General features: G+C 39.1%; 62 protein-coding genes (2 of these 62 cut by a window edge). 9 read left to right on the top strand and 53 right to left on the bottom strand.

The genetic code is table 11. The features are described from left to right. Together SPAR10_RS07735 and SPAR10_RS07730 are read left to right on the top strand one after the other, a co-directional pair. Positions 1-360, top strand: the 3' portion of a protein-coding gene (locus SPAR10_RS07735) for an ECF transporter S component (protein ID WP_004252631.1). 168 nt of this gene lie to the left of the window's left edge; the window shows 360 of its 528 coding nt (coding positions 169-528); its start codon lies beyond the left edge, outside the window; it ends in the stop codon at positions 358-360. A gap of 11 nt (positions 361-371) precedes the next feature. Continuing rightward, positions 372-887 (top strand): transcription repressor NadR, encoded by a 516-nt coding sequence (locus tag SPAR10_RS07730; protein ID WP_004252629.1) that lies wholly within the window; start codon positions 372-374, stop codon positions 885-887. Here the strand turns inward: SPAR10_RS07730 and SPAR10_RS07725 are convergent. The 6 genes from SPAR10_RS07725 to uvrB are packed head-to-tail and all read right to left on the bottom strand — an operon-like array spanning position 884 to position 5482. Beyond that, positions 884-1351 carry an 8-oxo-dGTP diphosphatase gene (locus tag SPAR10_RS07725; RefSeq protein ID WP_025170562.1) on the bottom strand — a complete coding sequence of 156 codons (468 nt, stop codon included), beginning with the start codon at positions 1349-1351 and terminating at the stop codon, positions 884-886. The genes SPAR10_RS07730 and SPAR10_RS07725 overlap by 4 nt on opposite strands. A 19-nt stretch (positions 1352-1370) precedes the next feature. Further along, complete coding sequence (locus SPAR10_RS07720; protein WP_004252625.1) at positions 1371-1805, bottom strand: hypothetical protein; 435 nt, start codon at positions 1803-1805, stop codon at positions 1371-1373. Positions 1806-1807: 2 nt separating this feature from the next. Further along, positions 1808-2308 (bottom strand): hypothetical protein, encoded by a 501-nt coding sequence (locus tag SPAR10_RS11245; protein WP_074324878.1) that lies wholly within the window; start codon positions 2306-2308, stop codon positions 1808-1810. Next, positions 2305-2856, bottom strand: coding sequence for a hypothetical protein (locus SPAR10_RS07710; RefSeq protein WP_004252621.1), 552 nt, complete (start codon positions 2854-2856; stop codon positions 2305-2307). Before SPAR10_RS07710 ends, SPAR10_RS11245 begins: the two co-directional genes overlap by 4 nt. Next, a complete protein-coding gene (locus SPAR10_RS07705) occupies positions 2853-3479 on the bottom strand; it encodes an NAD(P)H-dependent oxidoreductase (protein ID WP_004252620.1) in 627 nt (208 codons plus the stop codon). The genes SPAR10_RS07710 and SPAR10_RS07705 overlap by 4 nt, the downstream gene beginning before the upstream one ends. Positions 3480-3493: 14 nt before the next feature. Further along, complete coding sequence (uvrB, locus tag SPAR10_RS07700) at positions 3494-5482, bottom strand: excinuclease ABC subunit UvrB (protein WP_004252618.1); 1989 nt, start codon at positions 5480-5482, stop codon at positions 3494-3496. 179 nt (positions 5483-5661) lie between these two features. Here uvrB and SPAR10_RS07695 point away from each other — a divergent pair, with 179 nt between their 5' ends. From SPAR10_RS07695 to zwf, 3 genes are all read left to right on the top strand, one after another. After that, positions 5662-7107 carry an amino acid ABC transporter substrate-binding protein/permease gene (locus SPAR10_RS07695; RefSeq protein ID WP_004252616.1) on the top strand — a complete coding sequence of 482 codons (1446 nt, stop codon included), beginning with the start codon at positions 5662-5664 and terminating at the stop codon, positions 7105-7107. After that, a complete protein-coding gene (locus SPAR10_RS07690; protein ID WP_004252615.1) occupies positions 7107-7847 on the top strand; it encodes an amino acid ABC transporter ATP-binding protein in 741 nt (246 codons plus the stop codon). Before SPAR10_RS07695 ends, SPAR10_RS07690 begins: the two co-directional genes overlap by 1 nt. 149 nt (positions 7848-7996) lie before the next feature. Next, a complete protein-coding gene (gene zwf, locus SPAR10_RS07685) occupies positions 7997-9484 on the top strand; it encodes a glucose-6-phosphate dehydrogenase (RefSeq protein ID WP_004252614.1) in 1488 nt (495 codons plus the stop codon). Between the two features lie 39 nt (positions 9485-9523). On the opposite strand, the gene ftsY is transcribed toward zwf, so the two are convergent. The 7 genes from ftsY to rnc all read right to left on the bottom strand — a co-directional run bounded on the left by ftsY (position 9524) and on the right by rnc (position 18349). Further along, on the bottom strand, positions 9524-10882 hold the full coding sequence (gene ftsY / locus SPAR10_RS07680; RefSeq protein WP_004252613.1) for a signal recognition particle-docking protein FtsY: 1359 nt from the start codon (positions 10880-10882) through the stop codon (positions 9524-9526). A 3-nt stretch (positions 10883-10885) separates the two neighbouring features. Next, positions 10886-11704 (bottom strand): Cof-type HAD-IIB family hydrolase, encoded by an 819-nt coding sequence (locus tag SPAR10_RS07675; protein ID WP_004252611.1) that lies wholly within the window; start codon positions 11702-11704, stop codon positions 10886-10888. Continuing rightward, positions 11704-12495, bottom strand: coding sequence for a Cof-type HAD-IIB family hydrolase (locus tag SPAR10_RS07670; RefSeq protein WP_004252609.1), 792 nt, complete (start codon positions 12493-12495; stop codon positions 11704-11706). Before SPAR10_RS07670 ends, SPAR10_RS07675 begins: the two co-directional genes overlap by 1 nt. Positions 12496-12616: 121 nt before the next feature. Then, positions 12617-13195 carry an HD domain-containing protein gene (locus tag SPAR10_RS07665; RefSeq protein WP_004252608.1) on the bottom strand — a complete coding sequence of 193 codons (579 nt, stop codon included), beginning with the start codon at positions 13193-13195 and terminating at the stop codon, positions 12617-12619. A gap of 179 nt (positions 13196-13374) precedes the next feature. After that, entirely contained in the window at positions 13375-14034 is a 660-nt protein-coding gene (locus SPAR10_RS07660; RefSeq protein ID WP_004252606.1) for a trimeric intracellular cation channel family protein, read from the bottom strand. Between the two features lie 89 nt (positions 14035-14123). Next, on the bottom strand, positions 14124-17660 hold the full coding sequence (gene smc, locus SPAR10_RS07655) for a chromosome segregation protein SMC (protein WP_004252604.1): 3537 nt from the start codon (positions 17658-17660) through the stop codon (positions 14124-14126). Further along, the gene (gene rnc / locus SPAR10_RS07650) at positions 17651-18349 is read right to left on the bottom strand and encodes a ribonuclease III (protein ID WP_004252602.1); all 699 of its coding nucleotides are present in this window, start codon (positions 18347-18349) and stop codon (positions 17651-17653) included. The genes smc and rnc overlap by 10 nt, the downstream gene beginning before the upstream one ends. Positions 18350-18502: 153 nt before the next feature. On the opposite strand from rnc, the gene SPAR10_RS07645 reads away from it, so the two are divergent. Together SPAR10_RS07645 and ffh are read left to right on the top strand one after the other, a co-directional pair. Beyond that, the gene (locus tag SPAR10_RS07645) at positions 18503-18835 is read left to right on the top strand and encodes a putative DNA-binding protein (protein WP_004252600.1); all 333 of its coding nucleotides are present in this window, start codon (positions 18503-18505) and stop codon (positions 18833-18835) included. Between the two features lie 11 nt (positions 18836-18846). Beyond that, positions 18847-20412, top strand: coding sequence for a signal recognition particle protein (ffh, locus tag SPAR10_RS07640; protein WP_004252598.1), 1566 nt, complete (start codon positions 18847-18849; stop codon positions 20410-20412). Between the two features lie 24 nt (positions 20413-20436). Here the strand turns inward: ffh and SPAR10_RS07635 are convergent, their stop codons facing one another. From SPAR10_RS07635 to SPAR10_RS07610, 6 genes are all read right to left on the bottom strand, one after another. Then, the gene (locus SPAR10_RS07635) at positions 20437-21330 is read right to left on the bottom strand and encodes an RluA family pseudouridine synthase (protein WP_004252596.1); all 894 of its coding nucleotides are present in this window, start codon (positions 21328-21330) and stop codon (positions 20437-20439) included. Beyond that, entirely contained in the window at positions 21314-21781 is a 468-nt protein-coding gene (lspA, locus tag SPAR10_RS07630) for a signal peptidase II (RefSeq protein WP_004252594.1), read from the bottom strand. The genes SPAR10_RS07635 and lspA overlap by 17 nt, the downstream gene beginning before the upstream one ends. Then, positions 21778-22686: a LysR family transcriptional regulator gene (locus SPAR10_RS07625; protein WP_004252592.1), complete on the bottom strand. Its 909-nt coding sequence runs from the start codon at positions 22684-22686 to the stop codon at positions 21778-21780. The genes lspA and SPAR10_RS07625 overlap by 4 nt, the downstream gene beginning before the upstream one ends. 156 nt (positions 22687-22842) lie before the next feature. Further along, a complete protein-coding gene (gene sodA / locus SPAR10_RS07620) occupies positions 22843-23448 on the bottom strand; it encodes a superoxide dismutase SodA (RefSeq protein ID WP_004252591.1) in 606 nt (201 codons plus the stop codon). 68 nt (positions 23449-23516) lie between these two features. Beyond that, the gene (gene holA / locus SPAR10_RS07615; RefSeq protein ID WP_004252589.1) at positions 23517-24554 is read right to left on the bottom strand and encodes a DNA polymerase III subunit delta; all 1038 of its coding nucleotides are present in this window, start codon (positions 24552-24554) and stop codon (positions 23517-23519) included. A 32-nt stretch (positions 24555-24586) separates the two neighbouring features. Beyond that, positions 24587-25522, bottom strand: a complete 936-nt coding sequence (locus SPAR10_RS07610; RefSeq protein ID WP_004252587.1) for a dihydroorotate oxidase — start codon at positions 25520-25522, stop codon at positions 24587-24589. 227 nt (positions 25523-25749) lie between these two features. Between SPAR10_RS07610 and gdhA the strand changes: the two genes are divergently transcribed. Further along, on the top strand, positions 25750-27096 hold the full coding sequence (gene gdhA / locus SPAR10_RS07605) for an NADP-specific glutamate dehydrogenase (RefSeq protein WP_004252585.1): 1347 nt from the start codon (positions 25750-25752) through the stop codon (positions 27094-27096). A gap of 83 nt (positions 27097-27179) precedes the next feature. Here gdhA and SPAR10_RS0102025 read toward each other — a convergent pair whose 3' ends face one another. From SPAR10_RS0102025 to budA, 14 genes are all read right to left on the bottom strand, one after another. Next, positions 27180-27635: a hypothetical protein gene (locus SPAR10_RS0102025; RefSeq protein WP_025170560.1), complete on the bottom strand. Its 456-nt coding sequence runs from the start codon at positions 27633-27635 to the stop codon at positions 27180-27182. Further along, positions 27636-28277 carry a hypothetical protein gene (locus SPAR10_RS07600; RefSeq protein ID WP_004252582.1) on the bottom strand — a complete coding sequence of 214 codons (642 nt, stop codon included), beginning with the start codon at positions 28275-28277 and terminating at the stop codon, positions 27636-27638. Beyond that, positions 28274-28561: a hypothetical protein gene (locus SPAR10_RS07595; RefSeq protein WP_004252581.1), complete on the bottom strand. Its 288-nt coding sequence runs from the start codon at positions 28559-28561 to the stop codon at positions 28274-28276. The genes SPAR10_RS07600 and SPAR10_RS07595 overlap by 4 nt, the downstream gene beginning before the upstream one ends. Positions 28562-28826: 265 nt before the next feature. Continuing rightward, positions 28827-29870 carry an SPFH domain-containing protein gene (locus tag SPAR10_RS0102020; RefSeq protein ID WP_025170559.1) on the bottom strand — a complete coding sequence of 348 codons (1044 nt, stop codon included), beginning with the start codon at positions 29868-29870 and terminating at the stop codon, positions 28827-28829. 192 nt (positions 29871-30062) lie between these two features. Continuing rightward, positions 30063-32681, bottom strand: a complete 2619-nt coding sequence (gene alaS / locus SPAR10_RS07590) for an alanine--tRNA ligase (RefSeq protein WP_004252578.1) — start codon at positions 32679-32681, stop codon at positions 30063-30065. A gap of 14 nt (positions 32682-32695) precedes the next feature. Next, positions 32696-33181, bottom strand: coding sequence for an LURP-one-related/scramblase family protein (locus SPAR10_RS07585; protein WP_004252577.1), 486 nt, complete (start codon positions 33179-33181; stop codon positions 32696-32698). 261 nt (positions 33182-33442) lie between these two features. Next, positions 33443-33706 carry a hypothetical protein gene (locus SPAR10_RS0102015; RefSeq protein ID WP_025170558.1) on the bottom strand — a complete coding sequence of 88 codons (264 nt, stop codon included), beginning with the start codon at positions 33704-33706 and terminating at the stop codon, positions 33443-33445. A gap of 150 nt (positions 33707-33856) precedes the next feature. Further along, entirely contained in the window at positions 33857-34927 is a 1071-nt protein-coding gene (locus SPAR10_RS07580; protein WP_004252575.1) for an ABC transporter substrate-binding protein, read from the bottom strand. Further along, the gene (locus SPAR10_RS07575) at positions 34924-35697 is read right to left on the bottom strand and encodes an ABC transporter permease (RefSeq protein WP_004252574.1); all 774 of its coding nucleotides are present in this window, start codon (positions 35695-35697) and stop codon (positions 34924-34926) included. Before SPAR10_RS07575 ends, SPAR10_RS07580 begins: the two co-directional genes overlap by 4 nt. Further along, positions 35694-36500, bottom strand: coding sequence for an ABC transporter permease (locus SPAR10_RS07570; RefSeq protein ID WP_004252573.1), 807 nt, complete (start codon positions 36498-36500; stop codon positions 35694-35696). Before SPAR10_RS07570 ends, SPAR10_RS07575 begins: the two co-directional genes overlap by 4 nt. Then, on the bottom strand, positions 36481-37638 hold the full coding sequence (locus SPAR10_RS07565; RefSeq protein ID WP_004252571.1) for an ABC transporter ATP-binding protein: 1158 nt from the start codon (positions 37636-37638) through the stop codon (positions 36481-36483). Before SPAR10_RS07565 ends, SPAR10_RS07570 begins: the two co-directional genes overlap by 20 nt. Before the next feature lie 134 nt (positions 37639-37772). Further along, positions 37773-38678 carry a UDP-N-acetylmuramate dehydrogenase gene (murB, locus tag SPAR10_RS07560; protein WP_004252569.1) on the bottom strand — a complete coding sequence of 302 codons (906 nt, stop codon included), beginning with the start codon at positions 38676-38678 and terminating at the stop codon, positions 37773-37775. Positions 38679-38797: 119 nt separating this feature from the next. Continuing rightward, on the bottom strand, positions 38798-39547 hold the full coding sequence (locus SPAR10_RS07555; protein ID WP_004252567.1) for a YhfC family intramembrane metalloprotease: 750 nt from the start codon (positions 39545-39547) through the stop codon (positions 38798-38800). A 17-nt stretch (positions 39548-39564) separates the two neighbouring features. Then, entirely contained in the window at positions 39565-40293 is a 729-nt protein-coding gene (gene budA / locus SPAR10_RS07550) for an acetolactate decarboxylase (RefSeq protein ID WP_025170557.1), read from the bottom strand. 132 nt (positions 40294-40425) lie between these two features. Between budA and SPAR10_RS07545 the strand changes: the two genes are divergently transcribed. Next, positions 40426-41754, top strand: a complete 1329-nt coding sequence (locus SPAR10_RS07545; protein ID WP_004252564.1) for an aminotransferase-like domain-containing protein — start codon at positions 40426-40428, stop codon at positions 41752-41754. Positions 41755-41870: 116 nt separating this feature from the next. Here SPAR10_RS07545 and SPAR10_RS07540 read toward each other — a convergent pair whose 3' ends face one another. From SPAR10_RS07540 to SPAR10_RS07450, 20 genes are all read right to left on the bottom strand, one after another. After that, positions 41871-42686 carry an ABC transporter substrate-binding protein gene (locus SPAR10_RS07540; RefSeq protein WP_004252563.1) on the bottom strand — a complete coding sequence of 272 codons (816 nt, stop codon included), beginning with the start codon at positions 42684-42686 and terminating at the stop codon, positions 41871-41873. A 157-nt stretch (positions 42687-42843) separates the two neighbouring features. Then, positions 42844-43497 carry a phosphate signaling complex protein PhoU gene (phoU, locus tag SPAR10_RS07535; RefSeq protein WP_004252561.1) on the bottom strand — a complete coding sequence of 218 codons (654 nt, stop codon included), beginning with the start codon at positions 43495-43497 and terminating at the stop codon, positions 42844-42846. Between the two features lie 10 nt (positions 43498-43507). Beyond that, positions 43508-44266, bottom strand: coding sequence for a phosphate ABC transporter ATP-binding protein PstB (gene pstB, locus SPAR10_RS07530; RefSeq protein WP_004252559.1), 759 nt, complete (start codon positions 44264-44266; stop codon positions 43508-43510). A 12-nt stretch (positions 44267-44278) separates the two neighbouring features. Beyond that, a complete protein-coding gene (pstB, locus tag SPAR10_RS07525) occupies positions 44279-45082 on the bottom strand; it encodes a phosphate ABC transporter ATP-binding protein PstB (RefSeq protein WP_004252558.1) in 804 nt (267 codons plus the stop codon). Positions 45083-45092: 10 nt separating this feature from the next. Continuing rightward, positions 45093-45977 (bottom strand): phosphate ABC transporter permease PstA, encoded by an 885-nt coding sequence (gene pstA, locus SPAR10_RS07520; RefSeq protein WP_004252556.1) that lies wholly within the window; start codon positions 45975-45977, stop codon positions 45093-45095. After that, a complete protein-coding gene (gene pstC, locus SPAR10_RS07515) occupies positions 45967-46884 on the bottom strand; it encodes a phosphate ABC transporter permease subunit PstC (RefSeq protein ID WP_004252555.1) in 918 nt (305 codons plus the stop codon). The genes pstA and pstC overlap by 11 nt, the downstream gene beginning before the upstream one ends. Then, complete coding sequence (locus SPAR10_RS07510; protein WP_004252554.1) at positions 46884-47762, bottom strand: phosphate ABC transporter substrate-binding protein PstS; 879 nt, start codon at positions 47760-47762, stop codon at positions 46884-46886. Before SPAR10_RS07510 ends, pstC begins: the two co-directional genes overlap by 1 nt. A 109-nt stretch (positions 47763-47871) precedes the next feature. Next, entirely contained in the window at positions 47872-49185 is a 1314-nt protein-coding gene (locus SPAR10_RS07505) for an RsmF rRNA methyltransferase first C-terminal domain-containing protein (RefSeq protein ID WP_004252553.1), read from the bottom strand. A gap of 6 nt (positions 49186-49191) precedes the next feature. Beyond that, positions 49192-49959, bottom strand: a complete 768-nt coding sequence (locus SPAR10_RS07500; RefSeq protein WP_004252551.1) for an inositol monophosphatase family protein — start codon at positions 49957-49959, stop codon at positions 49192-49194. Beyond that, positions 49949-50227 (bottom strand): UPF0223 family protein, encoded by a 279-nt coding sequence (locus SPAR10_RS07495; RefSeq protein WP_004252549.1) that lies wholly within the window; start codon positions 50225-50227, stop codon positions 49949-49951. The genes SPAR10_RS07500 and SPAR10_RS07495 overlap by 11 nt, the downstream gene beginning before the upstream one ends. Next, positions 50228-50629 (bottom strand): Spx/MgsR family RNA polymerase-binding regulatory protein, encoded by a 402-nt coding sequence (locus tag SPAR10_RS0102010; protein ID WP_006148218.1) that lies wholly within the window; start codon positions 50627-50629, stop codon positions 50228-50230. A 137-nt stretch (positions 50630-50766) separates the two neighbouring features. Further along, positions 50767-51399, bottom strand: a complete 633-nt coding sequence (locus tag SPAR10_RS07490) for a TIGR01906 family membrane protein (RefSeq protein WP_004252546.1) — start codon at positions 51397-51399, stop codon at positions 50767-50769. Then, positions 51389-52162, bottom strand: coding sequence for a TIGR01457 family HAD-type hydrolase (locus SPAR10_RS07485; RefSeq protein WP_004252540.1), 774 nt, complete (start codon positions 52160-52162; stop codon positions 51389-51391). Before SPAR10_RS07485 ends, SPAR10_RS07490 begins: the two co-directional genes overlap by 11 nt. A 10-nt stretch (positions 52163-52172) precedes the next feature. Further along, positions 52173-52910, bottom strand: coding sequence for an acyl-[acyl-carrier-protein] thioesterase (locus SPAR10_RS07480; RefSeq protein ID WP_004252538.1), 738 nt, complete (start codon positions 52908-52910; stop codon positions 52173-52175). 4 nt (positions 52911-52914) lie between these two features. Continuing rightward, the gene (gene hemW, locus SPAR10_RS07475; RefSeq protein WP_004252535.1) at positions 52915-54045 is read right to left on the bottom strand and encodes a radical SAM family heme chaperone HemW; all 1131 of its coding nucleotides are present in this window, start codon (positions 54043-54045) and stop codon (positions 52915-52917) included. 85 nt (positions 54046-54130) lie between these two features. Then, positions 54131-54526 carry a YtxH domain-containing protein gene (locus SPAR10_RS07470; protein ID WP_004252533.1) on the bottom strand — a complete coding sequence of 132 codons (396 nt, stop codon included), beginning with the start codon at positions 54524-54526 and terminating at the stop codon, positions 54131-54133. Between the two features lie 14 nt (positions 54527-54540). After that, on the bottom strand, positions 54541-54924 hold the full coding sequence (locus tag SPAR10_RS07465) for a DUF948 domain-containing protein (RefSeq protein WP_004252531.1): 384 nt from the start codon (positions 54922-54924) through the stop codon (positions 54541-54543). A 1-nt stretch (position 54925) separates the two neighbouring features. Beyond that, positions 54926-55714: a prolipoprotein diacylglyceryl transferase gene (gene lgt / locus SPAR10_RS07460; protein ID WP_004252529.1), complete on the bottom strand. Its 789-nt coding sequence runs from the start codon at positions 55712-55714 to the stop codon at positions 54926-54928. Beyond that, positions 55707-56642: an HPr(Ser) kinase/phosphatase gene (gene hprK / locus SPAR10_RS07455; protein ID WP_004252528.1), complete on the bottom strand. Its 936-nt coding sequence runs from the start codon at positions 56640-56642 to the stop codon at positions 55707-55709. Before hprK ends, lgt begins: the two co-directional genes overlap by 8 nt. A 179-nt stretch (positions 56643-56821) precedes the next feature. Beyond that, positions 56822-57671, bottom strand: the end of a protein-coding gene (locus SPAR10_RS07450; protein WP_025170556.1) for an LPXTG cell wall anchor domain-containing protein. 983 nt of this gene lie beyond the right edge of the window; only the last 850 of its 1833 coding nucleotides appear in the window; the start codon falls outside the window, past its right edge; the stop codon is at positions 56822-56824.

The following is a 57671-nucleotide window of genomic DNA, read 5'->3' as shown; positions in this document are numbered from 1 at the left end:
GCTATTTTTGTCATTGTTGCTTCTAGTATTGGATTCTTACTAGCCGGTTATCCGATCGTTATTGTACTTCGAGCTTTTTCTCACATCTTCTTTGGTACTCTGGGAGCTTTATACCTTCAAAAATATCCTCAAACCTTGGACAATAAGAAATCTTCATTGATTTTTAACTTTGTACTTGGTTTAGTGCACGCTATTGCCGAAGTCTTTGCTTGTATTATCTTCTATGCTAGTACAGGAACAGACCTAAAAAATATGTTCTATGTTCTCTTTGTCTTGGTTGGTTTTGGAACTATTGTTCATAGTATGATAGACTATTACTTAGCATTAGCTGTTTATAAAGCACTAAAAAAACGCCATTAAGAAAGTAAATCATGACTAAAGACCGAAAAGAAGCGCTTATTCAACTCTTAAAAGAAGCTCAAAAACCTCTAAACGGACAAAGCTTAGCAGAACATTTTCATGTCACTCGTCAGATTATCGTTCAGGATATAGCTGTGCTTCGTGCAGATGGTGCTCCTATCCTATCAACCAATCGTGGCTATATCTATAAAGAAAACAAAGCCAATCCTTTTGTTCATAAACTCTTTAAGGTCAAACATAAAGAGGAAGATATGGAGCAAGAATTACTTACTATCGTCGATAACGGAGGAAGGGTTCAAAATATCCTTATTGACCATCCTGTCTACGGGGAAATAGAAACCCTCCTCAAACTAAGTTGTAGACGCGATGTTGAGCACTTTTTAAACCAGGTTAAGACGTCTGATTTTCGCCCCCTATCTGAATTGACAGATGGTATCCATTATCACTTAATTGAAGCAGAAAATAAACAAGACCTCCTCTATATTGAGAAGGCCTTGGACCAGCTTGGTTATTTAGTAAAGGATTAGAAGATTTTCTTTTCCCATCCATCTTCTGTACGGTGCCGGTAGAAAAATTCAGACTTGTCTGGAGCTTCCATCATCTTCATCAAAGGTAACATATCATAGGCCAGATCCAAATTTGGAATCTGGTCTTTTTCTACCCAGGACACTTCTCCTTCTTCAGATGATTGCAGAGTACCAGTAAACTCAGTCGCCTTGTAACAAAAGACAATATAACGCTCACCTGTATCTAAGGGCCAATTTTTAATGCCGACAAGTTGAGGATTTTGAATCGTCAGACCTGTTTCCTCGTATATTTCGCGAATAACTGACTCTGCAAAAGCCTCTCCGTCTTCGACATGTCCTCCTGGAAAGGCATAGCCAGACCAATGGTTGCTTTCGGGTGATCGATACTGCATCACCACGCGCTGCTTTTCTAGATCTTCAATCATACAAATATTTGTAAGAATGGTTAATTGTGCTCGAGACATAGGATTCACTTTCTAATCTTTAATTTTCTATCTTATACTTAACTTTAGATTTCATAATCAAAGGATTAACTAAGTCATGATATTCATGAATTTCATGGAGTAAGAATCCTCTGATGATTCTGATTTCCTTATCTTTATTATTTATCTGATAATCTATATTGATAGGCATAGACGAATCTGGAACCACAGATAAAACAAAGAAAATCACAAACCAGATTATGAGAGCAAAGAATCCGCTGAGAGCTTGAAAAATCAAATGATGCCATTGAAAGATTCTAGATTTATAGAAGATAGTCCATGGATGGATAAATAGGGTTAAACAAAGACCAAAGAACCAGGTATTCCACAAGACTGGGGTAAAAGCTAAACCAAATAAACCTAGAACAAAATGAATTAGGGCAAATACCAAGAACAGTAGGTAAAGAATCCTAAATATATTTAGATGTTTTCTCATAATTAACTCCTTTTCTTTTCAATAAATTTCATAAACAATATCGTTAAAGCAGCTACGGAAAAAAAGACCAGATAAGTTGCTATAGGGAACCAAATGTAACGGTGATCCAGGGATAAGAGAGAGGGTAAAATCCCTTTACTATTTTTCCCACCAACCCCGATAAAGAGATGGGCCACTAAACCGATACTATTAAGATAAATAAATAAATCTGCATATCTTTTTATTGTCATCCTTGCCCCAGACAAGTCTAGGAACCAATAGTCAAATAATCGATACACCAGACAAAAAAGATTTAAATATAATGGAAAACTATAATTGATATCTCTATAGGGCAACGGAATAGGAAGACTTTCAAAAATTAGATTCAAACTTAGTCCTATTGCTAGGATAAGACCGAGGATAAAGAAGAACCCTAAAAATTTATGAGAATCTAGCCAAAGATGAAAACTTTCTCTCCTTGAGAGATTCTTTTTTGTATTTGAATTTCTTTTATTCTTTTTCATTTGAGTGGATTTTCCCTATTTTCTTCTTTTACCTTTTTCTTTTCAATATACTTGCAAATTAAAATGATTAAAGCAGGCACTAGGAAAAAGGTTAAATAGGTAACGATTGGAAACCAGATGTAACGGAGATCTAACGTAAGCAAGGGAGGAATACTCTTTCTATTTCGACCCATTATTCCAAAAAATAAGTGAAACAACAAACCTACTCCATTTAGGTACAAGAATGGATTTGCAAAATCTTGGACTCTAGTTATTCCATCGAAATTATCTCTAAAAATACCCTGATAAAGTATATTCACTAAGAATATAAGATTCAGAAAGAGCGGAAAGACATAATTAAAGTTTTGATAGGATTTTGGAACAAAAGTTGTTCCAAGCAACAAATAAAATAACCCGATAGCTGAGAACCAAAATACACTACAATCTAATAGAAAAGCTATTTTTGAATGTTGTAGCAACCACAATTTTACTTTATCCAGCCAGCTCATTTTTCGATTTGACATATAGTGTTTTTTTGATGTTTTCTCTTTTTTATTATCTTGTTTCATGATAGTTTTTTAACTTCTGCTGCAACCTTTTTGAGATGCTGTTCCCGCATACTAGCGGTATTCACATCCCGGCCGACTTCTCCTAAGATACAGACGCGCTTGGTTTTAATCCCACAGTGGTTCAAGACGGCATTCTTCAAAACAGAGATACCATAACTATCAGGAATGTTGAGAGGACCTGAAAAGATCTTGTACCACCAAGTAGGCGCCATGGAGGTCGCATAGATACTAGCTGTTTTGCCTTTAAGCAACTTCTTAAATTGCTTGCCTCTAAGGTAATTCCAGATGAAGCTTCCTTGATCATTGGCCGAGTAGGCAATCCCCGGTGTAAAGACCCGATCAATCCAGCCCTTCATAAGGCTCGGCATACTACTCCACCAGATGGGATAAACAAAAATCAGGTGATCCGCCCACTGGATTAATTCTTGGGAACGAAGGATAAAAGAATCTTCTTCCATACGTTTTCGATAGCCATAACGTAAAACAGGATCAAAGTCCTCTTCATTAAGGTTGATGACTTTAACTTCATGGTGCTTTGAATCAATATTTTCTACAATGGTTTGAAAAATAGCCTGACAGTAACTTTCCTTATCAGGGTGTCCATTGATGACTAAAATTTTCAAAAGTTCTCTCCTATCTAATCCAAGGCCTTGACTTCCAGCATCATATCACGAATTTGCGCGGCGAGTTCAAAGTCAAGCACTTCGACGGCTTCTTGCATTTGTTTTTCCAGTTTCTTGACAAGTTCTTTACGTTCTTGTTTGTTAAGGCTATTGATATCAACTTCCTTGTCCTCTTCCTTGGTAACTGTCTTGGTAACAGAAATCAGGTCACGGATTTCCTTCTTAATAGTTTGTGGAATAATACCGTGTTCTTCATTATAGGCCATCTGGATTTTACGACGACGGGCCGTTTCATCAATGGCACGTTGCATAGACTGAGTCATAGTATCAGCATACATGATGACATGCCCCTCGCTATTACGGGCAGCACGACCAATAGTCTGAATGAGTCCACGCTCATTACGAAGGAAACCTTCCTTGTCAGCATCGAGAATAGCAACTAGACTAACTTCTGGAACATCAATCCCTTCACGAAGGAGGTTAATTCCGACCAAGACATCAAAAACACCCAAACGCAGGTCACGGATAATCTCTGTTCGCTCTAAAGTCTTGATATCCGAGTGCATATATTTGACCTTGATTCCCATTTCTTTGAAATAGTCAGTCAAGTCTTCAGCCATTTTCTTGGTCAAGGTTGTAATAAAGGTCCGTTCGTTCTTTTCAACACGGGCATTGATTTCACCCAAAAGATCATCAATTTGTCCCATAGTTGGGCGCACTTCCACTTCTGGATCCAAAAGACCAGTCGGACGAATGATTTGCTCAATAACGGTGTCAGTCTGCTCGTGTTCATAATCACCAGGTGTCGCTGAAACATAGACAATCTGGTGAACATGACTTTCAAACTCTTCACGACGAAGGGGACGGTTGTCTAAGGCAGAAGGTAAACGGAAACCGTAATTCACCAACATTTCCTTACGCGAACGGTCTCCATTGTACATGCCCTTGATTTGCCCCATGGTCATGTGGCTCTCATCAATCATAATCAGGAAATCATCTGGGAAGAAGTCCAGAAGAGTATAAGGAGGCTCTCCTTCGCTCCGTCCATCCATGTGGCGTGAATAGTTTTCAACCCCGTTTGTATAACCCATCTCACGTAGCATCTCGATATCATACTCCGTACGCTGTTTCAAACGTTGAGCTTCAAGGAGTTTACCTTCCTTCTCAAAAATAGCTAACTGCTCCTCCAACTCAGCCTCAATCTTAGCAATAGCTACTTCCATGTGGTCATCATTGGTCACAAAGTGAGTGGCTGGGAAAATCGCCAAATGATCCACTTCGCCCAGAACTTGACCAGTTAGAGCTTCGACTTCACGGATACGGTCAATTTCATCCCCGAAAAACTCTACACGAAAGGCATGCTCATCACGAGAGGCTGGGAAAATTTCCACCACATCCCCACGGACTCGGAATCTTCCCCGTTGAAAGTCGATATCATTGCGCTCAAACTGGATATCCACCAAGTCATTCAAGAGTTTGTCACGAGAAATCTCCAGTCCTGGACGCAAGCTCACTACGCTATCCGAGTATTCTTTGGGAGAACCCAAACCATAGATACATGAAACAGACGCAACTACAATAACGTCATTTCGTTCTAAAAGAGCGGAGGTTGCTGAGTGACGAAGCTTGTCAATCTCATCATTGACCGAGCTATCTTTTTCGATATAGGTATCGCTAGAAGGAACATAAGCTTCAGGCTGGTAATAATCATAGTAAGATACAAAATACTCAACAGCATTTTCAGGGAAAAATTCCTTAAACTCCCCATAGAGCTGACCTGCTAGGGTTTTATTGTGGGCGATGACTAGGGTTGGCTTATTAACTTGGGCGATGACCTGGCTCATGGTATAGGTCTTCCCCGTACCCGTCGCCCCCATCAAGATTTGAGCCTTTTCTCCACCCTCAATATTATCCACCAACTGCTCGATGGCCTGCGGTTGATCCCCAGACGGTTGGTATTTGGATACTAGTTTAAATTTGTTGTCTGTAATTCGATTTATCATAATAGCCTCATACACATTTTCTATCCTTCTATTTTACCATAAAATGGTAAGACTTTCTGTTTATCAAATTTCTATCTCCGTCAAGTATATGTTATATCTTCTGACATAAAAATATAAAATATTTGCCGGATTCAATTTTTTTTGCTATAATTTAAAAATACCCTGAAAGGAGACATCACATGAAGAAAAAAATTCTAGCTTGTTTGCTAATTTTATTTCCTATTCTTTCATTAGGACTAGTAAAAGCTGACACAGAAAAAACAAAGTATGTTATCGCCAGTGACTCATCTTTTGCTCCATTTGTTTTCCAGGACTCAAGTAATCAATACACTGGTATCGATATGGATCTAATCAAGGCAATCGCTGAAAACCAAGGTTTTGAAATCGAGATTACCAATCCAGGTTTTGATGCTGCTATTAACGCAGTCCAATCTGGACAAGCAGACGGTATCATTGCAGGTATGTCAGTAACTGATGCTCGTAAAGAAACTTTTGATTTCTCTGATTCTTACTATACAGCAAATACTATTCTTGGTGTTAAAGAATCAAGTACCATTTCTTCTTATGAAGATTTGAACGGTAAGACTGTAGGTGTGAAAAATGGTACTGCTTCACAAACCTTCCTAACAGAGAATCAAAGCAAGTACGGTTACAAGATCAAAACTTTTTCAGATGCTGCATCTATGTATGATAGCTTAAACACTGGTTCAATTGATGCTGTTATGGACGACGAACCTGTTATTAAATACTCTATTAGTCAAGGTCAAAACTTAAAAACACCAATCGAAGGTACACCAATTGGTGAAACTGCTTTTGCAGTAAAAAAAGGAAGCAATTCAGAATTGCTAGAGAAGTTTAACAAAGGGCTTGCAAACCTTAAGGCAAATGGAGAATTCCAAAAAATCCTGGATAAGTATCTAGCTAGCGATTCTACTACTACAAGTTCAACCGCTGATGAAACAACTATCTGGGGCTTGTTGAAAAACAACTACAAACAACTTCTCAGCGGACTTGGAATTACCCTCTCATTAGCCCTTATTTCATTTGTAATTGCGATTTTCATCGGAATTATCTTCGGTATGTTTAGTGTCAGCCCTTATAAATCACTCCGTTTGATTTCAGAGATTTTCGTTGACGTTATCCGTGGTATTCCACTCATGATTCTTGCAGCATTTATTTTCTGGGGAATTCCAAACTTTATCGAATCCCTCACAGGTCAACAAAGTCCAATCAACGACTTTGTCGCTGGTACTATCGCACTTTCCCTAAACTCGGCTGCCTACATTGCTGAGATTGTTCGTGGTGGTATCAAGGCCGTTCCTGTTGGACAAATGGAAGCCAGTCGAAGTCTTGGTATCTCATATGGAAAAACCATGCGTAAGATTGTCTTGCCACAAGCGACCAAGCTCATGCTTCCAAACTTCGTCAACCAATTTGTTATCGCTCTTAAAGATACAACAATCGTATCTGCAATCGGTTTGGTAGAACTCTTCCAGACTGGTAAGATTATCATTGCTCGTAACTATCAAAGTTTCAAAATGTATGCAATTCTCGCAGTCTTCTACCTTGTGATTATCACTCTTCTAACTAGATTAGCCAAACGCTTAGAAAAGAGGATTCAATAATGGCAAAATTAAAAATTGACGTTCATAACTTACATAAACAATATGGTAAAAACAAAGTCCTTAAAGGAATTTCAGCGAAATTCTATGAAGGAGATGTTGTTTGTATCATTGGACCTTCTGGTTCAGGTAAGTCAACTTTCTTGCGTAGCTTAAATCTCCTCGAAGAAGGAACAAAAGGAAGTATCACAGTTAATGGCTATGATTTGACGGATAAAGCAACCAACGTAGACCATGTTCGTGAAAATATCGGAATGGTGTTCCAGCACTTCAATCTATTTCCACATATGACCGTATTGGAAAATATCACTTTCGCTCCTGTAGAACATAAGTTAATGACTAAGGCTGAAGCTGAAAAATTGGGTATGGAACTCCTCGAAAAAGTTGGGCTTGCTGACAAGGCCAATGCCAATCCTGAAAGTCTATCCGGTGGTCAAAAACAACGTGTGGCTATCGCTCGCGGTTTGGCTATGAATCCAGATATCATGCTCTTTGACGAACCAACTTCTGCCCTTGATCCTGAGATGGTCGGCGACGTTCTGAATGTTATGAAAGAGTTGGCTGAACAAGGCATGACCATGATTATCGTAACCCATGAAATGGGATTTGCTCGTAAGGTTGCCAATCGAGTTATCTTTACAGCAGACGGTGAATTCCTAGAAGATGGCACACCTGATCAAATCTTTGACAACCCACAACACCCTCGTCTAAAAGAATTTTTGGACAAGGTCCTCAACGCTTAAAAAAACTGCAAGGTTTACCTTGCAGTTTTTTTCTTACTTGTATTGGAATTTTGGATTTTTTAGAAAATTATGATAAAATAAAGGGTATGAAAATGGGGATTCCTCATGCCTAGGATATCTAGGAAAGTAAATAGAAATTAGGTAGCTGGATGTCATCTAAAGTTATTGTTACAATTTTTGGTGCTAGTGGAGATTTGGCTAAACGCAAACTCTACCCTTCACTCTTTAGACTTTATAAATCAGGTAATCTTTCTGATCATTTTGCTGTTATTGGAACTGCTCGTAGACCTTGGAGTAAGGAATATTTCGAATCTGTTGTTGTCGAATCTATTTTAGACTTGGCAGATAGCGCAGAAGAGGCTCAAGCATTTGCTAGTCATTTTTACTATCAAAGTCACGACGTTAATGACACTGAGCACTATATCGAATTACGTAAGCTTCAGGCGGAGTTAAATGAAAAGTATCAAACTGAACACAATAAGCTCTTCTTCCTCTCAATGGCACCACAATTCTTCGGTACCATCGCCAAACATCTCAAGTCAGAGCAAATCGTTGATGGTAAAGGTTTTGAACGTTTGATTGTTGAGAAACCTTTTGGTACTGACTATGAGACCGCAAGCAAACTAAATGAAGAGCTTCTAGCTACTTTTAACGAAGAGCAAATCTATCGTATCGACCACTATCTTGGTAAAGAGATGATTCAGAGTATCTTTGCCATTCGTTTTGCCAATATGATCTTTGAAAATGTTTGGAATCGGGAACATATTGATAATGTGCAAATTACCTTTGCAGAACGTCTAGGTGTTGAAGAGCGTGGTGGCTACTATGATGAGTCTGGTGCCCTTCGAGACATGGTTCAAAACCACACACTTCAGCTGCTGTCACTCCTTGCTATGGATAAGCCTGCAAGCTTTACAAAGGATGACATTCGCGCAGAGAAAATCAAGGTCTTCAAGAACCTTTACCACCCTACAGATGAGGAACTTAAAGAACACTTCATCCGTGGGCAATACCGTTCTGGTAAAGTTGATGGCATGAAGTATATTTCATACCGTAGCGAACCAAATGTCAACCCAGAATCAATGACAGAAACCTTTGCTTCAGGTGCCTTCTTTGTAGATACCGATCGCTTCCGTGATGTACCTTTCTTCTTCCGTACAGGTAAACGCCTTACTGAAAAAGGAACTCATGTCAACATTGTCTTCAAACAAATGGATTCAATCTTTGGAGAACCACTAGCACCGAATGTGCTTACCATCTACATCCAACCGACGGAAGGATTCTCTCTTAGCCTTAACGGTAAGAAGGTAGGGGAAGAGTTTAGCCTCGCACCAAATTCGCTTGACTATCGAACAGATGCGACTGCAACAGGTGCTTCACCAGACCCATATGAAAAACTAATCTATGATGTTTTGAACAATAACTCAACAAACTTTAGCCACTGGGATGAAGTGAGTGCATCATGGAAATTGATTGACCGTATCGAGAAGCTTTGGGCTGAAAACGGTGCTCCTCTTCATGATTATAAATCAGGTAGCATGGGACCACAAGCCAGCTTTGATCTCCTTGAAAAATACGGAGCCAAATGGACATGGCAACCAGATATCGCCTATCGTAAAGATGGTCGTTTAGAATAATCAAAAACAATCCTGCAAGAATTCTTGCAGGATTTTCTTTTATATCAAACCTTCTAGAAGGCCCTTCATAAAGTTTTCAGAGTTAAACTCACCGATATCATCGATTTTTTCACCAAAACCAATTAGCTTAACAGGGATATTGAGTTCCTCACGGATAGCAAGAACAACGCCACCTCGGGCAGTCCCGTCAATTTTTGTTAAGACAATCCCTGTAACAGGAGTAATTTTTGAGAATTCTTTAGCTTGTACAAGAGCGTTTTGCCCAGTTGAGGCATCAAGGGCTAGGAAGGTTTCATGTGGTGCTTCTGGCACTACGCGTTTGATGATACGACCAATCTTTTCCAATTCTGCCATTAAGTTTTCTTTGTTTTGCAGACGGCCAGCTGTATCAATCATGAGAATATCAATACCTTCTGCTACTGCTCGTTCCATCCCATCAAAGACAACGCTAGCTGGATCTGCCTTCTCAGGGCCAGTAACGACAGGAACATCTACACGACGCCCCCATTCAGCTAATTGGGCAACTGCACCTGCACGGAAGGTATCAGCAGCAACAAGCATAACCTTTTTCCCAGCTTGTTTGTAGCGATGTGCCAATTTACCAATTGAAGTTGTCTTTCCGACACCATTAACACCTACAAAGAGCATGACAGTCAAACCATCTTGAAAATTAATGCTTTCGTTGTAGTTGCCATCCTTCTCATACAACTCCACCAATTTTTCGATGATAACACGACGAAGTGCTTCAGGTTTCTTAGCATTTTCTAACTTGGCTTCATAACGCAATTCTTCCGTAAGATTTGAAGCCACCTGGACACCAACGTCACTCATGATGAGTAGTTCTTCTAATTCTTCAAAGAATTCTTCATCAACTGATCGGAAATTAGCGAAGAAGGCATTTAAACGGGCACCAAATCCCGTACGAGTTTTCTTGAGACTGCGGTCATATTTTTCCTGTACAGTCTCTTGCACTTGAGGAGTTTCTTCGATTGCTTGGTTTGCTTCCTCTTCTTCAAAAAACTCTGTTTCTGCTTCGTCAGATTGAGGCTGAACAATTTCTTCCTCGTCACTATCGTTTGAAGGAATCTCTTCAACATGAGTCGATTCCTCTTGAGGACTATCGGCCTCTTGAACTTGATTTAACTCTTCTTCAGAAACCTCAACTTCGTCAACTGATTCGACAATAGTTTCTTCGTCAACATCTGCTTCAGATAAGTCTTCATCATTTTCTTCGGCTACGACAGTCCCATCTTGCTCTTTGACTTCGATATTTTCAGATTCTAGCATCTCAGTTTGCTGGCTATCATCCGATAAATCAATGTTTTCTATAGCTTCTTTGACAACATCTTCAATTTTAGGTTCTTCTATTTTTCCAAATAAACGGTCAAATAATCCCATTCTTTAGTTCTCCTTCAGTACATATTTTTCAATTGCCCAGGCGACAGCTTCTTCGTCATTAGTCATTGGTGTTACCACATTTGCTACAGCCTTAACTGCTGGAACAGCATTTTGCATAGCGACACCGAGACCGGCCCACTCAATCATGGAAAGGTCATTAGCCTCATCTCCGCAGGCCATAACCTGACTTCGGTCAATTCCCAGGTGTTCAATTAGTTTAGATAATCCTGTCGCCTTATGAACATTCTTTGGTGACCATTCTAGCAAGAGTTCACGTGATTTAAAAATCTCATACTGGTCGTATAATTCTGGTGAAATCTTCTGAATAGCCGCATCCAAAGGTTCCTGAGGAAAGGCAGTCACACATTTATTGTATGTTACCTGACTAGACAAATCTTCAAAAGCAGTTGGAACAAAAGTTAGAGCCGGGTTAAACTGAGCATATAAACTTTCTTGGTCAGACTGAATCTGGTAAACTGTTCCTTCTGATATTGCATCTAAGGGGATTCCTAGTTTTTCAGTTTCTTCATAAATACGTGTCACATCATCAATTGAAAAGACTGTCTTATCAAGAATCTCACCTGTATTTTTCTGAACTAATCCACCGTTGAAAGTGATAGTATATTCGTCATCATGGCCGTCTGTTCCAAGCTCTTTAAGGAAGAAATCCATAGCCTTGAGAGGACGTCCAGTTGTTAGGACTACCTTGACCCCTTGTTCACGCGCAGCCTTTAAAGTTGCCTTGGTACGATCAGTCAATTTCTTGTCTGTCGTCAGCAAGGTTCCATCCAAGTCTAGGGCAATTAATTTAATATCTGCCATTATAATCCCTCCATATAAGCGATAACTGATTGGTCCTTATGGTGACCGATAACTGTTTCGGCTAGTTCCAAAATCTCTGGGCGAGCATTTTCAGGTGCGACTGGGTGCCCTACAACTTGCATCATGTGAAGGTCATTGAGATTGTCACCGAAGGCCATCACTTGATCCATATTCAGATTTAACTTCTTAGCTAATTCGACAATCGCAACTCCCTTGTCCACATAATCAAGAACAATATCAATGGATTCAAAACCTGTCGTCATTGCCTTAACACCAGGAACATGTTCATTGACCCAAGCTTCGCCAGCTTCTACTGTCTCTTCTGTAAAGTTGGTTGTGAATTTGAAAATTTCATCGGTGATATCTTCTAGACTGGCTACTTTTTGGATGTTTTCATTGTAATGATGACTAAACATGAGATATGTTTCATCTACAGTATCTAAAACATAGCAAGCTTTCTTACCAGTCAAGAGCATCTTCTTCTCATCGAAATAGGGTGAAGTCTTTAGCTTTTCAAATGTTGATAAGTAAAAATCGCGTGGCATGGTCGCTTCATAGAGGTCTTGTCCATGAAAACGAACCAGACTCCCATTTTCAGCAATGAAAATAATCTCATCTTTGACATCCGAAAAATGCTTTTCAAGCGACAAAAGACCGCGGCCAGAAGCTACAGCAAAGTAAATCCCTTTTTCTTTATAAGAATGGAGAAGCTTTTTTAAACGTTCCATATCAAATTGGCCAGCTTCATCCAGAAAAGTCCCGTCCATATCAGTTGCGACTAGTTTAATCATAAATCCATCTATTCTCCAGTTATAAATCTATCTTCTATTATACCATAGAAAAAGTAAAAAAAGACGTGCTGAATTGACACGTCCTTGTATTCTATAAATCTATCCGTAGGGCCAATTGTTATTATAAATATAAGCCCCTTTCCACACTTTCCTGAATCAAATCTTCCGTCAGTTTCCATAATTCTTCTGATTCACTTTTTATGAACTTTTTCTTTTCTAATACCATGTCTGCAGTGATATTATCAGGGTTATAATTTAATTCTGACACTTCTAAGTGATTTATCAGTGGTACCAATGCATCGATTACTCTTGCATATCTTGCTTCAGCACTCTGTCCTTTTTCAAATTCCAACCACAAATTTTTCATATTCAAATATTTCTCTTCTGGAAGGAGGCTCATTGTTTTTTCTATAGATTCTAACTCTCTATCATGAGAATGAACCTTTTTTTTATCATCAAAAACCCAAGTATCTCCGGCATAAATCTCACCTAAATCATGAATCAATAACATAGAAATAACTTTTTCCATTTTTAACTTTTCAGGATAATAATCTTGAAGAACTATAGCAGCTATAGCACCTTGCCAAGATTGCTCGGCACTATTTTCAAATCTTCCATCAAGGGTTCTATTAAATCTTGTTACTGACTTTAACTTCTCTATTTCTTTAATAAAATCAACTGAATTCTTTAAATTACTCATTGTAGCTCCTATCTTATTTAAAATTTTAGATATAATACCAAAAAATATTAATTTCATCAAATATTTCCCGTATTTTCAAAAATAAAATAGCGCCTAATCCATATGAGATTAGACGCTTGATTAAACTTGTAATTCATAAAATATTTATCAATCGAGTGATCGTGCTTTCCTACCATCAATCAATTCCAAGTCTTTTTATCCATATTTGGCAAAGAGAGCTTAAACTTAATAATACAGAGTCGAATCACAAAACCGACAATTGAGAGAATGATAAAAGCAGTGATTCTTGGAAAGTGAAGGACAAAGGCCAACCAGTAATAAATAACGCCAATTACAAAAGATAGAAGGGCATAGATGTCCTCTTTTAGAACACTTGGGACTTCATTAATCAAGAGATCTCGGATGATACCTCCGCCAGCACCTGTTAAACAGGCCAAAATCCCTGCAGACATCAAGTTCAATTTACTATCAGCTAAGGCTGTAGCCCCAATCAAGGAAAAGATGATTAAGCCAACCGAATCAAAGATAAGATAAGCTTCTCTCAGCCACTTATAGAATTTTTTTTCTTGACTAGCATTGGCTTGTTTTGAAGTCACAAAGGCATACATAATAACAGCTACTAGAATAGAGACATAAATCGGTCCAGGATCTGCGAGAGCGGAGGGAAAACGACTGATAATAGAATCTCTTAAAATACCTCCACCTACTGCCGTTACAATTGCCAATAAACTAATTCCAAAAATATCTAAACGTTTACCAAATCCTTTGATGGCTCCTGACGCCGCAAAGGCTATAGTCCCAATATAATTACAAATCATTAGGAATAGGTCAAAATCCATGTAAGCTCCTCAATTTATTTTTGTAACCTTTCCGACTTCTTGAAGGTCATTCTACATGCTCTAGCTTGAAATGTTATATTGAAAACAAACTAAGCATCCATATTTTCTAAATCTTTTAGTTTAACAGAGACAATCTTAGAAACACCAGATTCTTGCATAGTTACTCCATAAATAGAGTCTGCGGCTGCCATGGTTCCCTTACGGTGGGTAACAACGATAAACTGGCTATCCTTGTCAAATCGGTTAAGATAATCCCCAAAGCGTTTAACGTTAGCTTCATCGAGTGCAGCCTCTACTTCATCCAAAATAACAAATGGAATGGTCTTGACACGAATGATTGAGAAGAGCAAAGCAAGAGCTGACAAGGCCTTCTCTCCACCACTCATGAGGTTGAGAGATTGGATTTTCTTACCAGGCGGTTGAACAGAGATTTCAACACCTGCTGTCAATAAATCTCCCTCGGTCAGGATTAGGTCCGCTTGACCACCACCAAACATCTGCTTGAAGGTCACTTTGAAGGATTCACGAATAGCTTCAAAGGTTGATTTAAATCGTTCCTTCACTTCATCATTCATTTCTGTAATGGTTTCAAGAAGAAGATTTTTGGCAGAAAGAATGTCATCACGCTGACTATTTAAGAATTCCAAACGTTCGTGAACTTCGTCAAACTGTTCAATGGCATCCAAATTGACTGGACCAAGTGAACGGATGGATTTTTCTAAATCCTTGACCTCTTGTTCAGCGATAGCCAAATCTTCTAAGGAATTGGCTTGTTCTAAAGCTTCCGTATAACTAATCTGGTATTCTTCAGTCAGTTGACCTTGAAGATAGCGAAGGCGGTCCGTAATCTTCTCTTTGGTCGCTTCCGCTCGTGTTTGCTTACGAATCCATTCTTCATTTTGCTGACGAGCTTGTTCTAAATGACTAGCAATATCATCCAATTGACCTTCAATATCATCCAGCTCAAACTGCTTACGAATAAGCCCTTGTTGAATTTCTTCTTTCTGACTCTTGGCTTCTGCTTCCTGCTTGGTCAAAAGTTCTGTATCAACCTTTTCAAGATTGTCTACCTTTTCTTGGAGAAGGCGTTCGATTTCATCTTGCTCCATATCAAGGTATTCAAGCTCTTTGTTGATACGTTCAATATCCGTAACTTCATAACGTTTTCGCCCTATCATTTCTGTTTTGAGCAGACGTTCTTGGGAAAGTTTATCCTGTAAGTTTTGGTAACGTTCCTGAATCGCATTTTTATTGGACTTGATTTCTTCAATCTCAGACTCCAGCTTTTGCTTTTCAGTTGAAATAACTGCAAGACGTTCTTGGCATTTTTCTTTTTCAGTTTGCCAATCTCCACCTCTGAGATTGTTTAATTCTTTTTCCTGAAGTTCTAAAAGTGTTTCTAGTTCTTCGACTTGTTGGCAAGTTTGTTGATAAGCCAGATATAAGCCCTGCTCCTCTATTCGAGCTTGCTCTCCTTGGGATTTAATAGTTTCCAAAGTTTGACTAAGTTCATTCAAAGCTACTTGAACTGACTTCAGATTTTCTTCCTCTTGACGAAGAAGCTTTTCTTCTTGAGCAATCTCTTTTTGCAACTGTTCTAATTCAGGCTTGATGAAAATACTGTTATTTTGACGATTGGCACCACCAGCATAAGAACCACCTGTTCGCAATTCTGTACCATCTAGCGTTACCATTCGAACCTGATAACGTACTTTACGAGCTGCATCACGCGCATGCTCAACTGTATCAAAGATTGCTGTTGTAGCTAGCAAGTTTTTAAAAATAGCTTCATGCTTGGCATCAAAGGTAACCAATTCATCAGCCATTCCAAGAAAACCTGGACTTGCAGCAATCACATCTTGGTTCTGACTAGAAATGCTACGAGCCTTGATGGTTGTCAAAGGTAGGAAGGTAGCGCGACCAGCTCGGTTTCGCTTAAGGAAATCAATAGCTTTAGTCGCTGCCTGTTCATCTTCAACGATGATATGTTGGCTACTTGCACCAAGAGCAATTTCAAGTGCTGTCTGATAACGAACATCAAAGGTTAAATGTTCACTGACCGCTCCGACAATACCGCCCAGGCGATTTTTTTCTTGTAGAACACTCTTAACACCCACATAGAAATTACTATGATTTTTAAGAATGTTTTCCAGACTTTGCGCCTTGGCCTGTTTGTTTTTCAAACTATCTAGGCGGTCAAAAAGTTGATTTTGCTGACTTTGATAAGCCTGTTTTTGTTCTTCTTCCTGTTTAGCATTCGTCTGATAGTCGGCAAGCAAGGTCTGTACTTTTTCTTTTGCTGATTTTAGGGCAGTCTCTTGCTCTGTGGCCTTTGACTTGGCAGAAGCTAATTGTTCCTTCAAGGACTTCAATTGTTCTTCTTGCTTTTGAGTCTGTTGGCGACTATTTTCAAGATCATTTTCAATCCGTGTCAACTGGTTAGAGACATCCGCTTCTTCCTGCAAGAAAGCAACAAAGCGCTCACGCAGTTGCTCAATCATCTGATCTGGATCATCAGAAAATGCTGCTAACTCAGCTTCTAAACAATTGAGCTCCTTGGTATTGACTGCTAGATTTGCTTCTAACTGACTGAGATTTGCTTCTTTTTCTTCCTTCTCTTGAATAAGAGCATTTCTCTTTTCATCCAAACTAGCTAAACGAGCTTGAGCCTCTTGTTGATTGAGAGCAACCTGCTCTGTCTCTAGTTTAGACAAGGCCAATTTCCGTTCCAAATCACTGATTAGAGCAGTCAAATCCATCAAACTAGTTTGATCTTTAGCCATCTCTGCTTGTAAATCTTGTCTCTGCTTCTTGAGAGATTGATTTTCAAGTTCTAGTGACTCGCGCTTTTGATAATAACTAGTCAACAGTTCTTGGACTTGGTTTAATTCTTCTTCTGTTAGATCCAATTCTGCCTTATTGGCTTGAATTTGTGCAACCAAAACATCTAAGTAAATGGCTTTACGCTGACCGTCCAAGTCCATGAATTTACGAGCTGTTGCTGCTTGCTTTTCTAAGGGCTTGATTTGATTGTCTAACTCATAGATGATATCTTCCAAGCGGTCTAAATTGTCTTGAGTTTGTTGCAGTTTACTTTCCGTCTCTTTACGACGAGTTTTATATTTTAAAACTCCAGCTGCTTCAAAGATAGCACGGCGTTCCTCAGGTTTAGAGTTAAAGATTTCTTCGACCTTCCCTTGGGAAATAATGGAGAAGGAGTCGCGCCCAAGTCCGGTATCTAAGAAAAGATCATGAATATCACGAAGACGGACTTTTTTCCCATCAATCTTGTATTCACTATCCCCAGTACGATAGATATGACGCTCCACCTTGATTTCCTGTCCTGCATCCTTGATGAAACCGTCCTGATTATCTAGAGTAACGACTACAGAAGCATAGTTTAATGGCTTTCTACTTTCTGTTCCTGCAAAGATAACATCAGGCATCTTGCCACCACGAAGACTTTTGACACTTGATTCCCCAAGAGCCCAGCGTAAACTTTCTGTGATGTTAGATTTTCCAGAACCATTAGGTCCTACAACTGCTGTAACTCCCTGGTCAAAAACAACCTTGGTCTTATCAGCAAAGGACTTAAACCCCTGAATCTCAATTTCTTTTAAATACATGAATCCAGTCCTTCCTCAACTGCATTTTTAGCGGCTTCTTGTTCGGCCAATTTTTTAGATCGTCCTTGACCCCTACCTAAACTTTGACCCTCTACAAGGACTTCAACCTCGAACATCTTATCATGGGCAGGTCCGATTTCTGAAATGACCTGATAACGAATATCAACATCACCATTGACTTGGAGTAATTCTTGGAGATGAGTCTTGTAGTCTTTAATCATCTCAAAATCACCAGCCTCAACCTTCGGTATCATGACCTGGTAGATAAACTCTTTTACCGTAAGTAGATCCTTATCTAAAAGTAGGGCACCCAAAAAGGCTTCGAAAGCATCTCCCAAGATGGTATCTCGATTACGGCCTCCAGATTTTTCCTCTCCCTTTCCTAGCTTGATAAACTGGTCAAACTGGCAGTCACGGGCAAAACCAGCCAAACTCTCTTCACGTACAATCATGGCACGGAGTTTAGACAGGTCACCTTCTGGTTTTTTAGGATATTTTTGGTACAGATATTCTGAAATCAATAATTGCAGAACAGCGTCTCCTAAAAATTCCAAGCGTTCATTGTGTGAAATTTTTAAGAGGCGGTGCTCATTGGCATAACTAGTATGAGTAAAAGCTGTTTCAAGTAACTGTTTATCTGAAAAAACAAGCCCAAAACGTTGCTCTAACACGGTTTCTAATTCTTTCATAAGAACCTCTTTCTAAAACATTATAATACACTCCATTATACCAAAAAAAGCTTTCTTAGTCAGAAAATAACAGTTAAAAGTCCTTTTTCTGACTTGTGTTTAAAATCAATCCATTACTAGCAGTTCAGGCTATTTTTTGGTATAATAAATCTTATGGAAATTGAAAAAACCAATCGAATGAATGCTCTGTTTGAATTTTATGCAGCCCTTTTGACTGATAAGCAGATGAACTATATCGAGCTCTACTATGCAGACGACTATAGTTTAGCTGAAATCGCTGAAGAATTCGGTGTCAGTCGCCAGGCCGTTTATGATAATATCAAACGTACTGAAAAGATTCTGGAAGACTATGAGATGAAGCTTCATATGTACTCTGACTACATTGTCCGCAGTCAGATTTTTGATCAGATCATTGAGCGTTATCCAGAAGATGCTTTTCTCCAAGAGCAAGTTGAGATTTTAACAAGTATTGACAATAGAGAATAAGAGGAATAAATATGGCATTTGAAAATTTAACAGAACGTTTGCAGAACGTCTTTAAAAATCTACGTAAAAAAGGAAAAATTACCGAGAGCGATATCCAAGAAGCAACAAAGGAAATTCGTCTGGCTCTTTTAGAAGCCGACGTTGCTTTGCCAGTGGTTAAGGACTTTATCAAGAAAGTTCGTGAACGTGCCATTGGGCATGAAGTCATTGACACCCTCAATCCAGCTCAACAAATCATCAAGATTGTCAATGAAGAATTGACAGCAGTTCTTGGTTCAGATACTGCTGAGATTATCAAGTCTCCTAAGATTCCTACAATCATCATGATGGTCGGTTTGCAAGGGGCTGGTAAAACAACCTTCGCCGGAAAACTTGCTAACAAACTCAAAAAAGAAGAGGATGCTCGTCCTCTGATGATCGCGGCCGACATCTATCGTCCTGCAGCTATTGACCAGCTTAAAACACTAGGACAACAAATTGATGTTCCTGTCTTTGCTCTTGGAACTGAAGTTCCTGCAGTGGAGATTGTCCGCCAAGGTTTGGAGCAAGCTAAAGCCAACCATAACGACTATGTCTTGATTGATACGGCTGGTCGTTTACAAATCGACGAACTTCTCATGAATGAGCTCCGTGATGTCAAAGCTCTAGCTCAACCAAATGAAATTCTTCTTGTCATCGATGCCATGATTGGTCAAGAAGCTGCAAACGTTGCGCGAGAATTTAACGATCAATTAGAAGTTACTGGTGTCATCCTTACCAAGATTGACGGGGACACTCGTGGTGGTGCGGCCCTTTCCGTTCGTCATATCACTGGAAAACCAATCAAATTCACTGGTACTGGTGAAAAGATTACTGATATTGAAACCTTCCACCCTGACCGTATGGCCAGCCGTATTCTCGGTATGGGAGATATGCTGACTCTGATTGAGAAAGCTTCCCAAGAATACGATGAGCAAAAAGCCCTTGAAATGGCTGAAAAGATGAGGGAAAACACCTTTGATTTCAACGATTTCATCGATCAGTTGGATCAGGTGCAAAATATGGGGCCGATGGAAGATTTGCTCAAGATGATTCCTGGTATGGCCAACAATCCTGCCCTTCAAAATATGAAGGTGGATGAAAAACAAATTGCTCGCAAACGTGCCATCGTCTCATCTATGACTCCTGAAGAACGTGAAAATCCAGATTTGCTCACTCCAAGTCGTCGTCGTCGTATTGCAGCTGGTTCTGGTAATACCTTTATCGATGTCAACAAGTTCATCAAAGACTTTAACCAAGCTAAACAACTCATGCAAGGTGTCATGTCTGGTGACATGAACAAGATGATGAAGCAAATGGGCATCAACCCTAACAACCTTCCTAAAAATATGCCTGGTGGCATGGATATGTCAGCTCTTGAAGGAATGATGGGACAAGGTGGTATGCCGGATATGTCTGCTCTTGGAGGAGCCGGAATGCCTGATATGAGCCAGATGCTTGGTGGAGGTCTCAAGGGTAAAATCGGTGAATTTGCTATGAAGCAATCCATGAAACGCATGGCCAACAAAATGAAAAAAGCTAAGAAAAAACGCAAATAAAAAAGGACTCGTTTGAGTCCTTTTTTATTGTTCATTTCTAAGTTTCTCTAAAGTCTCTTTAAAGATAGTTGGAATATTTGAAGTAAATTCCAGCGCTTCACCAGTTCTTGGATGGGTAAATCCTAGCGTCTTGGCATGGAGAAATTGCCCATGTCCCTTTAGGGTTTTACGAGGACCATAAACCTCATCACCAGCGACAGGATGTCCGATATAAGCCATGTGCACACGTATTTGATGAGTTCGCCCTGTTTCCAGTTGCAACTCTAATAAAGAATAGTCACCAAAGCGTTCTAAAACTTGGAAACGTGTCACTGCTGGTTTTCCTTTAGCAGTCACAGCTTGTTTCTTGCGATCTTTTTCGCTACGACCAATCGGCGCCTCAATGACTCCACGGTCATTTGGAAGATTACCATGAACAATAGCCCAATATTTTCGAAGAGATTTCTTGTCTTTCAATTCTTGAGCAAGGGCCATGTGAGCTTCATCATTTTTAGCAATCATGAGAAGCCCAGATGTGTCCTTATCGATACGATGGACAATTCCTGGACGCAGCACACCATTGATTCCTGATAAGTCTTTGATATGATACATAAGAGCATTCACCAAGGTACCACTGGTATGTCCAGCACTTGGATGAACAACCATGCCTTGAGGCTTGTTGACTACTGCTACATCCTCATCTTGATAAATGATTTCCAAAGGAATATCTTCAGCTACATACTCCAAAACCTCTGGTTCGGGAATTTGATAGGTGATCATATCTCCTTCTTGGACCGTATACTTGGCTTTCTTAACCTGGCCGTTGACCAAGACTTGACCAGACTTGATTTGTTCATTAGCGAGACTGCGTGACAATTCTGTCAGGTCCGACAGGGCCTTGTCTAAGCGGAGCCCGCCTCTTTCAATTTTTATTTCCATTTACTTCCTCTTTAAGCATTGCAATCAATAACACAACGACCCCTACTGTCAGATAACTATCAGCCACATTGAAAATCGCAAAATTGACAAAGTCCAAGTGGAACATATCCACGACAAATCCTTGACTAATACGATCGATAAAGTTACCCAGACCACCTGCAATAATCAGAACCAATCCAAAGACTGTCCAGACAGAATCTTCTATATGCTTGTGCAAATACCAGATAGCCCCTGCCATAATTACTAGAGTAATCACCGCAAAAAACCACTGTTGATCTTGAAGCATAGAAAAAGCTGCCCCCCTATTTTGCAGATAGGTTAAACTAACTAGATTTGGGATCCATGATTTGATTTCACCCAGAGCAATATTCTGAACGACATAAGCCTTTACCAATTGATCTAATACAATCAAGGCTACTATAATCCCTGCTACTATTCCTCTTTTTTTCATGCTTTCCTCTTCTGATCAAAATACTCTTGCATAACCTCTACAAATAAAGTCCCTGCTTGACTCAAGTCTACTTCCTCACGTTTCACATAAACCATACGATTATTGAGATTATCATTTAGTGGAATAACGGTGATCCCGTTAACGCTATCGCTATCTAAGAATCCAGAACCAGTCGCATAAGCATTTGTTCTTTCAAGAATTCCATTTAAAGTAGCGCGATCTGTTACGTTAAACATCTGAGAGCTGGCACTTGTATCCACAAAGTTTTCTGAGTAATAGAGATATTCATCCTTTTCTTGCGTGAATCGAACTGTTGGTAAATCTGCCAAATCCTCCATAACCAACTCTTTTTTCTTGGCTAAGGGGTGTCCTTCACGAAGATAGATATGCGTCTGGAAAGGAATCAACTCAATCACTTCAAGGCCTAACTTTTCAACCCGTTGCATGATACCCTTTTGGTTTTGATTGTTAAGGTAAATAATCCCAATCTCACTATGACCTTGGGCTACTTCATCCAAAATCTGAACAGTTGTAGATTCAAAAATACGGAAATTTTTATAGTCTGGATACCGTTGAGAAAAAGTTGTGATAGTCGGTGGCAAGAAATCATAGTGCTGGCTGGCTATTGAAAACTCATCCTTTTCCTCTTCAGGATTGGCATACTGGTTCTGGAAAATATCAAATCCTTTAACCAACTCTTGGGCCTTTTCATAAAATTCCATTCCACGACGAGTAAGAAATGTACCCGAACTAGTTCTACGGAAAATCTTGAAACCTAGCTCTTTTTCCAAGTCTCTTACAGAAATAGATAGACTGGGTTGGCTAACGTACATTTTCTCAGCCGCTTCACGAAAAGTACCACTATTTGCAATAGCAACAACGTAGCGTAATTGTTGAATATTCATGATTTCTCCTTCGATTTCTATCTTATCATTATACCATAAATAAAGCCTATCCAACAAAGGAAAATCATGAGACAGTTACTTCTAAAAAAGGAAACAAAAAAACACCTTTAAAGCTAGACCCAAAATCCAACTAAAAAGGGGTGTTATCAAATGCGATTATTTAGCTGCTGCGTAAAGCTCGTCTACTTTGTTCCAGTTGATAACTGAGAAGAAAGCTTTGATGTAGTCAGGACGCACGTTGCGGTATTTCACGTAGTAGGCATGTTCCCAAACGTCCAAGCCCAAGATTGGTTTTTTACCTTCTGAGATTGGTGTATCTTGGTTTGCTGTTGAAGTCACTTCAAGTTTACCTTCTTTGTTAACAACCAACCATGCCCATCCAGAACCGAAACGAGTAGTTGCTGCTGCAGTAAATGCTGCTTGGAATTCTTCGAATGAACCAAAAGCTTCATCGATTGCTGCTGCAAGTTCTGCTGAAGGAGCTGTTTTTTCAGGGGTCATCAATTCCCAGAAAAGAGCATGGTTCAAGTGACCACCACCATTATTGATAAGCGCTTGACGAATATCTGCAGGGATAGATTCAACATCTGCAAGCAAAGCTTCAAGGTCTTCACCGATTTCAGGGTGTTTTTCAAGAGCTGCATTTGCGTTATTTACATATGCTTGGTGATGTTTGTCATGGTGTAAATGCATTGTTTCAGCATCAATATATGGTTCCAATGCATCGTAAGCGTATGGAAGATCTGGTAAGATAATAGCCATTTGTAATACCTCTTTTTCTTTCTATATAAAAATGATAACGCAAACAACCTTTTTTTCAAGTTATTTGCTCAATTTGACTGGCTCGCAATCTGCAATAAAGCTTTCTCAAACAAGTACCCTTTTTCGTAAACACCAGTCTTAATTTGATAATCTGCCTGGATGAGATAACGAATAGAATCCTGCAGGAATTTCAGGGACAATCCTCGCGTATCACGAAGAGCAAATTTGATTTGATAGGGATTCGGATTGCGACCAAGATAGTGCCCCAAACCGCTGACCATCTGTGATTCTGTCTGACCAGACTCTTGCAATATTTTTACCTGTGTATAGAGTCTAAACTGCCCCAGCATAATGGCAATCAGTTTAATCTCATCTTCACCCTGTAAGGTCAAATCTTTAACTAAATCTCGTGCCTGATCAATTTTCTTAGTTAATATTAATTGGGTCAAATCAAAAATATTATCCTGTAAAGTCTTTGGAATGGCTTCAACAATATCTTCTTCTGTTATCAAACCACTATCCTTATAAGACAGTAAGAAGAGCAGGTTTTTCTGAATTTCACTGAATTGAAAACTAGATTTGATAAGCAACTGTTCAAAGGAATTTCCATCAAAAGTAAGTCCCTGTTCCTGAGCCAACTTTTGAAAATAGGCTCGCAACTCTTGCTCTTTAGGTTCAAGAGCCTCAAATACTGTCGCATCACGCTTAAGTAATTTGACCAAACGTCTCTTGCTATCTAACTTGCCTTCAGCAAAGATTACTAATTTACTTGAGGGTACAGGATTTTCCAGATAGTCTTCAAAGGCCTTTAGCTCATCATCAGTTAGATAGCGTTTTTTAGCAGTTGTAATATCGAGAAAATGATCTAAAATAACAATTTTTTCATCCGCAAAGAAAGGAAGACTGACCAACTCTAGCTCCAAGCTTTTGTAGTCTACTTCTTTCATGTCAAAATAAGCAAAATTCAAATCTGCAGGATCATATCCGATTTGCTTTAGAACTTGTGCTTTCATGACGTCATACTGTCCTTGATCAGTTCCTGTAAACAGGGTCAAACTAGGAAGGTTCGCTAAGGATAGCTTTCGACTTTCTTCTATGGCTAGCATTTATTCTCCTTTCTTTTTAATTTAGTTTCTTTTTAATCCATATAATTCAATTTTCCACGGAAATCCTCTAGGCTTTGGTATCCTTTTTCCGTCATAATTTCTTTGAGTTCCTTTGTAATACGTTCAAAAGCACCTACACCTTCTTTATGAAGAGTAGTTCCTACTTGTACCATGCTGGCACCACATAGGATATGTTCAAAGGCATCACGCCCCGTTAATACTCCACCAGTTCCGATGATTTGAATTTGAGGATTTAAGCGTTGATAAAAGGCATGGACATTGGCAAGAGCAGTTGGTTTAATGTATTCTCCACCAATTCCACCAAAGCCGTTCTTAGGACGAATCACGACAGACTCATCTTCTATATAAAGACCATTTCCAATAGAGTTGACACAGTTGACGAATTTGAGTGGATATTTGTTGAAAATTTCTGCTGCCTGGTCAAAGTGAACAATATCAAAATAAGGTGGAAGCTTAATTCCAAGAGGTTTTGTAAAGTAGGCAAAGACTTCTGACAAGATACGGTCTGTTGTTTCAAAATCATAGGCAATCTGAGGCTTACCTGGAACATTTGGGCATGAGAGATTGAGTTCGGTTAAACCACGAAAATCACTTTCTTGAACCTTCCTCAAGATGGTATGAGTTTCCTCTGGAGACATCCCAACTAAAGAGAGAAAGAAGGTACGATTTGGTTCCTTTTCTTGCAATTCCAAAAGGTAGTTCAAGTAATAGTCTAAACCATTATTTGGGAGCCCCATAGAGTTAATAGAACCAAGTGGAACATCTTGATAGCGTGGTTCAGGATTTCCCTGACGAAATTCCAAGGTTGCAGTCTTGGTGACAAAGGTTCCTGCTGCTGAATTTTTGACACCTTCCAATTCCTCAATTGTCATACAAGCAACACCTGCCGCATTCATCAAGCAATTATCAAACTCAAAACCAGCAATCTGTGTTTTCGTTGATACCATGATTCTATTCCTCCAAAATCCATTATTTCTTTATTATTATACCATACTTTGGCAGGAGCCTTTTAATAAAACTAACCCTATAAAAAGGTTTCTAATTCAACTAATAAAACTAGCTTATTCAAATTGAAAGAATTTTTAGAAAATTTATGTTTTTTCTTTACACTGAAAATTTTTTCTGCTATAATGTCTCATGTAATAAAATATGACAACAAAAAAAGGAGAACGATATGACATCTGCTAAAGAATATATCCAAAGCGTGTTTGAAACTGTAAAAGCTCGTAACGGGCATGAGGCTGAATTTCTCCAGGCGGTTGAAGAATTCTTCAGCACTTTGGAACCTGTCTTTGAAAAACACCCTGAGTATATTGAAGAAAACATCTTGGCACGTATCACTGAACCTGAGCGCGTAATTTCTTTCCGTGTTCCTTGGGTTGACCGTGATGGAAAAGTTCAAGTTAACCGTGGTTACCGTGTTCAATTTAACTCTGCTGTTGGACCATATAAAGGCGGACTTCGTTTCCACCCAACTGTAAACCAAGGGATCTTGAAATTCCTCGGCTTCGAACAAATCTTTAAAAACGTTTTGACTGGACTTCCAATCGGTGGAGGTAAAGGTGGATCCGACTTCGATCCTAAAGGCAAAACTGATGCTGAAGTGATGCGCTTCTGCCAAAGCTTCATGACTGAATTGCAAAAATACATCGGACCATCTCTTGACGTACCTGCTGGTGATATCGGTGTCGGTGGACGTGAAATTGGTTACCTTTACGGACAATACAAACGCCTCAACCAATTTGATGCTGGTGTCTTGACTGGTAAACCTCTTGGATTTGGTGGTAGCCTGATTCGTCCAGAAGCAACTGGTTACGGTTTGGTTTACTACACTGAAGAAATGCTTAAAGCTAACGGAAACAGCTTTGCTGGTAAGAAAGTGGTGATTTCAGGTTCTGGTAACGTAGCTCAATACGCGCTTCAAAAAGCAACTGAACTTGGTGCTACAGTTATTTCTGTATCTGACTCAAATGGTTATGTCATTGATGAAAATGGTATCGACTTCGACCTTTTGTCAGACGTTAAAAACAACCGTCGTGCTCGTTTAACTGAGTACGCTGCAGAAAAACCTACTGCTACTTATTATGAAGGTTCTGTATGGACTTACACTGGTAACTACGATATCGCTCTTCCATGTGCGACTCAAAACGAGATCAACGGTGAAGCTGCGAAACGCTTGGTTGCTCAAGGTGTTATCTGTGTGTCTGAAGGTGCTAACATGCCTAGCGACCTTGAAGCTATCAAAGTCTACAAAGAAAACGGAATCCTTTATGGACCTGCCAAAGCTGCTAATGCTGGTGGGGTAGCTGTATCTGCTCTTGAAATGAGCCAAAACAGCCTTCGCCTTTCATGGACACGTGAAGAAGTTGACGGTCGCTTGAAAGATATTATGACTAACATCTTCAACACAGCTAAAACAACTGCAGAAACATACGGTCTTGGTACTGACTACCTTGCAGGTGCAAATATTGCAGCCTTTGAAAACGTAGCAAATGCTATGATTGCCCAAGGTATTGTTTAAAAATAAAGATCATTATCAAAAAAGCAACAACTTATTAAGTTGTTGCTTTTTATCATATTCAAATAAAGTATATCAAACTCTTATTAAGAAACGATAAATGTTTCACCACAGTTTTCACAAGTTAAGTTAGTTCCAATTACTCCATCTGTTGATGTATGACAATTAGGACAGTAGGCCCGTTTTGCTGACAATCTATAAGATAATTGATCTTGTAATACTTTTCCCTTTGTTTCTATAACATCTTCTTCAAGTTCTTCAAATTCAAGAACTGTCATCAAACTTTTATTATATTGTTTCATCCTTGGTTGTATTAAAAATAAAATAAATGATATGACAATAAATAAGAAAAATAATATGAATAAAATTGTAACTATCAAAAGCCACATAAAGTAGAAATCGTGAAGTAATCCTTCTTTTTTTCCTAATAACCATCTTATTTCCTTATCTATGGACTGATAAAATTTCAATCCCGAAACAATACAAATGAAAGATACTAGCGGATAAACAAATTTTGATATCATTAAACGATAGCGTCTCATTTATACTTCCTTTCTAGATAACCATGCACCACAATAATCACATGATTTACCCTGACCTAAGTCAAGCAAATTCTCCCCACTGCATGATGGACAAATAACAGGATAGGTGTTTTTATGAATCTTATGCTTTTCAAATAAGGTGAATAATGCTTGTATCTGTTTTTGTGTCTTAATTTCCTCTTCTCTCTTTGATTCTCGGTAAGTTAGGATCAATATCACAATCAAATTAAGCAAATACCAAGGAATTAAAAGAAATAAAAATCGGATAGACCATTCCCTGGATTTTACTTGTTCAAAAAGTGATGAAAAAGTAATTAAAACAAGCATTTGAAGTAGATTCTTTTGTTTCAACTTTTTCAAGGAAAAGGAATCTTTAATTGTTTTTCGGAATAAGAATAAAATAATTAAGGCAATAACGACATAAGAAATATTTTGGAATGCTAAAAACACTAAACTTATAACAATAGGAATCCCGATAACCTTCCCCAAGAGTATAAAATCAAGATTTTTTAAAATAACATTAGTTGGTTCATCTTCGAGAGCAAAGATAGCTAGTGATAGAACTACAAAACAGAGTATTACTATATTTGAAATTAACCAATGAAAGACTTCTTTCCAATTATTCTTAATATACTGTTTCACCTATCTTCTCCTCTAGTTGCTATATATTCTCTATAAAGAGCTTTCCCATTATATATCTCATCCAAAGCTTTGACTTTAATTTTTATATTTTCTAAAACACCAAAGCTATAAAATGCAAAGGAAGACAAAAAGAAACCTGATAAAGAAAAAATAATAGGTGTCACTATTGAGAAAATCGGCTTACCATATCCTAGAAATAGAGTTGCAATCAATAGTGAAATAAAAAATGTTGCACTTGTTAATCCCATAAAAAGTATACTTAATAAACGAAATACTTGATACATTCACAATATCCTCCTATAATAAATTTCCTAACTGTTTAACTGTCTAGTTTTTCTAATTTTCCTTCTACATTGATACAATTTCATAAATTTAATGTTCAAACAAAGAATACATATGTATCAGTATAAAAAATGGGAACTCTGAAAGAAACAGAACTCCCAAAATAAGCTAATGATTGGGATTAGAAACATGATAGAATCAAAATATTATAAAGATTTTTAAGACATATGTATATTTCATCCCACATTTTATTTTAAAATTTAAACTTTATCTAGGTTGACCGCAATTAGAACAAAACTTAGCTTCTTCAGAAAATTCAGCCCCACACTGACTACAGAACTTAGCTAAAGCATCCTCTTTACTTGAATCGAATTGATTCTGTTCGGAACTATTATTAGCTTGGTTAAGTCCTTCGATATTTCCTACAAGGTTGTTAAGTTTAGCTCCTATTCCAAGACCCATAGCAACTTCCATACCTACACCCATTAGTTTTCCATCAGAATTTTCATTTTTCGCTGCTTCTTCTAGAATATCAAATTTTCGCTCCTCCTGATAGTTATATCCTTCGATATCTCGACTTGTAGTCTTAATTTTAGCATCTACAATTTGTTTATGGAATTTGAAAATATCTTTATATCCCTGACATCCTTGATTAACTTTTAGAGATTCAATATTAAATTCTTCAATACGAATACCATACTTATCGAACTGATTCTCTAAAATCTTAGATAGTTCAGAACCAATTTCATTGCTGTGCATTTCAATATCAATAACAGCAATCTGATTACTATAGACAACTTTTGAAATAGCTGAACTAATTAGTCCAATGGTAGCTTGCCTAAAGCGTTTTTGAAAAATATCTACTGTAATAAGATCAGGCTGACTTGGCATAAATTCCAATAAAAATGCTTCCAAGTTTACAATTCGAGGAACAAAATTTCCATGTAATTTCAATTCGACAGGAATATCAGTCTCTGGATCTCGTACTAAAATAGCTGAAGGAGTTCCCCAACCAATGGGTTGTAAATCATACAAATTTACGAACCATAGATTTGATGAATTCTGTAAAACACCACCACTGACAAAGGTTTTAAATTCATCCAATAACTGTGTATCAGAGATTTCAATCTTATGCTTTCCTGCATTAAATCTAGCTAATTCTTTCCCATTTGAAAATAATATTGCACATTGTCCAGGGTTAACAATTAATGTTGAACCAGATTTAATATCCGTTTTAGGATGTCTCCAAGCAAGTATATTTCTGGTATTTTCTCCTTCGTACCGAATAACATCAAACATTTTTAAAGCCATGGTTTCTCCTTTTATAGTTTCCAAAAATTATAATCAATCAAATCTTATTTTCTTACTTATACTTATATTTATATTATATAATCTCGTTATTAAAAAGGCAACTCAAATTATTAAAGGTTATATCAAGCAAATTGAGACTTAATATGAGCTTTATATGTAAAAATACCTATCCAAATGGATAGGTATTTTTAATTACAACTTACCTGCTACTGCATCCAACAATTCTTGGATTTTCGCTTGGTTGCTTCCTCCTGCCATGGCCATATCTGGTTTACCACCACCACGTCCATCGACGATTGGAGCCAATTCTTTGATGACATTACCTGCGTGCACATCTTTTGTCTTGCTGGCTACAAGGACATTAACTTTGTCACCGATTGCTGCGACAAGAACAAGGACGTCTGAGTAGTCTTTTTGCTTCCAGTTATCTGCAAAGGTACGAAGGGCACCTGCATCTGATACAGAAACTTGGCTAGCAATGTAACGGTGTCCGTTTGCTTCTTGAACATTCTTGAAAACATCACCTGCCACTGCTGCTGCTGCTTTTTCCTTCAATTCAGCATTTTCTTTTTGCAATTGACGGAGTTGTTCTTGAAGTCCTTCAACCTTGTGAGGTACTTCTTTGAGTTGAGGAGCTTTCAAGGTTGCTGCGACGGCTTTCAGTGCATCTTCTTGTTCACGGTAGGCTTCGAAGGCTTCTTTACCAGTCACTGCCAAGATACGACGAGTTCCTGAGCCGATCCCTTCTTCCTTGACAATCTTGAAGAGACCGATTTCAGAAGTGTTACCTACGTGAGTACCACCACAGAGTTCAACTGAGTAGTCACCAATCGTTACAACACGGACTTCCTTACCATATTTCTCACCAAAGAGGGCCATCGCTCCCATTTCTTTAGCTGTATCAATATCAGTCTCAACAGTCTCCACTGCGATGGCTTCCCAGATCTTCTCATTGACTTGTTGCTCAATAGCACGCAATTCTTCTGGAGTTACGGCTTGGAAATGGGTAAAGTCAAAGCGAAGGAATTCTACTTCGTTGAGTGAACCTGCTTGAGTTGCATGGTGGCCAAGGATATTGTGAAGAGCCGCATGGAGCAAGTGAGTAGCTGTGTGGTTCTTCATGACACGGTGACGACGATTCGTATCAATTGCCAAGGTGTATTCTTTGTTCAAAGTAAGTGGTGCAAGAACTTCAACAGTATGGAGTGCTTGTCCATTTGGTGCTTTTTGAACGTCTGTCACAGTCGCTATGACATTACCTGCCGCATCCAAGATTTGACCATGGTCAGCTACCTGTCCACCCATTTCAGCATAGAATGGTGTTTCTGCAAAGATCAGTGAGGCAGTTCCTTCAGCTACAGCTTCTACTTCTGCATTGTCCGCTACGATAGCCACCAACTTAGAAGGCAATTGGCTAGCATTGTAGTTGAAGACACTCTCAACTGTAATGTTTTGAAGGGTTTCATTTTGCATCCCCATAGATCCGCCTTTGACAGCAGATGCACGCGCACGTTCTTGCTGCTCTTTCATGGCTGCTTCAAAGCCTTCACGGTCTACAGTCATTCCTGCTTCTTCAGCGATTTCTTCTGTCAGCTCTACTGGGAATCCATAAGTATCGTACAATTTGAAGACATCCTGACCAGCGATAACCGTTTGGCCTTTTTCTTTCAAGTCTGCTACGATAGTTTCTGCAAAGTGTTGACCTGAGTGAAGAGTGCGGGCAAATGACTCTTCCTCGCTCTTGACAATTTTTTCGATAAAGTCACGTTTTTCGAGCACTTCTGGGTAGTAGCTTTCCATGATCTTACCAACAGTTGGAACGAGTTTGTAAAGGAAAGGCTCATTGATACCCAATTTTTGACCATGCATAGAGGCACGACGGAGCAAACGACGAAGGACATAACCACGGCCTTCATTTCCAGGGAGAGCACCATCGCCAATAGCAAATGAAAGAGAACGGATGTGGTCAGCGATGACCTTGAAGCTCATGTTGTCGCCATCTTGGTCATAAACCTTACCAGATAACTTCTCAACTTCGCGGATAATAGGCATAAATAGGTCTGTTTCAAAGTTGGTCTTAGCGCCTTGGATAACGGCTACCAAACGCTCCAAACCAGCGCCCGTATCAATGTTCTTGTGTGGCAATTCCTTGTATTCGCTACGAGGTACAGCTGGATCTGCATTAAATTGTGACAAAACGATGTTCCAGATCTCGATATAACGATCGTTTTCGATATCTTCTGCGAGAAGTCGAATACCGATATTTTCTGGGTCAAATGCTTCACCACGGTCGAAGAAGATTTCTGTATCTGGTCCAGAAGGTCCGGCACCGATTTCCCAGAAGTTGTCTTCGATTGGGATCAAATGACTTGGATCTACTCCCACTTCAATCCAGCGGTTGTAAGAATCCGTATCAGCTGGGTAGTAAGTCATGTAAAGTTTTTCAGCTGGGAAGTCAAACCATTCAGGGCTTGTCAAAAGCTCATAAGCCCAAGTAATGGCTTCGTCACGGAAGTAATCACCGATAGAGAAGTTCCCCAACATTTCAAACATGGTATGGTGACGCGCAGTTTTCCCTACGTTTTCGATATCGTTGGTACGGATGGCTTTTTGCGCATTGGTAATCCGTGGGTTTTCAGGAATAATGGTTCCATCAAAGTATTTCTTAAGGGTAGCAACCCCTGAGTTGATCCACAAAAGTGTTGGGTCGTTGACGGGAACCAAGCTAACTGATGGTTCTACAGAGTGGCCTTTACTGGCCCAGAAATCAAGCCACATTTGGCGGACTTGTGCACTAGATAATTGTTTCATTTGTATCTCCTTTTTTAATCTGATTGGCTTTCTAGCATCTCTACATAGTCGATAGCGACACAGAGGGAAATGACTAGGTCTGCATAAGATTCGTCGTAGACGGTCACGGTATAAGTCGAGGTTAAATGGAACAGTTCCTTAGCAATCTCCGCAATTACTTGGTCACGATCGTCCAGCAATTTAAAATTCAAATCCCAGACATTTCCTTCGATACGAAGACCGAGATTGTCAAATTCATACTTATCTCTAAAGAACGTCAACTTCTTCCGGATATAAAAACTATCGCCGTTACTCAGTTGAATTTCAAAACGAGGTAGGAAAGTTAAGACTTCCTTACTAATCTCACTGACCTGTTCACCAGCAACATCATAGATGGTAAAAGTTTTAGGAATCTTAAAAAATGAACCTTCAACCTGATAGGCGACATTGCCCAACTCATCCTTGATATCAAAACGTTCACCACCTAGGCGAAATTTCTGTTTGACAAGAAATGTTCTCATAAACACCTCCAAAAATAAAAGACAAATCCATATCACGAAGGGCGAAAAACCGCGGTACCACCTTCATTCAATGAACTTGTCATTCTTTCGTTCTTATGCAATTGTTAGATTGAGTAGCATGATTTTCTATCTTAGATGGCTCGCAGCACCGCCATTTCTCTGGTCTAAGATGGAGAGAAAATCAATTCTCAACTCTCTTATTATAACGTTTTTTTAAGCTTGCGTCAACTGGAAATAATCCTCATTTAAATAACCAACTCCCTATATCCCTGATGACTTTTTCAGGATATATTTTTTCTTACTGCTATCACTCTTTTTATCCCAACTTTTATCCCACATTTTCGAATTGCTAAAGATAGCTACGAAAATATTTGCAAATATAAAGAACCCTATCACCAAATGTATGGAATCAGTTGTTAGATATTGCCGATCCAAGCCATCCTTTAAATGGAATAGTATAATTGTTTGGTCAACAATCAAAAAGGTTGGCCAGTAACTTTTTTTGAAAAAAGTAGACATTTTCATGATTTGTTACCGCTTTCTATTATGATAAGATTAGTATACTACTAGGAAATAAAATAAGCAAATAGGATAGTAAAAATAAACAGTTATACAAATTACGATCTATTCAAAAAACGAACCAGATTTACTGATTCGTTTTTATTTTATATACTTCTACTTCCGATACATCTTAAATTGTAGGAAGAGGTCACTGTAGATTCCTGTCCATTGATGGTCAAACTTCTCATAAACTTCGAGGTGTTTCATTGTATCTGCATCTGGATAGAAGGACTTGTCCTCTTTTGTCTCCTCTGGGAGCATTTCCTTAGCAGCATTGTTTGGTGTTGAATAGCCGACATACTCTGCATTCTTAAGAGCATTTTCAGGCTTCAACATGAAGTTGATGAAGGCATAGGCTGCATCTTGGTTCTTGACAGTTTTAGGAATAACCATGTTATCAAACCAGAGGTTGCTTGCTTCTGTCGGTACAACATATTTGAGATTAGGATTCTTTTCCAACATCTGACTGGCTTCTCCTGAGAAAGTCACACCGATAGCAGCATTGTTCTGAATCATGTAACCCTTCATCTCATCGGCTACAATTGCCTTGATATTAGGAGTTAGCTCATACAGTTTATCAACCGTTTGTGACAGTTGTTGAGGATCTTTTGAGTTGAGGCTATAGCCTAGTGAGTTAAGACCTAACCCAAGTACTTCACGCGCCCCATCAAAGAGCATAATCGAATCCTTGTATTCTGGTTTCCAGAGGTCGTCCCAATGTTCAGGCGCTTCTTCCACCATGGTTTCGTTGTAGACAATTCCCAAAGTTCCCCAGAAGTATGGGATAGAGTACTGATTGTTTGGGTCAAAGGACTGGTTGAGAAATTCTGGACCAATATTCTCAATTCCCTCAATCTTACTATAATCTAATGGAACCAAGAGGTCTTCGTCCTTCATCTTATTAATCATGTACTCACTTGGGATGGCAATATCATAGGTTGTCCCACCCTGCTTGATTTTCGTGTACATGGCTTCGTTGGAGTCAAAGGTTTCGTACTGGACTTGAATCCCTGTTTCTTCTGTAAATTTTTCTAGAAGTTCTGGATCGATATAATCTCCCCAGTTGTAGATAACCAGTTTTTGACTATCACGGCTATTGATTTTACTATCAAGATGGTAAGAAATTCCCCATAAGACAAGGATAATGGCTAAAATTCCTGCTAAAAATGAATAGAGTCGTTTCATGCTTGTTCCTCCTTCTCACGTGAAATGAAGTAATATCCGACAACTAGGATAATACTAAAGAGAAAGACCAAGGCTGAAAGAGCATTAATTTCTAGCGAAATTCCCTTACGAGCCCGAGAGTAAATCTCGACTGAGAGGGTTGAAAATCCATTCCCCGTTACAAAGAAGGTCACAGCAAAGTCATCTAAGGAATAGGTGAAAGCCATAAAGTAACCTGCGATGATAGAAGGCGTTAGGTAAGGGAGCATAATTTCCTTAAACATCTGGAACTGACTAGCTCCAAGGTCATAGGCCGCATGAATCATATCCCCATTCATCTCTTTCAATCGTGGCAAGACCATAAGCACTACGATAGGAATCGAGAAGGCTACGTGACTGGACAACACTGTCAGAAAACCAAGAGAGAACTTGAGCTGAGTAAAGAGAATCAAGAAGCTGGCACCAATCATAACATCGGGTGCAACCATCAAAATGTTATTGAGAGATAGAAAGGCTTCTTGGTATTTTTTGCGTGATTGGTAGATGTAGATAGCTCCAAAAGTACCAATCACTGTCGCAATTAAGGCTGACAAAAAGGCTAGTAAAAATGTCTGTACCAGGATCAGCATGAGTCTTCCATCGCTAAACATAGCATGGAAATGAGCTAAACTAAAACCTGTAAAACTATTCATATCGTCCCCAGCATTGAAGGCATAACCAATCAAGTAGAAGATTGGCAGATAGAGGACGATAAAGACGAAGGCTAGGTATAGATTCGATAATTTTTTCATCGTTCTCTCCTTTCCTTGGTCACCCACATGGTGATGAACATAGTCAGGATAAGGATCACCCCGATGGTAGAACCCATACCGTAGTTGTCATTGGTTAGAAAGTTCTGCTCAATAGCCGTTCCCAGCGTGATAACGCGGTTCCCTCCAATCAAACGTGTCAACATGAAGAGACTCAAGCTGGGGATAAAGACAGACTGAACCCCACTTCTCACTCCATTCATCGATAGAGGGAAGATAATATGGCGGAAAGTTTCCCACTTGGTCGCACCGAGGTCGTAGCTGGCATTGATGAGATTGTTATCCATGTCATCCAAGACATTGAAAATCGGTAAAATCATAAAGGGAAGCTCGATGTAGCTTGCGACAAAGATAAAGGAGAAATCTGTAAAGAGCAACTGCTGAGAACCGATTCCGATAAATTCGAGGAATTGATTAATAGAGCCATTTTGACCAAAAATTCCGATAAAGGCATAAGCCTTGAGCAGTAGGTTGATCCAAGTTGGTAAGATGATCAGCATGAGCCAGAGTTGACGGTGTTTGAGACGAGTCAAAAAGAGGGCTGTTGGATAGCTAATCAAGAGTGTCACTAGAGTCACAATCCCTGCATAAAGAACAGAGTTGAAGCTCATTTTGAGATAGGTTAAGTTTTGTGACGCAAAATAGGATTTATAGTTTTCTAAACTAAACTGGCCTTCGATGTTGAAAAATGATTGTCCAAAAATCAAGACCAGGGGTGCCAATACAAAGAGTGCAATCCAAAGCATGTAGGGCACTACAAAGAGTTTAGAGGTTGTTTTCTTCATCTCTCTCCTCCTCGATAGCGTTAATCAAACCTGCTTCTTGCTCTTCGATTTCTACGTATTCTTCGATACGAGCATCGAACTCTTCTTCTGTTTCATTGAGACGCATGATGTGGATGTCTTCTGGTTCAAAGTCCAGACCGATTTCCTCACCAACGATGGCCTTACGAGTCGAGTGAATCATCCATTCATTGCCAAGCTCGTCATAGGCGATAATCTCATAGTGAACTCCACGGAAGAGCTGCGTATCAACCTTAACTTGAAGTTTCCCTTCTTCAGGAAGAGTGATGCGCAAGTCCTCTGGACGAATCACGACTTCGACTGGTTCATTTGGCTTCATACCACCATCGACCGCTTCAAATCGTTTGCCATTGAACTCGACCAAGTAGTCCTCAATCATAATCCCTGGCAAGATATTTGATTCACCAATAAAAGTGGCAACAAAGTGATTGATTGGTTCATCGTAGATGTCCACCGGTGTTCCTGATTGGACGATTTCACCGTCATTCATGACGAAAATCCAGTCGCTCATGGCAAGAGCTTCTTCCTGATCATGGGTAACAAAGACAAATGTTATGCCCAAGCGTTGTTGCAGTTCACGGAGTTCGTACTGCATGTCTGTCCGCAACTTTAAGTCAAGTGCTGACAAAGGCTCATCCAAGAGTACCACTCGAGGCTGGTTGATAATCGCACGCGCAATAGCTACACGCTGACGTTGTCCTCCAGATAACCTACGGATAGAACGTTTTTCATATCCTTCAAGCTGTACCATCTTGAGAACTTCTAAGACACGTTTTTCGATTTCTTTTTTATCAACCTTTCGCAATCGCAATGGAAAGGCAACATTTTCAAAGACATTCATGTGCGGGAACAAGGCGTAAGATTGGAAGACTGTGTGAACATCGCGCTTATTGGTAGGGATATCATTGATTCTTACGCCATCCAGCAAAATATCACCAGTCGTTGCGTCTAGCAAGCCCGCGATAATATTGAGAATGGTTGATTTTCCTGAACCAGAAGCTCCTAGCAGTGTATAAAATTTTCCTTCTTCCAACTCAAAGTTAATATCCTTGAGAACCTTAGTGTCACTATCTTCAAAAACTTTAGAAACGTTTCTGAATTCGATAATTGGTTTTTTCAATTCCTCTAAATTCCTTTTTCTTCGTAAATTAACAGATTGGGACCTTGTAAAATGCTAGCAATGACTGTAAGGAATTGACCCAAACCATATCTAGCGATAAAATCCCAATCTTTGTATAATGTGTAATAATAATGTTATTCGTGTTCACCCAAGATACGAACTTCTCGCTCTAGGGTAACACCTGATTGTTCTTTAACTTTTTCGATAACAGACTCAATTAAGTCTTCATAGTCTCTTGCTGTTCCATCGGCTACATTAATCATAAAGCCTGCATGCTTTTCTGAGACTTCGACACCACCGATACGGTAGCCCTTCAAACCAGCTTCTGAAATCAATTGCCCTGCAAAATGCCCAACTGGACGTTTAAAGACAGAACCACATGATGGATATTCCAAAGGTTGCTTAAGTTCACGCAAATGAGTTAAGCGATCCATTTCTTGATTAATAGTCTCATAATTCCCTGGAGATAGTGCAAATTTAGCTGATAAGACTACTGCTCCAGAATCTTGAATAGCTGAATGACGGTAACCAAAGGCTAAGTCCTTGGCTGATAAAGTCTCGATTTCTCCATCCTTGGTCAATACTTTGCAAGACTGCAAAATATGAGCAATCTCACCTCCATAAGCACCAGCGTTCATAAAGACAGCTCCCCCGACGCTTCCTGGAATTCCACAGGCAAACTCAAATCCTGTCAAACTATGGCGGAGAGCGATTCGAGTGGTCTCAATCAAGTTAGCTCCCGCTTCTGCTTCAATCGTATAACCATCAACAGAGACATTATTAAGCTTGTCACACATAATGACAAAGCCACGAATTCCGCCTTCTCGGACGATAATATTACTGGCATTTCCAAGAACAATCCATGGGATATTTTCTTGATTAGCGAACTTAACCACATGGGCCATCTCATAATGATTGCGAGGAAAAGCTAAGTAATCTACCTTCCCTCCGACTTTGGTATAGGTATAAGTTTTCAATGGCTCATCGAATCGAATATCAATTCCTTCTAGGTTTTCTTTTAATTTTTCTAATACAGTCATCTTTCTTATCCTTTTATAAAATTCATTCCATTATACCATTTTTAGCGATTTTTTTCGACGATTTGAAAAAGCTTTTTTATTCACACAAGTAAAAAAGAGGTCAGACCTCTTTTTTATGATTATTTTTTATACAAGATAGTTTTTGTAAAGTATACAAATAGAACAACTTCCACTGCTAACAATCCTTCAACAAGAAGCGGATTTGAAATCCAACCAACCTGAGATAGACTCGGAGCCAGATCAAATAGGGCATGTAGACCATAGGCAGCTACTAGGTAAATCCAATTCTTTTGACGAACTGCTTGATAAACCCAGAAAGAGAGACCAATTTGCATAACAAGAGCAAGCACACGCTCAACACCGAGTAAATAAACCTGCCATCCAGATAGAGATTGTACTGTTTCAAGTGTATTTTTGGGAAGGAGATTTGCCAAATCTGGATTTGAAGACTCTAATAACGAAAAGAGAATCAAAAGACTAATCAAGCTTCCCATTCCGAGGTAGAGCAATTCCAAGCCACCATGACCAAGTCCATAGGCGAGGGCATCCGAATCTTCCAAAGCTCTCTTCTTCTCCAACCATTTAAAGAAGACAAGTCGAGCCGTTTCTTCAAACAAAGCAGCCATACAGACCCCGTAAATCACATAGAGAAGGGGATTTTCCGTCATGAGAGGAACTGTCCCATCCTTTTGTGGATGAAGAACCAAGAGATGAACGATTTTCTCTAAGACCTGAGATGAGACAAAAAATGCAACTGCCCCAAGTCCTAAAACTGAAAGGTTAATCTTGTACTTCTTTTTTGAGAACCAAATGGCAGCTATGAGAAATACAAATAAAGCTAGCATTGTGATTATGACATGAATTTTCATACTTATCTCCTTTTATTCTATTCTGCCTGATCGATATCTTTTTTCATCTCTTCAACGTTAAACTTAGCAAAGAGGTACTGACGATCCTGAACAGGAAAACGTTGATCCAACTGATCAACCGCTCCAACTTCTACGATCCCTTCTTTGATGACAAAGTCCATGACGTGACCACCGAAGGTTCGATCATCTGAGATAAAGTGTAAATGGTAACCGGCAACACTAACACCATGGAAAATCTCAGGTGTCCAGAAACCTACAATAGTTCCTGATACATTATCGCAACTATACTCAGGCTGATGAGTTGCAACTTCAGCAAACTTCGTTTCGCTTGTCGATTTTGGAATCATGCGAACATGCATGTGTTTAAAATCACCATGAATCTTAATCGAACGGAAAAGATTTTCTCCATCATAGTAGGATTCAATACGTTTTTCTAGTTCCTTATCAGTCATTTCAAAACGCTGGCGGAAAATAACTTCTGCCTGGTGGGGTACAACTGCTGCATAGGGAATCAGCGCGTCTGGTGAAACTTCAACGATTTCAGGCTTCTCACCCGAACCCTTAGCTTGATAGGCTTTACCATCTAAGACAATTAGCTCCCCATCAATAGAGTCCAAGGTTCCTAGCCCTAAATCTCCATGTTCAAGTAACTCACCAACTGTCATAGTCCCGCCGTAAAGTCCTGCCATCAAAGCTCCCAAAGTATTGTATTGGAATAATTTAACTGGTTCTTGCACCTTTATCATCTCACTCTTCTTTGAAAATTTACTTACTAAGTATATCACATTTCTTCTTAGAATTGAATGCTAGACCACCTTTTAACATTGTCAAACTTCCAAAAAAAAGGTACAATGTAACAAAATCAAGAGAGGCCTGGAATGAAGCAAGAAAGCAAGTACGAACAAGTTGTACACTATCTAAAAGAAGAGATTGAATCAGGAAAACTTCAAACAGGAAGTCGTCTACCTTCTATCCGAAAACTCAGTCAAGACTTCCACTGCAGTAAAGATACTGTGCAACGTGCACTTTTGGAACTCCGATACGAGAAATACATTTACTCCAAACCTCAAAGTGGCTATTATGTTTTAGAACAACAAGCTAGCCACGAAGACCTCGTTATCTCGGTCAATGACGAACATGTGGCTGCCTATGATGATTTTCGTCTTTGTGTCAATGAAAGCTTGATCGGTCGAGAAAATTATCTCTACAACTACTATGAACACCAAGAGGGTTTAGAAGAATTACGAAAGTCTGTTCAGAAACTACTGTTTGACCAAGCTATCTATAGTAAACCCGATCAATTAGTCATGACAACTGGAACCCAGCAAGCACTGTTTATTCTTTCTCAAATTGACTTTCCAGGTAAGGGCCAAGAAATACTGGTCGAACAACCAACCTATCACCGAATGAACCAGCTTCTGCTAGCTCAAAATATCCCCTATCAAACCATTGAACGTCGGGTGGATGGCATTGACCTGAAAGAACTTGAGAAACATTTTAAAAGTGGTAACATTAAATTTTTCTACACCATTCCTCGATTCCACTATCCTCTGGGTCATTCATATTCTGAAGAGGAGAAACGTGCTATCCTTGATCTAGCAGCCAAATATCAAATTTATATCGTTGAAGATGATTATCTGGGAGATCTAGATCCTAAAATGGGACAAACCTTTCATTATTTGGACCAAAATGATTTGGTCATCTACATCAAGTCTTTTTCAACAAGTATTTTCCCCGCACTTCGAATCACTGCTCTCATACTTCCAAATGTTATGAAAGATGCTTTTGTCTCTTATAAAAACATTCTGGACTATGATAACAACCTCATTATGCAAAAGGCTTTATCACTCTATATTGATAGTCAACTATTTGAAAAAAATAGAGTAGCAAGATTGGCACTACAAGAGAAAAGTCAAGACTTCATTCATAAGCTATTAAAATCTTATCCCCTTTCCCTACCAAACTATCCTCTCCATGATGGACTTTTGCTTGATCTCAGGAACTATCCTAAGATTGCAAGCCTCAAACATAGCTCTTTAAATCTAGACTTTTTCGAATCGTCCTACATTGAGACTTGCCCTTATCAATTTGCTAAGGTTCCTTTAGAAAATCTTGAAACAACATTAAATTACTTAAAAACAGAGAGTGGGACAGAAATCGGTAATTCGTTAGAATTCGATTTCGTCGTCCCACCTCCGCACAGTTGAGTAAGGCTGTAAAAGCTGATGAAATCAGCGTAGTAGAGCCCACTCAACTACTGCGTCTTGCTTGATAATCCAATGACAATTGAGAGGCTAGGACTTTTGTCCCAGCCTCTGTTTTTTTATTGTTCTACTTCTGTTAATTTAGCGGCTTTTTCAAGATATGTTTGATAAGTACCGTCATCTTTTAGTTTTTGAATAACCTTATCAACTACTTCCTTCAAATCTGAGTTGCCTTTCTTGATAGCAACTGCATTTTCTTCGCCTTCTTTCATAGTTAAGCTTACTGTTGCGACAGCCAAGTCAGCATTTTTTGTTGCATAGCTGAGTGCTACTGGCTCGTCCATATGAACAGCATCAACCTTACCTGATTGAAGTTCATTAACAGCTTCACCCATATTTGTCAATGAAGTCAACTGCGCTTTAGGAAGTTGCTCTTTGACCATAGATTCAGGAACAGTTCCTTTTTGAGCTGCAATATTTGCACTTTCTAGAGAATCCAAATCTTTGTATTTTTCAAGATCAGTTTTTCTGATTAGGAAACTAATCTTGTTCTCATAGTAAGGAATTGAGAAATCAAAGACTTCTTTTCTTTCTTCAGTTGCACTGATTCCCGCAATGGCCAGATCTGCTTTCCCTGTTTGAAGGCTGGTCAAGACATTATCAAAACTCATGCTTGAAACTTCCAATTTCACTCCAAGTTCGTCAGCGATAGCTTGTGCCATATCAATATCAGCACCGACGACTTGGTTCTTGCCATCCACAAGTGCTTGAAACTCAAATGGTGCATAGTCTGGGCTAGTTGCGACCACTAATTTACCTTTTTGTTTGATTGCCTCTACTGCAGACTGTGAGCTTGAGCTAGATGATTGGCAAGCAACTAAAAAGAAACTTGCAAGAAAACTACATAAGACAAATATCCATTTTTTAAATTTCATAAATAAACAACCTCTCTGTCAATTTTGTATAATTATAACTCGGCAAACCTCGTTTGTCAAGTGTGAATTTAATATTTATTTATTTTTTCATTTTCTTAAACAAAAAAAGAAGCTTTTATTCATTATTCGGCTCCTTTTTCTGTATATTTAATCAATTTTACAATTCTACAATTTTACCTGTTTCAAAGTAAACAACCCATTCACAGATATTCTTTGCATAGTCACCGATGCGCTCCAAGTATGAAATCACTTGGAAGTAATCACGACCTGTGACAATAGCATCTGGATTCTTTCTGATTTCTTCAGTTGCCAAATCACGAATATTTTCAAAATAATGGTTGATTTTTTCATCCATGGTTGCAACTTCATAGGCCTTATCAACGGATCCGTTTAGGTAAAGTTCAAGGGTTGTTTCTACGAAATCTTTAACATCACGTCCCATTTTTTTGATTTCTTCTTCGACTGCTGGGATGCGTTGTTCACCCTTCATACGAATGGTTGCCTCAGCAATGGATACTGCGTGGTCCCCCATACGTTCCAAGTCTGAAACAGCCTTTAGAACTGTTAGAACTGTACGTAGGTCTTGTGATACTGGCTGTTGAAGGGCAATGATTTCAAATGATTTCTTTTCAAGTTTCAATTCGTATTCATTGACTTCTGCGTCTTGCTCGATGACTTCTTTAGCCAAGTCACGGTCATGAGTGACAAAAGCACGTACAGTACGATTGATTTGGGAAAGAACTTCTTGTCCCATAGCGTAAAATTGGTTATGCAATTTCTCTAAATCTTCTTCAAATTGAGATCGTAACATCTTTTTCTCCTTATCCAAATTTACCTGAAATGTAATCTTCTGTTTCCTTATGTTGTGGATAGAGGAACATTTCCTTGGTATCGTTAAATTCAATCAAATCTCCATTGAGGAAAAAGCCTGTTTTATCAGAGATTCGAGATGCTTGCTGCATGGAACGAGTAACCAATAGCATGGTGTACTTGTCCTTAAGACTATATAGGGTTTCTTCGATTTTTCCAGCCGAGATAGGGTCTAAGGCTGAGGTTGGCTCATCTAAGAGGATAATCTTTGGACTAGTCGCCAATACACGGGCTACACAGACACGTTGTTGTTGTCCACCTGATAGACCAATTGCTGAATCATGCAAACGGTCCTTGACCTCATCCCAGATTGAAGCACGCTGTAAAGCTTTCTCCACAGCTTCATCCAAGACTTGCTTGTCTTTCTCTCCATTAATTCTTAGTCCATAAACAACATTTTCGTAGATAGACATTGGGAATGGATTGGGTTGTTGGAAAACCATCCCGATTTCCTTACGTAATTCAACCGTGTCGGTACGCGGACTATAGATATTGTGCCCATTATAAACCACTGATCCAGTTGTCGTCACTTCAGGATTAAGGTCACCCATTCGGTTAATAGCCTTAAGAAGTGTTGATTTCCCAGACCCTGACGGTCCTATAAGTGCTGTAATTTCCTTGGGTAGGAATGATAAGGAAACACTATTCAAGGCCTTCTTTTTGTTGTAATAAACAGACAGGTCTTTAACCTGTAAAATCGGTTCTGTCATACTGTTTCCTTTCTAACCAAAGTGTCCAGTTACATAGTCATTGGTAGATTGTAGCTTGGCATTTTGGAAAATGTTTGACGTTTTATCGTACTCAATTAAATCACCCAAGTAGAAAAATCCAGTGTAATCACTCGCACGCGCAGCCTGTTGCATACTGTGGGTCACGATAATGATGGTAAAGTCCTTCTTCAACTCAAGCATGGTTTCCTCTAGCTGAGCTGTCGCAATCGGATCCAAGGCTGATGCCGGCTCATCCATCAAGAGAATGTCTGGTTTTACAGAAATAGCACGAGCGATACAGAGACGTTGCTGTTGACCACCTGAAAGCATCAAGGCTGACTTGTGAAGGTCATCTTTGACCTGGTCCCAGAGGGCAGCCTGGCGAAGTGAGGTTTCTACAATTTCATCAAGGACCTTCTTGTCCTTAACTCCTGCACGTTCATGTGCAAAGGTAATGTTGCGGTAGATTGATTTAGCAAATGGGTTTGGACGTTGGAAAACCATTCCGATGTGTTTACGCATTTCATAAACATTGATTTCAGGACGGTTAACGTCAATTCCTTGATAGAGAATTTGTCCTGTAACCTTAGCAATATCAATGGTATCATTCATACGATTGAGACTGCGTAGGTAGGTTGATTTCCCAGAACCTGATGGACCAATCAAGGCCGTAATTTTATTTTTTTCGAATTGCATATCCACGCCCTTGATGGATTCATTCTTACCGTAGTAAACATGTAAATCCTTCGTAGAGAGGGCCACTTTTTCTTCTGGAAAAGTAATGATATGCCTTTCATCCCAATTATATTTTGACATGGCTTCTCCTTTAGGCTGCCGTTAATTTCTTATGTAGATAGCTTCCGAGTTTACGTGCTCCAAAGTTAAAGATCAAGATAAAGATTAGGAGCACCGCTGCAGAACCTGCTGAAACCAAAGTTCCATCAGGAATAGTTCCTTCACTGTTGACTTTCCAGATATGGACAGCCAAGGTTTCTGCTTGACGGAAGATTGAGATTGGACTACTTACGCTGAGAACATTCCAGTTAGACCAGTCAAGAGCTGGCGCAGATTGACCCGCTGTGTAGATAAGGGCTGCAGCCTCACCAAAGATACGACCTGAAGCAAGCACGATTCCCGTTACAATACCAGGTAGGGCTTCAGGAATAACGACATGAAGGACTGTTTCCCAACGAGAAAGTCCAAGCGCCAAACCAGCTTCACGTTGCGTATGGTGAACGTGTTTCAAACTGTCTTCAACGTTACGAGTCATCTGTGGAAGATTAAAGACGGTCAAAGCCAAGGCACCTGAAATAATGGAAAATCCATACTCGAACTGGACTACAAAGATGAGGTAACCAAAGAGACCTACAACAACGGATGGTAGAGAAGACAAGATTTCAATACAGGTACGGACAAAATTTGTAATCCGACCTTTTTTAGCATACTCTGCTAGGAAAATTCCAGCCCCCATTGATAGAGGTACAGAGATAAATAAGGTAATCACCAAAAGGAAAAAGGAATTATAAAGCTGAATTCCAATACCGCCACCTGCTTGATAAGAAGATGATTTTCCTGTCAAGAAAGACCAAGAAACATGAGGTAAGCCTCGAACCAAGATATAAAGAATCAAGGAAGCTAGAATGGTCACAATGATTCCTGCGATGGTATAGAGGACAGCTGTTGCAAGTTTATCTAATTTCTTAGCGTGCATAGTTTTTCTTTCCTCTCTCTTTTGTAATCAATTTAATCACACTGTTAAAGGCCAAGCTCATCAAAAGCAATACTAAGGCCAGTGACCAAAGAACATTATTATCAACAGTTCCCATAACGGTATTACCGATTCCCATGGTCAAAACAGATGTCAGAGTCGCTGCTGGTGTCGTCAATGAAGTTGGAACAACTGCTGAGTTACCAACAACCATCTGAATAGCCAGGGCTTCACCAAAGGCACGCGCCATTCCGAAGACTACTGCCGTAAAAATACCTGAACGAGCAGCCTTCAAGGTTACACGCCAGATAGTTTGCCAACGAGTAGCTCCCATGGCTAAACTAGCTTCACGGTAGTGACGAGGAACTGCACGTAGGCTATCTGTTGTCATGAAGGTTACAGTCGGCAAAATCATAACAAAGAGAACGAAAATCCCTGATAAAATACCAAAACCTGTTCCACCAAAGACAGTACGTACAAATGGTACTACGACCTGCAATCCGATAAATCCATAAACTACTGAAGGAATCCCAACTAAGAGTTCAATAGCCGGTTGCAAAATCTTGGCTCCTTTTGGTGACACTTCTGTCATAAAGACTGCAGCGCCAATGGCAAATGGTGTTGCAATCAGAGCTGATAAGATGGTCACGATAAAGGAACCTAGAATCATTGGAAGGGCACCAAATTGTTTACCTGACGGATTCCAAGTTGCACCAAAAAGAAAATCAAAGATATTCACACCATTAACAATGAAGGTCGATAAGCCTTTCTGAGCCACGAAAATCAAAATCATAGCAACAATGATAACAATCAAAGAAAGGCAGGCAAAGGTTAGCCCTTTTCCTAATTTCTCAAGACGAGAGTTTTTTGAAGGAGAGAGCAATTTTTTTGATAATTCTTCTTGATTCATTATTGGCTCCCTTCTACCGCTGTCACAGTACCTACAGCATCTTTTTCGACCTTCATTTCCTTAACAGAAATATAGCCCATACCTTTAACAATTCCATTTTGCGCTTCGTCCGAAAGAACAAAGTTTAAGAATTCGGCAACCAATTCATTTGGCTCACCAAGTGTATACATGTGTTCATAAGACCACAAAGGCCAATTGTTAGTGGTTACATTCTCTGAAATTGGTTCATAGCCGTTAAGTTTGATGGTCCCAACAGAATCATCAACATAGGCGAAAGCTAGGTAGGAAATAGCTCCAGGTGTTTGGGAAACGATGGACTTCACCATACCGTTTGAATCTTGCTCCTGACTTTGTACCGCTGACTGACCATTCATAATCACACTGTCAAAGGTAGCACGAGAACCTGAGCTCGCAGCACGGTTGATAATAGAAACAGCTAAATCCTTACCGCCGACTTCTTTCCAGTTGGTAATTTCACCTGTAAAAATTTTGCGAAGTTGTTCTGTCGTAAGATTATCAACATCTACTTCTTTGTTGATGATAACAGCTATCCCCGCAACAGCTACCTTGTGGTCAACTAAGGCAGATGCATCGATTCCGTCTTTTTCCTCGGCAAATACATCCGAGTTACCGACTTCTACCGCTCCAGACTGGACTTGAGACAGACCTGTACCAGATCCACCACCTTGAACATTGACTGTTTTACCAACGTGTGCGGTCGCAAATTCATCTGCTGCCGCCTCGACTAAAGGTTGAAGGGCAGTTGAACCGACAGCCGTCATAGACTCCCCACGATCAATCCAACTTGCACATCCTGCTAGCGAACCAGCAAGTAAAAGAGTTGCAAGAGAGATGGTGAGTTTTTTAAATTTTTTCACTATTTGTCTCCTTGAAAATAATGATGAATAGCTTGAATTTTCACCCTTATTTTCTATTATTTTCAGGGAAAATCCATACTTCCACTATAACATAGAATACTGTTTTTGACTAGTTTTTCACCTGAAACCTCAAGCCCTTGGGAAAATAATTCTTCAAGGTATTTCCGGTTACTTTTGCAAAACCTAGACCATTTCCACCAACCAAAACTTGGTACCAACCATTTGGAAGAGTTTCAGCTAATTGGACCGTTTCACCAGCCACATATTTGACAAAGTCTTCTTGATGAATTTCGATTCCTTGCTTGACTTGGCTTGGTTTTAAAGCTAAGCCAAGAGCAAAACTTGGTTCAAAACGTTTTTTCTTAAAAGTTCCAAGATGAAGACCATTACGAGCTATCTTGAGTTTTCCTATATCAGGTAGGACTTCTGGCAAGAGATAAAGCTGGTCTCCAAAAACTTGTAGGACACCGGTCAGTTTTTCTTTAAGGTGTTTTTTCTCAAAATCCTGCCATAAGGAAATCTGTTCACGAGATAGGTTGGATTTAGAAGGTTTGAACTTCCCAGTCTTGTTTTGACCTTTAAACTGAAGATGAGCCACGAACTGACCTTCTCCCTTAAAGTGATGAGGGTACATTCTAGCTGTTTCAGGTAAATCAATCCCAGGTACCATTCCATTGATATGTTGGATTGGAACTAATTCAAAATGATAGCTATCCAGTAACCATTGGACGATTTCTTCGTTTTCTTCTGGCGCCCAGGTACAGGTTGAATAGACTAGTCGACCACCATCAGCCAACATGGTAACAGCATCTGCTAAAATTTCACGTTGTAAACTAGCGCACTGGCTAGGATAATCGACACTCCAATAATCCATAGCGTCAGGTTGTTTACGAAACATCCCTTCACCTGAGCAAGGTGCATCTAAAACGATCAGGTCAAAATAGCCTTTAAAAACCTTGGCTAAACGGTCTGCAGATTCATTGGTCACAACGACATTAGTCGCACCGAAGCGTTCCATATTTTCAACTAAAATCTTTGACCGTTTGCTTGAAATCTCATTTGAAACAAGAAGACCGTCTCCTGCAAGATAGGAGGCCAGTTGAGTGGATTTCCCACCGGGAGCCGCTGCCAAGTCTAAGACCTTCATACCTGGCTTTGGCTGGGCTACTTGAGCGACCATTTGTGCGGCAGGTTCTTGTGAATAGACCAAGCCAGTTACATGTTCTGGTGATTTCCCTGAAACCTTCCCATAGTAGCCCCAGGGTGTATTGGGAATAGCATCTGAAAAAGAAAGCTGTCTTTCTTTTAAAGGGTTGATACGAAAAGCAGAAACAGCCTCATCATCAAAAGAGGCAAGAAAAGCTCTTGCCTCATCTCCCAATATTGTTTCGTATTTTTTTACAAATCCATCCGGAAATTGCATGTAGGTTTATTTCCTTTCATAGATATAGGATTGAATCTCATCTTTCATCTCGACTGGCACCATCATAACGGCCTGTCGTGTTTGAAAATCGACTTCCTCGCCAGCAATCGTAAAAACCTTATAACCCAAACTCTCACCTAGAATACTTGCAGCCGCATAATCCCAAGGTTGTAAATAAGTGATATAAGTTAAAAGTCGACCTGACAGCACCTTAGCAAAACTAATAGCGGCGCTGCCATAAACTCGTGTCCCAAGTGCAGCATTTCCCAAATCCGCTAAGCCCCATTCGTTAGTCGCTAACATTCCAGAATTACCAGCTACCAAAAATTCTCTCAAGGGTTTCTTTTTAAAGAGTGGTAAAAGTTCGTCATTGCGACAGGGCGGGAAGTCTCCTCCACCATGGTAACAATCACCCTTCATAACATCATAAATAATACCAAACTTACCAACACCATCCTCAAAATAGGCCAGCATAACAGCAAAATCTTCACCTTGTGCTACGAAGTTGTTGGTTCCATCAATAGGATCAATAATCCATACAGAACCTTGTCCTACTGCTGCACGCACGCAGCCTTCTTCTGCACAAAATAGATCATCTGGATAGCGAGAACGGATTCTTTTAATAAGTAAGTCTTGAACTTCTTTATCTAACTTAGTTACCAAATCTGTAGGGGAAGACTTTTTCTCAACATGGAGATCTTCTTTCATATGCTGGAGAATGTATTCCCCAGCTTCCCTGACAATTTCTTTGGCAAATGTAAATTTATTTTCCAAGTGAAATCTTCCCTTCTCCTTTTTCTTTGGCCAACTGGACTGCACGGTAGAAAGAGTATCCACTAACTGATTCAAACTCACGTCCCAAACGTTTTTCTTCGCTCTTGCTAGGCACAACTGACTTGAATACCTTGTAGGAATCTAATAGTTTCTTAGCATCTACCTGTGTCTCATAGGCAGCTTCAACATCATTAAAAAAAGAAAGCACTGAAGCAAGTTCTTCAGTGCTCCACGACAAATCTAGTGGGTAACTATACTGTTTATTCATCTAATTAATACCAGCTCTTAATGTAGCTTCTTTCAATTCTTGCTTACGATAACTACGAGGAAGAAATGCACGAATCTCATCTTCATTAAAGCCAATCTGCATACGTTTATCATCAATGATGATTGGACGACGCAAAAGACTAGGATATTGCTCAATTAAATTAAGCAACTCTGTCACCGAGATACTTTCCACATCGATATTTAACTTTTGGAAAATTTTTGAACGAGTTGAAATGATGTCATCGGTACCGTTTTCGGTCAAGGAAAGAATGTGTTGCAATTCTTTTCTTGATAAAGGACTGGTCATAATGTTGTGCTCTTGGAAAGGCACTTTATGATTATCAAGCCAGGCCTTTGCCTTACGACATGATGTACAACTCGGTGATAAAAATAGTGTAATCATGCTATTCTCTACTTTGCATACTTTTCTAACTCTATTATACAAAAAAATAAAGCGCTTGACTAGTTATTTCCGTAAAAAAACCTACTTTTTAAAGAAAAATAAGTTTTTCGTAAAATTTTTAAAACATTTTTATGCATTTATTCTCTTTTCGGTAATTTTTTCCAACTTAGTAGATAAACGAATCCAAAAATTAACTCATACAAGCAGAAAAATAGGAGAAAGGCATGCAGGAAAAAATCCTCTGGTAAAATAAGAATGACCGAATCTTTAGCGGGATCAAAAAGCCAGGTATCATCACCTACAAATAGAATCTGATGAAACAAGGTAAAGAATTGTTCAAAACCAATGAAGACGCCAACTAAACCAAGAACCAAAGGTAAAGACAGCATAATCAAGAGACCCCTGCGATATAGAGACAGAAAACCTTTCTGAATGACTTGCTTCCAAAAAAGGTAGAAAATCGGTAGAGTTACGATTGCTACTCCTTGCGCTAGGTGAAAGAGTCCCTTTACAACCACAAAGTGGTGAATTCCAGAAGCAGACGAAGGAAAATCTGGCATTGCTAATACTTGACTCAATGGATTGGTCAAATAATCCATCAAAACATTAAAGTTATGTTGGATGGTCTGAGGTTGGACATGAACACGACTAGTCAAGTTTAACCAAGAAATCTCCAGAGGGTATACCAACCAAGACAGGTAGATGGTCAATAAAATAGCAAGCGAGAGGAGAAAGAGAATACTTCCTACAAAAGTAAATTTAGTTTTCATCGAAATTCCACTCCGATAGACTTGAGAGGACATGGGTTGGGGCGATTGGTAAATCCGCTACTTCTTCAGGTTTTGTAAATCCTGTCGTCACCAAAAGGCTAGGGATCCCATTGTCAATACCAGCGCGAATATCAGTAAGATAATTATCCCCCACCATGACAATTTCTTGGCGTTCAAGTCCTAGGTGTTCAACAGCCTTATCCATAATAATCGCGTTTGGTTTTCCAATATAAACTGGTTTTACGCGAGTTGCTGCTTCAAGAAGAGTAATCAGTGAACCAGCACCAGGTAAAAGTCCACGTTCTGTTGGAATATTTAAATCTGGATTGGTGCCGATAAAATGAGCACCTTTATGGATAGCTAGGGTTGCAGTAGCAAATTTTTCATAGTCAACTTGCCAGTCCAAACCTACAACCACATAGGCTGGATTTTCTTTATCTTCAACATAACCAGCTGCTTGAATAGCTTCCTTGAGCCCTGCTTCTCCAATCACATAAACGGTCTTTTCAAGCCCCAGGTCATTCATGTAATCAATGGTCGCTAAGGTTGCAGTATAGATTGTCGATACAGGCGTATCAATATTAAACTGATTTGCCAACATCTCTTGGACACTTTCAGGTGTACGAGTAGTGTTGTTTGTTACAAAAAGATAGGGAATCTCTCTCTTTTGTAACTCGTGAACAAATGCTTCACCAGCTGGGATCCTATCTTTTCCTTTATAAATTGTACCGTCTAAATCAATTAAATAGCCTTTATAAGTCATATATTACTTTCTAATCTGTGTTAATTTCTTGCCAAATTATCTTTGCCTGAGCATTAATATCGCCATCACTTGTGACTTGGTGATTGCTTTCTAGTTGATTCAATTCGTAACTAGAAGTAATCATACCACCTGGTCTAACTTCCTTGACATACTTGAGGTTGATTTTTTTAGGAATATGATTGGTTAGGAAATCTGCCCCCATAACCTCAAAAATCCAGTCCAGATATTTGCTGTTATTGACGTGACCATTCATATCCAAGTCATAAAAACGAACATGGTAGTCCTTGTTAATCGCGTTTTCTAACTCTGTGTATTTTGGTCCACGGACTAGTTTCTTAGAAAACTCAGACTGATAAGGGGCGACAATTTCTGGAACTACAGGATGAACCTTCCGACTATCACGATCCATAAGAACAAAGGTAGCTACCATGCGAATGATTTCTTGACCATCTTCATCATAAATAGTAAATCGGCGGTAGCAAAATAGACGATTGTAAGTCAAGGCTTCCGTTTCAATTGTGATTTCCTCATCAAATTGAGGTAAACGTACAACATCGATATCATAATCAGTGATAATCCAGACTAGATTATACTGTTCTAAAACATCCTTGTCACTCACTCCTAGATTAATTGATTGCATTCCTGATACTTGCAGGGACAACAAAATAACATCTGGCAACTTGATATGGCCATTCATATCAGCCATATCAAAAGGAATTTTCATCTTCATTTGATAAGTTAAGCCCATAATTCTACTCCAATATAAATCGTTCTGCTACTGTATCTCCTAAAAAGAGACCTTTTTTTGTCATTCGTATTTGTTGACCTTCTACTTGTAAAAGACCTTGATGACATAAATCTCTTACAACTTGACCATATAAATTTTCAAAAGATGTGCCAAATTTTTCTTCGAATCTTGCTTTTGAAACTCCTGTCTTCTTGCGAAGTCCAAGAAACATCTCTTCTTCCATTTGTTCCCTTAGACTCAGGTGTTCCTCATTGATGCGAGCATTGCCTTCTTCTACTGCCTTTAGATAATGGCGGATAGGGCCATGGTTTTTATAGCGAACACCGTTTACATAGCCAGACGCACCTGCACCTATACCATAATACTCAGCATTATCCCAGTACATAAGATTGTGACGACTTTCAAAGCCAGGTTTTGAAAAATTTGAAATTTCGTAATGCTCAAAACCAGCACGCTCTAATTCAGCAATGATATATTCGAACATTTCAGCTTCTACTTCTTCTTTAGGAAGTGGTAATTTCCCACGACGCATACGATTCATAAAGACCGTATGGTTTTCTAGAATCAAACTATAAAGGCTCATATGAGGTATATCAAGAGCGATGGCCTTGGCAACATTGTCCTTGACCTGGTCCATAGTCTGACCAGGAAGAGCGTAGATCAAGTCAATGGAAATATTATCAAACCCTGCTAACTTGAGACGATCTATATTTTCATAGATATCTTTCTCTAAATGACTACGACCAATTTTTTTCAGCATTTTATCATCAAAGGTTTGGACGCCCAATGAAACACGGTTGACTGCTGAATTTTTCAAAACTGCAATCTTATCCTCATCCAAATCACCAGGATTAGCCTCAATGGTTAATTCTTCTAAGACTGACAAATCTAAGTTTTTAGTCAATCCATCCAGAAGCACCTCTAACTGTAGCGCAGACAAGGCTGTCGGTGTCCCTCCCCCAATATAGAGAGTACGCAATTTCTGAATGTCATAAGAATGAAATTCTTGCAGTAGATGTTCTAGATAGCTGTCTACTGGTTGATTTTTAATAAAGACCTTAGAAAAGTCACAATAATAACAGATTTGTGTGCAAAATGGAATGTGCACATAAGCTGATGTTGGTTTCTTCTGCATAGTATTTATTATACCACAAAGACTTCCCTCAAGAAAAAAATCACCATCTCCGACTCTAAGGGAATCAAAAATGGTGATTTCTATTTTAATCTTCTTCGATTTCGATGATGATTTCTTGACCGTCTTCTGGGTCTTCAACAACTACTTTTTCTTCCAATTGTTCCTTGAGATTGTTCAAGGTCTCTTTTGAAGCCTCAGTTGCTTGTTGAGCTAAAGATTTAGATTTTTCAAGAACTGAATCCAAGGTAATTTCGCCTGATTCTACTTGTTCTTTTGTCTTTAGAACAAAATCTCTGGTTTGTTCTTTGACTTCTGTCAATTTTTCAAGAGCTTGTTCCTTAGCATATTCTGGATCTTCTCTCAGATCTTCAATAAAGTCTTGTGCCTGACTAGTAACACGTTTCCCTTTTTCACTTGTTAGAAACAAGGCAACAGCCACACCTGAAACAGTTCCTAAAAGGATTGATGATAATTTACGCATGAGTTATCTCCTTTTTATTTTTTAAAAAATTTACTTGCAATACGAACGGCAGATAAGCCTGCACTAGTCTTTAATGTTTTTGAACCTGCAGATGATGCTTTTTTACTCAAGACACGAGCCTGCTCATTTAAGTCAGAGACAGAAACAGAAAGGTCTGCAACTGCTGTAAAGAGTGGATCAATGGTTGCAACTTTGATATTGATATCATCAGCAAGAACATTGACCTTGGCAAGAAGTTCGTTTGTGTGATGTAGAGTAACATTTACATCTGAAGTTAGCGTTTTAACAGTATTTTCTGTTTCATCAATTACACGTCCAACTTTTTGAAGGGTAATAATCAAATAAACTATAAAGACAATCAAGGCAATAGCCACAAAAATATAAGCAACTTCTAACATTCTAATTCTCCTTTTTTACATTATAAAATGGTGCTTTTTTCCGATTTTGATAAACGATAATATAAATACCAAGTCCAATTAATAGAACAGACAACCACTGAGATACTCGAAGTCCAAAGAACATGAGACTATCTGTACGCATGCCCTCAATAATCATACGTCCAAAACCATACCAAATTAAGTAAAAGGCTGTGATATGACCACGACGAATGCCATTTAATCGGCGTCTAAAAATAATAATTAAAGCAAAACCAATCAGGTTCCAGATAGATTCGTAAAGGAAGGTTGGTTGTCGATATGAGCCATCAATATACATCTGATTTTTAATGAAACTAGGCAAGTAGTCAAGACTCTCCACAACTGCGCCATAAGCTTCTTGGTTAAAGAAGTTCCCCCAACGTCCTAGACTCTGAGCAATCATTACACTCGGAGCTGCAATATCTAAGAAATCCCAGGTATTGATTAATTTACGGTCTGCGAAAATATAAAGTACAATCGCTCCGGTAATTAGACCGCCGTAAATCGCAAGACCACCATTCCAGACAGCAAATACCTCCCCTAAATGTTGGCTATAATAGTCAAATTTAAAAATAACATAGTAAAGTCTCGCGCCGATGATTGACAAAGGGAAAGCCACTAAGATAAAATCCAGAATATCTTCTGATAAGATTTTCTTTTTAGGAGCTTCTTTACTTGCCAAATATACCGCTAAGATAAGGCCGGAAACGATACAAAGTGCATACCATCTAATGGCAAATGGACCTATTTGAAAAGCAACTGGATCAATCATTTTGCACCTCGTTCTTTTCAATTAATTTCGTCAATCTTTCTTCAAAGAGACGTGTCGCATCAAAGCCCATTTCCTTAGCACGATAGTTCATGGCAGCAGCTTCAATGACCACAGAAATATTGCGACCTGTTTTTACAGGAATCCGAATACGCGGAATAGAAACACCTGAAATTTCCAACTCTTCAGCATTATTTCCTAAGCGGTCAAAGGTCTTATGTGTATCGTAATTTTCCAAATAAACAGCTAGCTGAACTTGTGAAGAATCCTTAACTGCACTAGCACCGTATAGACTCATGACATCAATGATCCCTACTCCACGAATTTCTAACAAATGTTTCAAAATTTCAGCAGGTTCACCCCAGAGAGTCATTTCATCCTTAGAATAGATATCTACTCGATCGTCTGCCACCAAGCGGTGACCACGTTTAACTAGTTCTAAACCTGTCTCACTCTTACCAATTCCACTATCACCTTGAATCAAAACACCCATACCATAGATATCCATTAGGACACCGTGTACACTAGTACGTTCTGCTAGACGAGAATCAAGATAGCTAGAAAGTTCTCCAGACAAACGACTGGTTGCTGTACGACTAGTTAAAATCGCAATTTTACATTCTCTGGCTGCCTTCAACATTTCCTCTGGAACTACCAAACCACGCGCAACAATAACTGCTGGTGTTTCTGGTAGGAACATTTTTTTCAAAACAGTGTAACGATTTTGAGAAGGCATAGAGACTAGATAAGACCATTCCTTCATCCCCAACAATTGAATACGCTCTGGAGTATAGTAATCAAAATAGCCTGTCATTTCAAGACCAGGTCGCGTTATATCTGCAGTATTAATTTCCTTTTCAAGTAATTCAGGCTCCCCATAGACAATGTCTAATCTAAGCTTCTCAATTACTTCTTTTACTGAAACCGACATATATTCCTCCTTCAATTGAGTTCTCTTACTATTATATCAGATTGTAGGAAGAAGTTTGTGTTTTTTACCGTGTTTACACTATTAATTTATCTGATAATATTTGAACGATACAAAAAAGGATTAAACAACAAATTGTTGTCTAATCCTTCTGACTATTATTTCATAATAGATAGTGTACTTTAGTTATCTTGTTTCTTTAAGCCCAAGACTCCAAGACCAGCTACCAAGAGTGCTACTCCTGTTGCAAACAATGATTCCTTAGAACCAGTATTTGGCAATTCCTTTTTAGATTCAGATGTTGTAGACGTAGTTTCAGGTCTTGTTTCTTCAGTTGTTTTACCTGAAGGAGTTTCTTCACTTGATTTACCTGGAGTTGTCTCAACTGTTGTAGTAGTGGTAGTTGATTTTTCTGTTGTTGTAGTTGTTGAAGTAGTCGTTGGCTCTTCTGTTGTTGTCGTTGTTGAAGTAGTCGTTGGCTCTTCTGTTGTTGTCGTTGTTGAAGTAGTCGTTGGCTCTTCTGTTGTTGTCGTTGTTGAAGTAGTCGTTGGCTCTTCTGTTGTTGTCGTGGTAGTTGTAGTCGTAGTACTAGTTGTTGTTGTCATAGTTTGTTCAACTTTTTTATACCAGTGGATACGATTTCCTTCACGGTCTTTTTCTGTTTTTACAAACTCATATCCATCAATAGTAGCTGGATCTTTCCAACCCTTATCCTGTGGTTTAAGATTTTCTTTTGTATCGATATCTTTGTAGTCTGTGACAAGCGTATCCAGAACTAATTGTGCACCTGCAGAGTCATTAATGATACGGTAAATATAGATACCCTTTGAATTTTTCCCATCAATAGTTGCCGTAGCTACTTTCGAAACATCATATTGCATTTTTTCAAGATCAATCTTAGATTTATCGATGATATTAATACGGTTTTGACCAACACCGAAGAATACTCCTAATTCTTTTGGAACATCTCCTGAAATCATTTCAAGTGTGATTTTCTTAGCTGAAACTGAAGTTACTTTAAACTTAGGTGCT

The organism is Streptococcus infantis SPAR10 (assembly GCF_000279535.1).
Lineage (GTDB): Bacteria > Bacillota > Bacilli > Lactobacillales > Streptococcaceae > Streptococcus > Streptococcus infantis_I.
Note: the sequence above shows the minus strand (reverse complement) of the source record. Positions and strands in the feature narration are given on the sequence as shown.

Excerpts from the sequence above, each read along its gene's own strand:
- hemW (WP_004252535.1), bottom strand. The coding sequence starts at position 54,045 with ATGCAGAAGAAACCAACATCAGCTTATGTGCACATTCCATTTTGCACA.
- zwf (WP_004252614.1), top strand. The coding sequence starts at position 7,997 with ATGTCATCTAAAGTTATTGTTACAATTTTTGGTGCTAGTGGAGATTTG.
- sodA (WP_004252591.1), bottom strand. The coding sequence starts at position 23,448 with ATGGCTATTATCTTACCAGATCTTCCATACGCTTACGATGCATTGGAA.
- SPAR10_RS07495 (WP_004252549.1), bottom strand. The coding sequence starts at position 50,227 with ATGAATAAACAGTATAGTTACCCACTAGATTTGTCGTGGAGCACTGAA.
- smc (WP_004252604.1), bottom strand. The coding sequence starts at position 17,660 with ATGTATTTAAAAGAAATTGAGATTCAGGGGTTTAAGTCCTTTGCTGAT.
- holA (WP_004252589.1), bottom strand. The coding sequence starts at position 24,554 with ATGCTAGCCATAGAAGAAAGTCGAAAGCTATCCTTAGCGAACCTTCCT.
- SPAR10_RS07665 (WP_004252608.1), bottom strand. The coding sequence starts at position 13,195 with ATGAGTAATTTAAAGAATTCAGTTGATTTTATTAAAGAAATAGAGAAG.
- SPAR10_RS07595 (WP_004252581.1), bottom strand. The coding sequence starts at position 28,561 with ATGTATCAAGTATTTCGTTTATTAAGTATACTTTTTATGGGATTAACA.
- SPAR10_RS11245 (WP_074324878.1), bottom strand. The coding sequence starts at position 2,308 with ATGAAAAAGAATAAAAGAAATTCAAATACAAAAAAGAATCTCTCAAGG.
- alaS (WP_004252578.1), bottom strand. The coding sequence starts at position 32,681 with ATGAAACAATTATCTAGTGCACAAGTCCGCCAAATGTGGCTTGATTTC.
- SPAR10_RS0102020 (WP_025170559.1), bottom strand. The coding sequence starts at position 29,870 with ATGGCTTTAAAAATGTTTGATGTTATTCGGTACGAAGGAGAAAATACC.
- SPAR10_RS07570 (WP_004252573.1), bottom strand. The coding sequence starts at position 36,500 with ATGAAGAAAACAACCTCTAAACTCTTTGTAGTGCCCTACATGCTTTGG.
- SPAR10_RS07465 (WP_004252531.1), bottom strand. The coding sequence starts at position 54,924 with ATGTTAGAAGTTGCTTATATTTTTGTGGCTATTGCCTTGATTGTCTTT.
- SPAR10_RS07555 (WP_004252567.1), bottom strand. The coding sequence starts at position 39,547 with ATGAAAATTCATGTCATAATCACAATGCTAGCTTTATTTGTATTTCTC.
- SPAR10_RS07635 (WP_004252596.1), bottom strand. The coding sequence starts at position 21,330 with ATGGAAATAAAAATTGAAAGAGGCGGGCTCCGCTTAGACAAGGCCCTG.
- SPAR10_RS07540 (WP_004252563.1), bottom strand. The coding sequence starts at position 42,686 with ATGAAATTTAAAAAATGGATATTTGTCTTATGTAGTTTTCTTGCAAGT.
- SPAR10_RS07660 (WP_004252606.1), bottom strand. The coding sequence starts at position 14,034 with ATGGATTTTGACCTATTCCTAATGATTTGTAATTATATTGGGACTATA.
- SPAR10_RS07710 (WP_004252621.1), bottom strand. The coding sequence starts at position 2,856 with ATGAAACAAGATAATAAAAAAGAGAAAACATCAAAAAAACACTATATG.
- SPAR10_RS07575 (WP_004252574.1), bottom strand. The coding sequence starts at position 35,697 with ATGAAAAAATTATCGAATCTATACCTAGCCTTCGTCTTTATCGTCCTC.
- SPAR10_RS07690 (WP_004252615.1), top strand. The coding sequence starts at position 7,107 with ATGGCAAAATTAAAAATTGACGTTCATAACTTACATAAACAATATGGT.
- SPAR10_RS0102015 (WP_025170558.1), bottom strand. The coding sequence starts at position 33,706 with ATGAAAATGTCTACTTTTTTCAAAAAAAGTTACTGGCCAACCTTTTTG.
- pstC (WP_004252555.1), bottom strand. The coding sequence starts at position 46,884 with ATGAATCAAGAAGAATTATCAAAAAAATTGCTCTCTCCTTCAAAAAAC.
- SPAR10_RS07490 (WP_004252546.1), bottom strand. The coding sequence starts at position 51,399 with ATGAAAACTAAATTTACTTTTGTAGGAAGTATTCTCTTTCTCCTCTCG.
- SPAR10_RS07480 (WP_004252538.1), bottom strand. The coding sequence starts at position 52,910 with ATGGGCTTAACTTATCAAATGAAGATGAAAATTCCTTTTGATATGGCT.
- SPAR10_RS07585 (WP_004252577.1), bottom strand. The coding sequence starts at position 33,181 with ATGAGAACATTTCTTGTCAAACAGAAATTTCGCCTAGGTGGTGAACGT.
- ffh (WP_004252598.1), top strand. The coding sequence starts at position 18,847 with ATGGCATTTGAAAATTTAACAGAACGTTTGCAGAACGTCTTTAAAAAT.
- SPAR10_RS07505 (WP_004252553.1), bottom strand. The coding sequence starts at position 49,185 with ATGCAATTTCCGGATGGATTTGTAAAAAAATACGAAACAATATTGGGA.
- rnc (WP_004252602.1), bottom strand. The coding sequence starts at position 18,349 with ATGAAAGAATTAGAAACCGTGTTAGAGCAACGTTTTGGGCTTGTTTTT.
- ftsY (WP_004252613.1), bottom strand. The coding sequence starts at position 10,882 with ATGGGATTATTTGACCGTTTATTTGGAAAAATAGAAGAACCTAAAATT.
- pstA (WP_004252556.1), bottom strand. The coding sequence starts at position 45,977 with ATGCACGCTAAGAAATTAGATAAACTTGCAACAGCTGTCCTCTATACC.
- SPAR10_RS07580 (WP_004252575.1), bottom strand. The coding sequence starts at position 34,927 with ATGAAACGACTCTATTCATTTTTAGCAGGAATTTTAGCCATTATCCTT.
- phoU (WP_004252561.1), bottom strand. The coding sequence starts at position 43,497 with ATGTTACGATCTCAATTTGAAGAAGATTTAGAGAAATTGCATAACCAA.
- budA (WP_025170557.1), bottom strand. The coding sequence starts at position 40,293 with ATGATAAAGGTGCAAGAACCAGTTAAATTATTCCAATACAATACTTTG.
- SPAR10_RS07695 (WP_004252616.1), top strand. The coding sequence starts at position 5,662 with ATGAAGAAAAAAATTCTAGCTTGTTTGCTAATTTTATTTCCTATTCTT.
- lgt (WP_004252529.1), bottom strand. The coding sequence starts at position 55,714 with ATGATTGATCCAGTTGCTTTTCAAATAGGTCCATTTGCCATTAGATGG.
- SPAR10_RS07720 (WP_004252625.1), bottom strand. The coding sequence starts at position 1,805 with ATGAGAAAACATCTAAATATATTTAGGATTCTTTACCTACTGTTCTTG.
- SPAR10_RS07625 (WP_004252592.1), bottom strand. The coding sequence starts at position 22,686 with ATGAATATTCAACAATTACGCTACGTTGTTGCTATTGCAAATAGTGGT.
- pstB (WP_004252559.1), bottom strand. The coding sequence starts at position 44,266 with ATGACAGAACCGATTTTACAGGTTAAAGACCTGTCTGTTTATTACAAC.
- SPAR10_RS0102025 (WP_025170560.1), bottom strand. The coding sequence starts at position 27,635 with ATGAGACGCTATCGTTTAATGATATCAAAATTTGTTTATCCGCTAGTA.
- SPAR10_RS07670 (WP_004252609.1), bottom strand. The coding sequence starts at position 12,495 with ATGATTAAACTAGTCGCAACTGATATGGACGGGACTTTTCTGGATGAA.
- SPAR10_RS07545 (WP_004252564.1), top strand. The coding sequence starts at position 40,426 with ATGAAGCAAGAAAGCAAGTACGAACAAGTTGTACACTATCTAAAAGAA.
- murB (WP_004252569.1), bottom strand. The coding sequence starts at position 38,678 with ATGACTGTATTAGAAAAATTAAAAGAAAACCTAGAAGGAATTGATATT.
- lspA (WP_004252594.1), bottom strand. The coding sequence starts at position 21,781 with ATGAAAAAAAGAGGAATAGTAGCAGGGATTATAGTAGCCTTGATTGTA.
- SPAR10_RS0102010 (WP_006148218.1), bottom strand. The coding sequence starts at position 50,629 with ATGATTACACTATTTTTATCACCGAGTTGTACATCATGTCGTAAGGCA.
- gdhA (WP_004252585.1), top strand. The coding sequence starts at position 25,750 with ATGACATCTGCTAAAGAATATATCCAAAGCGTGTTTGAAACTGTAAAA.
- SPAR10_RS07725 (WP_025170562.1), bottom strand. The coding sequence starts at position 1,351 with ATGTCTCGAGCACAATTAACCATTCTTACAAATATTTGTATGATTGAA.
- SPAR10_RS07610 (WP_004252587.1), bottom strand. The coding sequence starts at position 25,522 with ATGGTATCAACGAAAACACAGATTGCTGGTTTTGAGTTTGATAATTGC.
- SPAR10_RS07645 (WP_004252600.1), top strand. The coding sequence starts at position 18,503 with ATGGAAATTGAAAAAACCAATCGAATGAATGCTCTGTTTGAATTTTAT.
- SPAR10_RS07485 (WP_004252540.1), bottom strand. The coding sequence starts at position 52,162 with ATGACTTATAAAGGCTATTTAATTGATTTAGACGGTACAATTTATAAA.
- uvrB (WP_004252618.1), bottom strand. The coding sequence starts at position 5,482 with ATGATAAATCGAATTACAGACAACAAATTTAAACTAGTATCCAAATAC.
- SPAR10_RS07730 (WP_004252629.1), top strand. The coding sequence starts at position 372 with ATGACTAAAGACCGAAAAGAAGCGCTTATTCAACTCTTAAAAGAAGCT.
- pstB (WP_004252558.1), bottom strand. The coding sequence starts at position 45,082 with ATGTCAAAATATAATTGGGATGAAAGGCATATCATTACTTTTCCAGAA.
- hprK (WP_004252528.1), bottom strand. The coding sequence starts at position 56,642 with ATGTCGGTTTCAGTAAAAGAAGTAATTGAGAAGCTTAGATTAGACATT.
- SPAR10_RS07675 (WP_004252611.1), bottom strand. The coding sequence starts at position 11,704 with ATGGCAGATATTAAATTAATTGCCCTAGACTTGGATGGAACCTTGCTG.
- SPAR10_RS07470 (WP_004252533.1), bottom strand. The coding sequence starts at position 54,526 with ATGCGTAAATTATCATCAATCCTTTTAGGAACTGTTTCAGGTGTGGCT.